The sequence below is a fragment of the Paracoccus sp. NBH48 genome (assembly GCF_015390265.1).
GTDB classification, from domain to species: domain Bacteria; phylum Pseudomonadota; class Alphaproteobacteria; order Rhodobacterales; family Rhodobacteraceae; genus Paracoccus; species Paracoccus marcusii.
The window spans coordinates 1-56156 of the sequence record NZ_VUOJ01000002.1; the positions used below are offsets into that span (position 1 = coordinate 1).

Below are 56156 nucleotides of genomic sequence, written 5' to 3' on the forward strand. Positions count from 1 at the left end.
CCTGATCCGCGTGTTCCCGGACACCGAGTCAGGAGAGGTACCGGTCTTCCTTGCCTATCCCGAGGAAATGCGCCAGACGCGCCGCGTCGCGGTGTTCCGGGACTTCGTCCTGGAAGAAATCCAGGCCTATCGGCGCCATCAAAGCGAGGCCGGGCAGGTCTGATCTGCCCAAACCACAGGCAAAACCGGAATGATGCACGCGCAGCGTGCAGCCATTACGCCAGCGCATGGCGGCTATGCTGCAGCCGCAGCGCCATTTGTCTTGAAGAGTTCACAGACTGCACATAGATCGGGCTTAGAAGGCGATGATCAGCGTAATCGCTCATCACCTTCTACCTCCCTGTTGGACTTAGGCCGGGCCTTGTGCCCGGCTTTTTTTTGTCCCGCGCCCGGGTTCTGCGGCCTTTCCATGGACGCCGCCAGCGCCTAGAAGACGCGTGATTTCATGCGCAGGAAGGGTCGTGTCATGCAGGAACCACAGCTTACCCCGGAACTGATCGCGGCCCATGGGCTGAAGCCGGACGAGTATGCCAGCATCCTGCAGATCATCGGGCGCGAACCGACCTTCACCGAACTGGGCATCTTCAGCGCCATGTGGAACGAGCACTGTTCCTACAAGTCGTCCAAGAAATGGCTGCGTACCCTGCCCGTCGACGGCCCCCAGGTGATCTGCGGTCCCGGAGAGAACGCGGGCGTGGTCGATATTGGCGACGGTCAGGCGGTGGTCTTCAAGATGGAGAGCCACAACCATCCCAGCTATATCGAACCCCATCAGGGCGCCGCGACCGGCGTGGGCGGCATCCTGCGCGACGTTTTCACCATGGGCGCGCGCCCCATCGCCGCGATGGACGCGCTGTCCTTCGGGCGCACCGATCACCCCAAGACCCCGCATCTGGTCAAGGGCGTGGTCGAGGGGATCGGCGCCTATGGCAACGCCTTCGGCGTGCCGAATGTTGGCGGGGAGGTTCGTTTCCACCCCAGCTATGACGGCAACTGCCTGGTCAACGCGTTTGCGGCGGGCTTGGCCGATGCCGACAAGATCTTCTATTCGGCGGCCTCGGGCGTCGGCATGCCCGTCGTCTATCTGGGCGCCAAGACCGGCCGCGACGGCGTCGGCGGCGCGACCATGGCCAGCGCCGAGTTCGATGACACCATCGAGGACAAACGTCCCACCGTGCAGGTCGGCGATCCGTTCACCGAGAAATGCCTACTGGAGGCGTGCCTTGAGCTGATGGCGTCGGGGTCGGTGATCTCGATCCAGGACATGGGGGCCGCGGGCCTGACATGTTCGGCGGTCGAGATGGGCGACAAGGGCGGCCTGGGGATTAAGCTGATCCTGGACAGCGTGCCCCAACGCGAAACCAACATGACCGCCTACGAGATGATGCTGTCGGAATCCCAGGAGCGGATGCTGATGGTGCTGAAGCCCGAGAAGGAGGCCGAGGCGCGGGCGATCTTCCAAAAGTGGGACCTGGACTTCGCCATCGTCGGAGAAACCATCGCCGAGGACCGCTTCCTGATCGTTCATCGCGACGTGGTCATGGCCGACCTGCCGCTGTCCAAGCTGTCCTCCAGCGCGCCGGAATATGACCGCCCTTGGGTCGAGACGCCTGCGGCCACGCCCGCGCCTGCCCTGCCCCCGATCGCGCCCATCGCCGGCCTGCGCGCGCTTGTCGGCAGCCCGAACCATGCGCACCGTGCTTGGGTCTGGGAACAGTACGACACGCAGGTCGGGGCCGACACGATCCGCCGTCCCGGCATGGGCGCGGGCGTCGTTCGCGTGCACGGAACCCGCAAGGCGCTGGCCTTCACCAGCGACGTCACCCCGCGATATGTCAAGGCGAACCCGTTCGAGGGCGGCAAGCAGGCCGTGGCCGAGGCCTATCGCAACCTGACCGCAGTGGGCGCCCTGCCCCTGGCCACGACCGACAACCTGAACTTCGGCAACCCCGAAAAGCCCGAGATCATGGGCCAGCTGGTCGGTGCCATCAAGGGCATCGGAGAGGCCTGCCGCGCGCTGGACTTTCCCATCGTGTCGGGCAACGTGTCGCTGTACAACGAAACCGACGGCAAGGGCATCCTGCCCACGCCGACCATCGGCGGCGTCGGCCTGATCGCGGATCTGGACGATCTGATCGCTGGCCTTCCCGCCGAGGGTGACCTGGCCCTGGTGATCGGTGCCACGCGCGGCCACCTTGAACAGTCGGCCCTGGCGTGGGAGGCGTTCCGCATCGAATCCGGCGACGCGCCGCATGTCGATCTGGACGACGAACGCCGCAACGGCGAATTCCTGCGCGCCAACCGGGGCCACCTGGCATCGGCGACCGACCTGTCGGACGGCGGCCTGGCGCTTGCCGCCTTCGAGATGGCCGAGGCCGCGGGCTTGGGCGTCACGCTGGACAGCGGTGACATCGCCCAACTGTTCGGAGAGGATCAGGCCCGCTATCTTGTCGCCTGCCGCCCCGACACCGCAGGCGCCCTGACCGCCGCGGCCCAGGCCGCGGGCGTCACCATCGCCAGCGTTGGCCGCTTTGGCGGCGACAGCGTGACCTTGGGCGACGACAGCGCGCCGCTGGCCGAACTGTCGAGCCTGTATCGGACGGCCTTTGCGGCTGCGATCCAGGGCGACATGCCCGATCACGCATGATCCGCGCGCCTGCGGGCTTTGCTGCGCTGATCACGGCGGCGGGACGGGGCACGCGGGCTGGGGACGGCCTGCCCAAGCAGTGGCGCGATCTTGCCGGGCGCCCTGTCCTGGACCGGACCCTGGCGGCCTTTAGGGGCTTTGAACGGATCGTTCTGGTCGTTCACCCCGATGACATGGGGCAGGCCATCGCCCGCTATGCCGGCGGCATCACCATCGTCGCGGGCGCCGAGACCCGCGCCGCCAGTGTCCGCGCCGGCCTGACCACCTTGCAGGGCCAGGCCCGCCATGTCCTGATCCATGACGGGGCACGCCCGCTGGTTGCACCATCGGTCATCGACGACGTGATCCGGGCGCTGCAAGAGGGCGCGGACGCCGCCGCACCCGCGTTGCCCGTGTCGGACGCGATGTGGCGGGGGGACGGCGCGCGGGTCGCGGCCATCGCGCCGCGTGACGGGCTGTTCCGGGCGCAGACGCCGCAGGGTTTCGTTCTGGACAGGATCCTGCAGGCGCATCGCGATCATCCGGGGGATGCGGCCGACGACGTCCAGCTGGCACTTGCCGCGGGGATGGAGGTTGCCATCACCCAAGGTTCGGAAGACAATCTGAAGATCACCTTTCCCGCCGATTTCGCGCGGGCCGAACGCATTCTGGGGACCGACATGGATATCCGCCTTGGCAATGGCTATGACGTGCACGCCTTTGGACCCGGGGACCACGTCACCCTGTGCGGCGTGCAGGTGCCGCATGACGCGGGCCTGCTGGGGCATTCCGATGCCGATGTTGGCATGCATGCGCTGACCGACGCCATCTATGGCGCCTTGGCGCAGGGCGACATCGGGCGGCATTTCCCGCCCTCGGACCCGCAATGGAAGGGTGCCGACAGCGCGATCTTTCTGGCCCATGCGGCCAGCATGGCCCGCGACAAGGGGTTCCGCATCGGCAATGCCGACGTGACCCTGATCTGCGAGGCGCCCAAGATCGGGCCCCATGCGCTGGCGATGGCCCACCGCCTGTCGGAAATCATGGGCGTTGAGGAAGCGCGCATCAGCGTCAAGGCCACCACGTCCGAACGCCTTGGCTTTACCGGCCGGCGCGAGGGGATCGCCGCCATCGCGACCGCCACCCTGATCAAGGAATGACCATGGATCGCATGCTGGCCACCTGGTTCGGCGCAGGCCTGCTGCGCCCCGCCCCCGGCACCTGGGGATCGGCGGTCGCCGTTGCGATGGGGCTGATCCTGCACCGCATCGGGCATTTCCCGCTTCTGGCGCTGGCCACGGGGCTGGTGATCCTGCTGGGGTTCTGGGTGGTGCCGCGCTACACCGTCGGTATGGACGACCCCGACCGCAGCGAGATCGTCATCGATGAGGTCGCGGGCCAGTGGCTGGCGCTGATGGCGCCGTCCTTCGGGTTCTGGCACGCGGGGTTGCCCGCCGACAGCTTTCCCTATCCGGGCTGGGTCGCGGCCTTCCTGTTCTTCCGGCTGTTCGACATCTGGAAGCCGTGGCTGGTCGGCCGCGCCGATCGCCGCCATGACAGTGCCGGCGTGATGCTGGACGATCTGTGGGCGGGCATCTTTGCGGCGCTGGCCACGATGGCCGCCGCGGCCTTTGCCCATACGGTGCTGATGTGAGCCAGGCGGCGCAGGTCCTTGACGCCGCCCGCGCTCGGCGCGTCATGATCGCGACGGCCGAAAGCTGCACCGGCGGCCTGATCGCCGGCGCCCTGACAGAGGTTCCGGGATCGTCCGACGGATTCGACCGGGGCTTTGTCACCTATTCGAACGCGGCCAAGATGCAGATGCTGGGCGTGCGGGCCGAAACCCTGGATACGCATGGCGCGGTCAGCGAACAGGTCGCGGCCGAAATGGCCCAGGGCGCGCTGCGCCAGTCCGATGCCGGGATCGCCGTCTCGGTCACCGGCATCGCGGGTCCCGGGGGATCCGAGCACAAGCCCGAAGGGCGCGTCTGCTTTGGCATCAGCCAGCCCTTTGGCACCTTCACCCAAACCGTCGAATTCGGTGCGATCGGCCGTCACCGCGTGCGTGCGGCAACCATCGAACACGCGCTGCAACTGTTGCTGGACGCGCTGCGCAACTAGCCGCGCAGGATCGCGGCCATCGCCGCGACGTCCGCATCGGGCGTATCCCACGCGGTGACCAGGCGCAGCGGCACGGGGTCGGCCCCCTGCACCGTCTTGTCGGGCCACAGGTGATACAGCACGCCCGCCGCCTGCGCCCGGTCATGGGCCGCCTTCGGGATCGCGGCAAAGACGCCGTTCGACTGGACCGGCTGCAACAGCCGCCCCCCGCCATCGACGACCGCCTGTCCCAGGACCTGCGCCTTGGTGTTTGCGCGATGCGCGAGGTCCAGCCACAACCCATCGGTCGCCAAGGCCAGCATCTGCGCCGCCAAATAGCGATTCTTGGACATCACGTGGCCGGACTGCTTGCGACGGTAATCGAATCCCTCGGCACGGGTGGGGTCGAAGAACACCATCGCCTCGGCCCCCATTGCGCCGTTCTTGGTGCCGCCCAGGCACAGCGCGTCGACACCGGCGCGCCAGGTCAGATCGGCAGGCGAACAGTCAAGCGTCGCGACCGCATTTGCGAACCGCGCCCCCGTCCATGTGCAGCGGCAATCCCGCCGCATGGGCGACGGAAGCCAGCGCCGCGACCTGGTCCGGGTCATAGACCGTGCCCCATTCGGTGGCATTCGTGATCGACACCAGCGCGCTGCGCCCGCCGTTCAGGCCCACCCCGGCACCGACCTGCAGCGTCCGCGCCAAGGTGGCCGCATCGATCCGACCGCCCTCGCCCGGCAGGGTCACCAGCTTTGCCCCGTGAGAGAAGAATTCGGGTGCGGCACATTCGCTGGTCTCGATATGCGCGTCGTCGTGGCAGTAGATGCGTCCGAAGGACGGCGACATCTGCGCACAGACCAGCGCATTCGCGGCCGTCCCGGTGGCGACAAAGCGGACGACAGCCTCGGGTGCCTCCAGCAGATCGCGGATCGCGGCCTCGGCCCGCGCGGTGACCGGGTCGGCGCCATAGCCCATGACCGCACCGGAATTGGCGTCGGCCATCGCGGTCAGGACGGCAGGATGCGCAGCATACGAATTGTCCGAGGCGAAATTCATGACAGATCCTCAATGATGTGGTCCTCCCAATCGTCCTCGGTGACCGACAGCTCGCTGACGGTCCAGCCGCGGACGCTGACGCCTGCTTCGTGCACCGTCTCGGTCGAGCCCGAGATCAGGTGGTGCCAGTCATACAGCGGCCGCCCCTCATGGCGCAGGCGATAGGCGCAGGTGACGGGCAGCCACCAGGCGACCTCCTTGATCTTGGCGGGGGTCAGCACCACGCAGTCCGGGACATAGTCGTGGCGGTTCGGATAGCTGCTGCACCGGCAGGCGTCCCCGTCCAGCAGTTTGCAGGCGACGCGCGTGAAGGCCAGCTCGTTCGTGTCCTCGAACTCGATCTTGTTCAGGCAGCACTTGCCGCACCCATCGCACAGCGCCTCCCATTCGTCGGGGGCCAGGCGGGGCAGCGGCAGTTCCCAGAAACGCTCGCGCATCAGCGGCCCGACAGCAGGGCGCGGGCCTGGGCGCCGTCCTGCTCCATCTGGTCGATCAGCGCCTGCAGGCTGTCGAACCTGGCCTCGTCGCGCAGGAAATCGACCAGGGCGACCGACAGGTGCTGTCCGTACAAATCGCCCGAAAAATCGAACAGGTTCACCTCAAGATTCGGGGTGTTCACCCCGAACATCGGCCGCACCCCAAGCGAGGCCACGCCCTTACACGGGCCGCGGTCCGGGCCGGTCAGGATGTCGACCAACACCGCATAGACGCCAAGGCGCGGCAGGTGCAGCCCGTCCATCGCCAGGTTCGCGGTGGGCCAACCCAGTTCCCGGCCCCGCTTTTCGCCGTGGATGACCTCACCCTCGATGCGGTGCCAATGGCCCAGCATGCGCTCGGCCTCGTGGGTCAGCCCCTGCGCCAGCGCCGTGCGGATCGCGGTCGAGCTGTATTCGGCCTCTCCCGCGCCGATCAGCGGGACGATGGTCACGCCGAAGCCGTACGTCCGACCCAGATCCTGCAACGTCTGCGCCGTGCCCGCGCGGTTCTTGCCGAAACAGAAATCCGCGCCCACGGTGACATGCGCGATGCCCAGCCCGTCGGCCAGAACCTCCTGCGCGAAGGCCTGCGGGGTCAGGCCCGCCAGCACCGGGCCAAAGGGCAGTTCGTACAGGTGCTGAACACCAAGGCGGGACAGGCGGTTGGCCCGTGCCTCGGAGTTCATCAGGCGAAAGGGCGGCGCGTCGGGGGCGAAATACTCGCGCGGATGCGGCTCGAAGGTCAGGATGCCCAAGGGCGCGTCGCTGGCGGCGCGGGCGGCGTCGATGACCGCGCGGTGACCCTTGTGGACGCCATCGAAATTGCCCATGGCAACCGATGCGCCGCGTGCCTCGGCCTTCAGCCCGGTCCAGTCGCGATGGATCTGCAATGCGCCCCCAACAGGGCGCCACGCACCCCTCAGTCGAACTTGCGGCTTGGGGCCAGCACGACCGCCTCGCCTTTCAAGACGACCGTATCGCCGACGAGGCAGCGGGTTGCAAGCGTGACCCGCCGTTTCGCATGGTCGATGGCCTGAACCTCGACCTCGGCGCGGACCATGTCGCCGGGGCGTACGGGGGCCATGAACTTCAGCGTCTGGCCCAGATAGACGGTACCGTGACCGGGCAGCTGTTCGCCGATCACCGCAGAAATCAGCCCCGCGGTCAGCATGCCGTGGGCGATCCGGCCTTCGAAGATCGTATCCTGCGCATAAGCGTCGTCCAGATGGACCGGGTTCCGGTCGGTCGACACCTCGGCGAACAGCTCGATGTCCCGATCGGTCACCTGCTTTTGCAGGTGCCGGACCATGCCGATCTCCAGATCCTCGATGACGATGGTGCCGCGTGGAAGATTGTCCAACATCTTGCTGCTCATCCGGAATGCCATGATCCATGCTTGATGCTGCATAGCAGCACAAAGCATGGATGGCAACAATATTTCCGAATGCCTTCGATCTTCGTTCCATTGTTGCGCCGCGACCCGCGCATCGCGGATCGCGTCGCCTCAGCGCAGCCGCCCGATCGCGAAGGTCGGCGCCCGTCCCTGCGATCCCAGCCATTCAGGCAGCATCCCGGCATCGGGCTGTTCGACGTCCGGACCGAAGGCATCCGCAGCCAGACCGCCGGTGACGAAGATCGAATCGATCCCCTGCGCCTCGGCACCCGCGATGTCGGTGGCGATGCCGTCGCCCACCGCAAGATACCGTGCGTCGGGGGCCAACCCCATCAGCGACCGCGCCCGCTCATAGATCGGCGCATGCGGCTTGCCGTAATACAGCGCCGTCCCGCCAAGCGACTGATAGAAATCGGCCAGTGCGCCCGCGCAATAGATGCGGGTCTCGCCCATGTCGACGACGATGTCGGGGTTCGCGCACAGCATCGGCAGACCGCGGTCGACTGCCCCCTGGAAACGGTCGCGGTAATCCTCGGGCGTTTCGTTCAGCTCGTCGAACGGCCCCGAGGCGATGATCCCCTCGGCCTCCTCCAGCGGGACGCGCCGGATGGGGGCCGCATCGCGATGGGCGTCAGGAATGTCGGTAAAGAACCCGTGGTCCTTCTCGATCCCGATATGCCAGACGTTCCGCCCGACGGCGCCCGCGAACATCGCGTCCTGCGCCGCGTCGCCGGAACTGACGACCAGATCCCAGGCATCACGCGGCACGCCCATGCGATCCAGTTGCGCGATCACGTACTGGTTCGGGCGCGGGGCGTTGGTCATCAGGCAGACCTGGCCCCCCTGCGCGCGGAACGCCTGCAGCGCCGCGACCGCAGCCGGAAAGGGCTGCTTGCCGTTGTGCAGGCAGCCCCAGAGATCGCAGAACAGCGCGTCATAGCTGGCCGAAACCTCGGCCAGAGACGAAATGATGCGGGTCATCAGACAGCCAGAACCGGGATGATCTGCTTCTTGCGGCTCATGACGCCGGGCAGAACAACGGTGTCACCGGTGACAGTAACGCCAAAGCTGCGCTCGGCCACGAACTTGACATAGTCGTTGGGCACCAGCAGCGTCGCCTGTTCGCGCAGGATGTCGACCACGAACAGCATGACCTCGTCCGCACCGTCTTCGGCGGCGACGGCGGGCATGGCGGCGATCAGGGCATCCTTGCGGTCCAGGATCACCTGCGGTGCGGTCGTCTCCAGGACCGAGATACGCAGTTGCTTGCCGCCCAGCTCGTATTCCTTGCTGTCCATCTTCAGCAGCGCGGCCTCGCTGAAGGCGCTGACATCGGATTTCGCGGCAAACATCTCGGCGGCGAACTCGGCGATGTCGACGCCCAGGTCGGCGGCCAGCTTCTCGGCCACGGCGCGGTCATGCGGGGTGGTGGTCGGGCTCCGGAATTCCAGCGTGTCCGACAGGATGCAGGTCAGCATTGCGCCCTTGATCCCTTCGGGGGCCTGCGCCAGATCGTCGCCGATCAGATCGTGCATGATCGTCGCGGTGCAGGCCAGCGGGCGGATCGTGATGTTGATCGGCGCACGGGTCTTGATGCCGCCGGCCAGCAGATGGTGGTCGATGATCTCGATCACCTCGGCATGCTCCAGGTTGGCGGGCAGTTCGGCGGGGTTGTTGGTGTCAACGATCACGCAGACGTCGTCGGCGGTCACGTCGTCGATGATGCGCGGCTTGGACAGGTTCCAGCGGTCCAGCATCCACAACGCCTCGGTGTTCGGCTCTCCCTGCAGCACGGCCTCGGCCGGGGTCTTGCGGCACTCGTTCAGATACCAGGCCCAGATGATGGGCGAGCCGGTGGAATCCGTGTCGGGGGAAGTGTGGCCGAAGACCTTGATCATGATGCGCCTCGAAGGGTGTTGGGTATGGATGGCCGCCTTATAGGCAGGCGGGGCAGCGTTGTCCACGTTCGGCACAACGGTCCACCAAAGCGAAAGGGCGCCCGGTCGGGGCGCCCTTGGGGTCGTCGTGGTCAGCGCTCAGGCGGCGCGGGTCAGCAGAACCTCGCCCACCCGCTTCTGCGCCCCGCCTTCGTCCAGGCCGCCGACGGCCGCGACTTCGCGGGTCAGGCGGTCAAGGGCGGCCTCGTACAGCTGACGCTCGGAATAGGACTGTTCGCGCTGATCGTCGCAGCGGTGCAGGTCGCGCACGACCTCGGCGATGGACAGCAGGTCGCCGGAATGGATCTTCTGCTCATACTCCTGCGCCCGGCGCGACCACATCGCGCGCTTGACGCGGGCCTTGCCCTTCAGGGTCTCCAGCGCGCGGTCGATCAGGTCGGGGGTCGACAGGCTGCGCATGCCGATCTCGCTGGCGCGGGCGGTGGGCACGCGCAGGGTCATCTTGTCCTTGTCGAACGAGATCACGAACATCTCCAGCCGCAGGCCCGCGACCTCCTGTTCCTCGATCGAGACGATACGACCGACCCCATGGGCCGGATAGACAACAAAGTCATCGGGGCGGAATTCGTTCTTTTTCGACTTCGACATCTGGCTTCCTCTGACATGCGCCCGCGAGACGGGCACAAAGGGCCGCAGGGGGGCAAGGCCACCCTCGGTCCGTTTTCGATCATGTTTGACGATCCCTGCCTGCAGTCGGCACGGATCCGGCAGTTTGGGATGCGACACAGTCCTGTTGACAAGCAGCAGCACAAGGCGCGACATAAGGGAGTATAACACAAAAATGACGCCAAAAAAAGCACTGCCTTTCGGGCGGCGCATCGGCATTGTCTGGGCCTTTAATGGCGGCGGAACAGGACCTTGCAGGCCCTGCCCGGTCGAATCAATCGCCTTCGCCGGGCGTTTCCGAGAAATACTTTTCCAGCTTGCCTTCCTGACCGTCCATCTCGGCGGCGGTCGGCAGGGGATCCTTCTTCCGGGTGATCACCGGCCACAGCTCGGAATACTTGCGGTTGAACTCGACCCAGCTTTCCATCGCCGGCTCGGTATCCGGGCGGATCGCGTCTGCGGGGCATTCCGGTTCGCAGACGCCACAGTCGATGCATTCGTCGGGATGGATGACCAACGTGTTCTCGCCCTCGTAGAAGCAGTCCACGGGGCACACTTCGACGCAATCAGTGTATTTGCACATGATGCAGTTGTCAGTCACGACATAGGTCATCGGGGCGCTTTCGTCTGGTCTGTTCGGGCTGTCACCTAGACATTCCCGGGGGATCAATCAAGTCTTCGCGATACAGCAGCTGCGCCTCGGGGGCCGGGCCGCGCCGGTCCGACAGGCCCAGCACGGTCAACACCCGCACACGCTGATAGGCGGATACCGTCAGCACGTCGCCGGGCCGCACGGCGCGCCCCGGCTTGCGGCAGGGCTGGCCGTTGACCCGGATGCCGCCCGCCTCGATGCGGGCGGCGGCCAGGCCGCGCGTCTTGAAGATCCGCGCATGGCACAGCCATTTGTCCAGCCGAAGGCCGGCGGGCGGCCTCGGTCAAGTCAGGTCTTGTCCTTCAGCTGGGCCAGGATCGCAAAGGGGCTGTCCGGATCGGCCTTCTTCTCGGGACGCGAGGAGAAGGTCTGGGGACCCTGATGCGACGGCTTGCCGCCCTTCTTGGGGCCACCGAACTTGCCGCCGGGCTTGCCGTTGCGATCACGGCGTTCGCCCTGCGGGCGATCCCCTGCCGGGGCCGCATCCTTGGACTGACCGTCGCGCGGGACGCCATCGCGGCGCGGGCCGCGGCGCTGGCCCTGCGGGCGATCACCCTGGGGACGCTCGGTCTGGCCGCGGTCCCCCTGCGGGCGACGGTTGCCGCGCGGCTTGGGCGCCCATTTGAAGGTATAGAACACCTCCATCTCCGGGGGTGCGACCTCGGCGGCGGTCTCGGGCTCCGCGTCGACGGCATCGGCCTCAGGGGCGTCTGCCTTGCGCTTTTCGGCCTGCTCGGCCTCCCACTTGGCGCGGGTCTCGGCGGCCAGGACCGATTCCTCCTCGGTCATCGGCGCGTCAGAGCCGTCAGCCTCGGCCGGGGACACGACGGCCGGGGTCTCGGTCGCCTTGACCTTGGCACGCTCGCCCTTGTCGGCGGAATAGCCCAGGCCCTGCATCAGGCCCGAAAACTGCTCCAGTGTCATGCCGGTGATCGACAGCATGTCTGGGTTGGCCTCGAACCCGCCGCGGGGTGTCCTGCGCGCGCAGCAGATCGGCCAGCCGCTCCAGCATGTCGATGCGGATCGCCCGGTCGCCCGCGGGGCGATAGCCCGACAGCGCATAGACCTGATCGGGCACGACCGGCAGATGCGGGATGGTGACCAGACCCGGCGGCGGGCTTTCCGGGAATTCGGACAGCCCCTCGTGCAGCGACCACAGGACCAGACGCAGGCGCGTCGGCGCGGGCTTCAGCAGCGCGGGCAGGAAGATGGTGAACTGGCCAAAGCGGACGCCATGCTTGCGCAGCATGCCCCGGGATTCCTGGTCCAGTTCCTTGACCTCGGCAGCGATGCCGTCGCGGGGCAGGATCCCAAGCGCCTCGACCAGCCGGAAGGCAAAGCCGCGGGCCAGACCGGTCAGCGCCTCGTCCTTCTGCAGGGTCAGCAGCGGCTCGTACAGCGCAGCGATCTTGCGGTCGATGAAATGCTGGGCCCGGCGGCGGACCTTGTCGGCGATCTCGGGACCGGCCTCCTCGTCGACGAAGACCTCGACGCCGGGATGCAGCGGATCGGCGCCCTTGACCAGCTTGCCGACCGCCTGGCTGCCCCACATCAGGCCGCCCTGTTCGGTATAGTCCATCTCGGTGTCGGGCGCGTTGTAGAAACGGTCCGCACGCAGATGGAACTCGGGCTTGAGCGCGTCATAGCTGGCGCGGCTCAGCATTCTGGCCTCGTCCGCCGATGCGGTCTGGTCGGGGCGGAAGCGGAAGCCCTCCAGGCGGCCGGCGAATTCGCCCTCGACCGTCACTTCGCCCTTGTCATTCACTTCGGCCACCAGGCTCTCCTTCTGCTTGAGCCGGCGCAGAAGCACGGATGTGCGCCGGTCCACAAATCGTTGGGTCAGGGCCGCGTGGAGCGCGTCCGACAGGCGGTCTTCTACAGCGCGCGTTTCCCCGCGCCAATGCTTTTCGTCCGCCACCCAGCCCGTTCTTTGCGCGACATAGGTCCAGGTGCGGATATATGCCAACCGCTTCGAAATGGCGTCGATGTCGCCAGCGGTCCGGTCGATGCGTTCGATGGCCCGGCCAAGCCAATCCGCCGGGATATGTCCATCCTGCAGGAAAACCGAAGATCCGCGCCAGCAAAGTCGCATGTTCCATGGTCGAGATTCCCCGGAAATCGGGCACCCGGCACACGTCCCACAGCAGGCGCACGTCCTTGCCGCCGCGGATGCGGTCCTTGATCTCGGGAAAGTCGCGCAGGATCTTCAGCGTCGCCACGTCGTCGGCCTCGCGCCCGCGGGCCAGCAGTTCGTGGCCGGGGCCGGTCTCCAGGCTTTCGACCAGCCGGTCCATGCTGCCGAAATCCAGCTTGCCATTGCGCCAGACCAGCCGGCTGATGGGGGCGAACCGATGGTTCTCCAGCGCGTCGATCAGCCCCTCGTCAAGGGGCTCGGCCTCTCCGGTGACGCCAAAGGTGCCGGATTCGGTATGCCGCCCTGCCCGGCCCGCGATCTGGCCCATCTCGTGGGGAAACAGCGGGCGGACCCGCTTGCCGTCGAACTTGTGCGTGGCGCTGAAGGCCACGTGCTTGATGTCCAGGTTCAGGCCCATGCCGATGGCGTCGGTGGCCACCAGGTAATCGACCTCGCCGTTCTGGTACATCTCGACCTGGGCATTGCGCGTGCGGGGCGACAGCGCCCCCATCACGACCGCGCAGCCCCCCTTCTGCCGACGGATCAGCTCGGCCATCGCATAGACGTCGTCGACGCTGAAGCCCACGATCGCGCTGCGCGGCGGCATCCGGGACAGCTTCTTCGATCCTGCCCATGACAGGGTCGAGAACCGCTCCTTGCGCTCGAACTGGGTTTCGGGAACCAGGGCCGCGATGGTCGGGCGCATAGTGCTGCTGCCCAGGAACAGAGTCTCGACGGTGCCGCGCATGTGCAGCAGTCGGTCGGTGAACACGTGCCCGCGTCCGGGATCGGCGCACAGCTGGATCTCGTCGATGGCCACGAAATCGGTGGCGATGTCGGGCATCGCCTCGGTGGTGGCGACCCAGTACTGGACGCGGTCGGGAACGATCCGCTCCTCTCCGGTGACCAGGGCCACGACCGAGGGTCCGCGCGCGGCCACGATCCGGTCATAGACCTCGCGCGCCAACAGGCGCAGCGGCAGGCCGATCACCCCCGACCGGTGGTTCAGCATCCGCTGGATGGCGTAGTGGGTCTTGCCCGTATTGGTTGGGCCCAGGATGGCGGTGATCCGCCCGCGCGTCGTCATGTTCATGCCTTAGATATCGGTGCCGATGCGCTTGTGTTCCAGACGTGCCTGGCCATCGATAGCTTCCTGCTGGTGGGGATGGATCGCCAGGCTGGCGCGATAGGGCCGCCAGGGCGCGGGCGTCGTCGCCCATCTCCTCCAGCATGGCGCCCAGCTGGGTCAGCGCCGCAAAGTGGCGCGGCTCCAGCTCCAGCGTGCGGCGCAGGTCGGCCAGCGCGGGCCCGAACTGGCCCGCCGTCGCATAGGCCGCGGCCCGCGTCTGGAAGCCTGCCGCAAAGTCGGGGGCATGGTCGGTCAACGCGGTCAGATGACCGATGGCCGAGGGAATGTCCCCCATGTCCAGCGCCGCCTCTCCCCGCTGCAGCAGCAGGTCCATCGCCGGCGATCCGGACCGCGACCATTCGCGCAGGATGTCGCTTTCCGCGATGCGCCAGCCCTCGCCCTCGGGCTGGGCCAGGCGCGCGAAGGCGTCGTCCAGCCCCTGGCCCGCGGCCGCGATCGGTACCACGCTTGCAATAACCACGAAAATCGTCAGAACTTTGTGACGCAATGCCGTGACGGCAGAGTGGAAATTCAGGCGGACCGCGTTCATATGTCTGGTGTAGCCCAGGCCGCAGGTCGGGCGCCAGACAAAGCGCACCAGGAGACGTGAAATGAGCGAAGTCGTGACCAAGGCCGTCCAGAAGCTGGGCGAAAAGATCGACAGCTTCGATTCTGTCGCAAAGTTCGTCATCACCGGCGAAGGCGCGATCATGATCGACGAAGACGGCGTGCGCGCCGGCGACGAGGATGCCGAGGTGACCCTGACTGCCAGCCGCGAGACGTTCGAGGGCATCCTGAACGGCGACGTGAACCCTGCCACCGCCTTCATGATGGGCAAGCTGAAGATCGATGGCTCGATGGGCGTCGCGATGCAGCTGGGCCAGAAGCTGTCCTAAGCGCCCGCGTGCAGCAAGCACCCTTCCATCAGCTTCCGGACGACCGGTCGCAGCCGGCCCGCGCCTTCTGGGCGCAGGCCGGCGATGGGGTCCGCCTGCGCATGGCGCATTGGCCCTCGGATGCGGCGCGCGGCAGCGTGTTGCTGTTCCCCGGGCGGACCGAATACATCGAGAAATACGCCCCCGTCGCCCATCGTCTGATGGCCGAGGGTTACGACGTCCTCTCGATCGACTGGCGCGGTCAGGGCATGTCGGACCGCCTGCAGCCCAATCCCCGCCCCGGCCATATCCGCGATTTCGCGGATTACCAGCACGACGTGGTCGAGATGATCGTGGCGGCGGAACAGCTTGACCTGCCCCGTCCGTGGCATCTGCTGGCGCATTCGATGGGCGGCTGCATCGGGTTGGCCGCGCTGGAGGGCGGCATGGCCGTGCAAAGCGCGGTTTTCTCTGCGCCCATGTGGGGCATCAATCTTCGCCGAATGCAGCAGGGCGTGGCCCTGGGCATCGCCTATCTGGCTGGACGCGTGGGGCGTGGCGGCCTGACGGCACCGGGCAGCGGCGGGGCGGCGACGACCTATCCCTTGGACGAAAGCTTCAACGCCAACCTGCTGACCGGCAACGGTGACGAATGGGCGCGGCTGGTGCGCGAGGCCGTGGCCTGGCCCGACCTGACCATCGGCGGTGCCACCTTCGATTGGGTTGGCAGGGCACTGAACGAATGCGCTCGCCTGTCGCGCATTCCATCGCCCGACATGCCGATGCTGGTGTCTGTCGGCAGCGACGAGAAGGTCGTGTCGCCGCAGGCCATCCGGGACCGTGCCGCACGCTGGCCGCAATCGGAAATGCTGACCATTCCGGGGGCCAAGCACGAAATCCTGATGGAGACGGATCCGCTGCGCGATTTGTTCTATGAGGCGATGCTGGCCCGGTTCGAGGCCAGCTGACGCGACACTGACCGGGGGCCGTACGCCCCCCGACCCATCAGGATTGGGCGTTTTTCCGATCGGACGGCGTGCTGATGCTGGGCATGCGCAGGCGGATCCGCTTCAGGCGACGCGGATCGGCATCCACGACCTCGAACTCGGCGCCCGAGGGATGGGCGATCACCTCTCCGCGCAGCGGCACGCGACCCGCCAGCATGAAGATCAGACCGCCAAGCGTGTCGATATCCTCGTCCTCGTCGCCGATCAGGCGCAAGCCGGTTTCTGCCTCGACATCGTCCAGCGCGGCGCGGGCCTGGATCAGCCACTGGCCGGTCTTCTCATGCACCCACAGGCCGCCCTCGACCTCGTCATGCTCATCCTCGATCTCGCCGATCACCTGTTCGATCAGGTCTTCGATGGTGACCAACCCGTCGACGCCCCCGTATTCGTCGATGACCAGCGCCATGTGGATGCGCTTGGTCTGCATCTGCTGCAGCAGCACCCCGATGGGCATCGAGGGCGGAACGTACAGCAACGGCCGCAGCATCGGGCGCATGGTAAACTTGCCCCCCGCACCGAACCCGTGCTTTAGCGCCAGGTCCTTGAGATGGATCAGGCCAAGCGGACTGTCCAGCGTGCCGCGAAAGACCGGCATCCGTGAAAACCCGTGCTCACGGAACATCTCGACCAGATCCTCCAACGACAGGTTCGCGGGGGCGGCCACGATCTCGACCTTGGGGATGGCGACGTCATCGACCCGCATGCGGCGCAGATTGACCAGGCCGGGGGTGCCGACGACATGGCGGTCCTGATGATCGTCGTCCGCGCCGCTTTCGGACCCTGTCAGGGCCGAGAGCACGCGGCCAAAAAATCCTTTGCCATTACCGGCCTCCTTCTCCTCGGTGGCGCCACCGTCGACGGCGATCGCCGTGACTTCCTCGATGGCCGGCTGAGGAGCGGGCTCGGATAATCGGCTTTCGGAATTCATCGGTCTTTCTCCTGGTAAGGGTCTGGAATGCCAAGCCGGGACAGGATGGCGCGCTCGGTCGCCTCCATCAGTTCGGCATCGGGATCGTTCAGATGGTCGTAACCCAGCAGATGCAGGGTCGCATGGACCAGCAGGTGCTGGACGTGATGGTCGAAGGGCTTGCCCTGATCCTCGGCCTCGGCCGCGCAGGTATCATAGGCGATCGCGATGTCGCCCAGTTCCTCCTCGTCCGGCATCTCGGGCGCCTGACCGGGATCATGCGGCAGATGCTCGACCGACGGCCATGACAGCACGTTCGTGGCCCGGGGCTTGCCGCGGAAGTCGGCGTTCAGCGCGGCGATGCGGGCGTCGTCGCAGCCCATGACGACCACCTCCCCGCCTAAGCGGTGGTGGTCCAGCGCGGCAGTGACGGCAAGGGCCGCCAGGTCCTCAAGACCGGCGGCCTGCCATCGGTCATCCTCGATGACGCAGTCGACGGAAATCTCGTCAGGCATCGTTTCTGAATGCGCGGCGGGGAACGTACTGGCCGCGCGGCTCCTCTGTTTCACCGCGGGCAAGGGCGGCGTTGTCCTCGACCTCATACGCCTTGATGATGCGCGCGACAAGCGGGTGGCGCACGACGTCATCGGCGGTGAAATAGCTGAAGCTGATGCCCTTGACGTCCTTCAGGATGCGCTCGGCGTCCATAAGGCCCGACATCATGCCGCGCGGCAGGTCGATCTGGGTGCGGTCGCCGGTGATGACCATCCGCGAGCCTTCGCCAAGACGGGTCAGGAACATCTTCATCTGCATGCTGCTGGCGTTCTGCGCCTCGTCCAGCACGACGAAGGCGCGCGACAGGGTGCGCCCGCGCATGAAGGCCAGGGGCGCGATCTCGATGCGCTTCTCCTCCATCAGCTTCTGCATCTGCTTTCCGGGAAGAAAGTCGTTCAGCGCGTCGTAGAGCGGCTGCATGTATGGATCGACCTTCTCCTTCATGTCGCCCGGAAGGAAACCCAACCGTTCCCCAGCCTCGACGGCGGGGCGCGACAGGATGATCTTGTCGACATGGCCGCCGATCAGCATCGTCACACCCACGGCCACCGCCAGATAGGTCTTGCCCGTGCCCGCAGGCCCGATGCCAAAAGCCAGCTCGTTCTGGAACAGTGACCGGACATAGGCCTTCTGCGCATCCGTACGCGGCTCGACCGATTTCTTGCGGGTTCGCAGTTCGTAATTGCCCTGAGCGAACATCTCCAGCTGTTCAGCCGGGGTCACGTCGGCGGCAGGTTCGACCCCCATGCGCAACGCGGCCTCGACCTCGTCAGGGCCGACGGGACGGTGCTGTTCCAGCCGCGCGTAAAGGCCACGAAGCAGGTTCGCGGCCTCGGACTGGGCCTCGGGGCCGCCGACCACGGCAATCTGGTTGCCGCGACGCAGGATATGGACGCCAAGTGCCTCCTCGATCCGGGCCAGATGGCGGTCGTTGGGACCGCACAGGTCGATCAACAGCCGGTTGTCGGGGAACTCAAGAAGGGTTTCGGCAGAAGCCGCGGTGACGGGTGGCGTCGGGGTCAGGCCCAAATGTCTCTCCTGGTCAATCTGGTCGGTCCATGGTGGCAAGCCGGTCGGATTCGCACAAGTTCATGTTCGTGGTAAATGGGGCGCAACTGCCCCCGTTTGTGCAGAACGGCCAAGCCTGTGCAAAAGTTGCATCCTTATCGCGCATGATCACCGGCCCCGGCGGACGGGATGCCCAGAAAAACCGGCCAAGGCGGGCGCGCGATCCATGTCCGCCACGGGGCCGTCATGCGCGATGCGACCATCCGCCAACAGCGCGACGCGGTCGCCGATGATCCGGCAGCTGGCCATGTCATGGGTTATGGTGATCGCGGTGGCCCCTGTTTCGGTCACGATGTCGCGGATCAGCGCATCGATGGCCCGCGCGCGGATCGGGTCCAACCCGGTGGTCGGTTCGTCGAAGAAGATCACCGCCGGGTCGTCGGCGATGGCGCGGGCCAGGCCGACGCGCTTGGCCATGCCGCCCGACAGCTGCGCGGGCATCAGGTCGGCGATGTCCGAAGCCAGCCCCACGCGCGCCAGCTTGTCCAGCGCGATGGCACGGGCGCGGCGGTCGTCCATCCGCTGGCGCAGGCGGAAGGCGACGTTCTGCCAGACCGACAGGCTGTCGAACAGGGCCGCCCCTTGGAACAGCATCCCGAACCGCGCCATGAAGCGTGCCCGGTCCAGCGGCTGGCCGTTCCACAGCACCTGTCCCGCATCGGGGCGCTCCAGCCCCAGGATGCATTTCAGCAGGACCGACTTGCCGGTGCCGGACTGGCCGATCACGCACAGGCTCTCGCCCGTGGCGACGGTCAGATCGACGCTGTCGAGGACCCGCTTGGGGCCAAAGGATTTGCTGAGGCCGCAGGTCCGGATCATTCGAAGAACAGCCCGGTCAGCGCAAAGTTCGCAGCCAGAATGCCGACGGCGGCCGCGACGACCGCATTGGTCGTGGCCCGTCCGACGCCTGCCGCCCCGCGCCCCGACCGCATGCCGAACCAGCATCCCGACAACGCGACGACCAGCCCGAAGACCGCCCCCTTGATCAGGCCAGAGGTAACGTCCCACGGCTCCAGATATGCCCAGCTGTTCGCGATGTAGCTGGCCGAATTGAATCCAAGCGACGTCGTGCCCACCAGCCAGCCGCCCATGATGCCGATGATGTCGCCCGTGGCCACCAGCACCGGCATGCACAGGATCGCCGCCCACAGCCGGGGCGTGACCAGCCAGCGGACCGGGTCGGTCGACAGTGTCACCAACGCGTCGATCTGTTCGGTGACGCGCATGGTCCCGATTTCGGCGGCGATGCTGCTGGCGACGCGGGCGGCGACCATCAGGCCCCCCAGGACGGGCCCCAGTTCGCGAACCATGCCGATGGCCACGATGGCCGGGACGACGTCACCGGCCTGAAACCGCTCTCCGCCCGAATGGATCTGCAGGGCAAGCGCCGCCCCGGTGAACAACGCCGTCAGCCCTACGACCGGCAGCGACAACCAGCCGATCTGCATCACCTGGCGCAGGATCATACGGGGTGTCCCGAACCCCGACAGCCCCCGCATCGCGAACAGCGCCACCGCCCCGATGGTCCGAGTGGCGCGCAGGGCGGGTCGTCCGATCGCCCGGATGGGCGTCACAGATAGGTCCGCTGGTAGCGCAGCCCAAGCGAGGTCAGCACCTCGTATCCGATGGTGCCGGCGATGTCGGCCAGACGGTCGATGGGTTGACGCGCGCAGATCAGGTCAAGCCGGTCTGGCACCGCATCCAGATCGGTGACGTCCACCGTGATCAGGTCCATCGACACGCGCCCGACGACCGGACAGGCCGCATCGCCGGCGAACAGCTGCGCGCCCTTGCCCGACAGCGAACGCAGGATGCCGTCGGCATAGCCGGCATCGACGGTGGCGATGCGACAGTCGCGCGGCGCGTGCCAACTGGCGCCATAACCGACCATCTCTCCCCTCCGCACGTGACGGGTCTGGATCACGCGCAGCGACAGCGTGACGACGCCGCGGGCCTGCGTGAAGGGCAGCCCTCCATACAGGCCCACGCCGGGGCGAACCATGTCGAAGTGATAGTCCGGTCCCAGCAGGATACCCCCGGTCGCGGCCAGCGACCGCAGCATGTCACAGCCATCGGTCATTGCGCGGAACGCGGACAGCTGCGCCGCATTGGCGGGTGGTCGGGCTCGTCCGCGCAGGCCAGGTGCGACATGATGAAGGCCGGTCCGGCGGCCAGCGCCTCGTCCCGGATGGCGCCCCATTCGGCGGCCTCCATGCCAAGGCGGTTCATCCCGGTGTCCAGCTGGATGGCGAAGGGTTGGCCGGGGCGCATGGCGCGATCACGAAAGAACTGCGCAGGGACTGTTCAGGACCGGGGTCAGCCCGGTCAGGTCCGCGCCCTCCATGTGCCCCGACAGCACGTTGATGCGCGCGTCCTGCGGCAGCAGCGGCCGGATCGCCCGTCCCTCATGCGCCAGGCCACGAAGAAATCGCGCACGCCGGCCGGCATAGAGGGCCGGGGCGACGCGGTCGGCGCCCAGGCCATAGGCATCGGCCTTGACCACGGCAGCGGCACGCGCGCCGGGCGCCAGTGCGGCCAGCGCCGCGTGATTGGCCACGATGGCCGCGATGTCGATCTGCAATCCCATATGCTGTGGCTTGCCCCCCTGCCCGGCCCGCGTCAAGAGGCTGCCGCAGCATGTGTTTGCACATATGCACTTAGCATGAACAGCCGCTTCTGTATTTTGCAAATTCCCCCGAATTGTCTTTGCTGCACCTGCATCGCAGTCTAGCCTGGGACACCGGATCAGGAGGGCGCGATGAAGGACATTCTGCAGCAGCTGGAAGAACGCCGACAGCAGGCCCGGCTTGGCGGCGGCCAGCGGCGCATCGACGCCCAGCACGCCCGCGGCAAGCTGACGGCCCGCGAACGCATCGACCTGCTGCTGGACGAGGACAGCTTCGAGGAGTTCGACATGTTCGTCGCCCATCGCAGCACCGATTTCGGCATTGCAGGACGACCGCCCGGCAGGCGACGGGGTTGTGACCGGATGGGGCACCATCAACGGCCGCATGGTCTATGTCTTCTCTCAGGACTTCACCGTCTTCGGCGGATCGCTGTCGGAAACCCATGCCCAGAAGATCTGCAAGATCATGGACATGGCGATGCAGAACGGCGCGCCGGTGATCGGGCTGAACGATTCGGGGGGCGCGCGCATCCAAGAGGGCGTGGCCAGCCTTGCGGGTTATGCCGACGTGTTCCAGCGCAACGTGCTGGCATCGGGCGTCGTGCCGCAGATCAGCGTGATCATGGGCCCCTGTGCGGGTGGCGCGGTCTATTCGCCCGCGATGACCGACTTCATCTTCATGGTGCGCGACACGTCCTACATGTTCGTGACCGGGCCCGATGTGGTCAAGACGGTCACGAACGAGGTCGTGACCGCCGAACAGCTGGGCGGTGCGTCCACGCATACACGGAAATCCTCTGTCGCGGACGGGGCGTTCCAGGACGACGTCGAGGCGCTGTCGGAGATCCGCCGGCTGTTCGACTTCCTGCCGCTGAACAACCGCGAAAAGGCCCCGACCCGGCCCTTCTTCGACGACCCGGCGCGGATCGAGCCCAGCCTGGACACGCTGATCCCCGACAACCCGAACCAGCCCTATGACATGAAGGAGCTGATCGCCAAGGTTGCGGACGAGGGGCGACTTCTACGAGATCCAGAAGGATTTCGCGGGCAACATCATCATCGGCTTCATCCGCATCGAGGGACAAACGGTGGGGGGTCGTCGCCAACCAGCCGATGGTGCTGGCCGGTTGCCTGGACATCGACAGCTCGCGCAAGGCCGCGCGCTTCGTTCGGTTCTGCGACGCGTTCGAGATCCCGATCCTGACGCTGGTCGACGTTCCGGGCTTTCTGCCCGGGACCGGTCAGGAATATGGCGGCGTCATCAAGCATGGGGCAAAGCTGCTGTTCGCCTATGGCGAGGCGACGGTGCCCAAGGTCACGGTCATCACCCGCAAGGCCTATGGCGGCGCCTATGACGTGATGGCGTCGAAGCATCTGCGCGGCGATTTCAACTATGCCTGGCCCACCGCCGAGATCGCGGTGATGGGCGCCAAGGGCGCGGTCGAGATCCTGTATCGCAGCGAACTGGGCGATGCCGAAAAGATCGCCCGCCCGCACCAAGGATTACGAGGACCGCTTTGCCAACCCCTTCGTGGCCGCCGAGAAGGGCTTCATCGACGAGGTGATCCAGCCCCGGTCGACGCGTCGCCGGGTGGCCCGCGCCTTTGCCAGCCTGCGCGGCAAGCGACTGACGAACCCTTGGAAAAAGCACGACAACATTCCGCTGTGACGGACGGGGACGGGCGCGCGATGCACAAGGTCGTGAATGATGCAGCCGGGCCACAGGGGGGCGGCGCTTTGGTGCCCGCCTTCCTGCGTCCCTGTCTGATCGGGGCGGGCTTCTCTATCATGCCGCGCAGGCCGGCAGATCAACAAGCCGACCACAACCCGAGCAGCCGGGCGCAACACCGCCCGCCCTACAGGAGCATGTTTCCATGTCGAAAAAGATCATCCTCGGCCTCGTGCTGGTTTCCGCCTTCGCGCGTGCCAGCGCCAGCAGCCTGCCGACGTCTATGTCCCAACCGCCCCGGCCGCGCCCATGGTCAACCCCGTCACGACCGAGCCTGTCTACAACAGCAAATTCGGCTAAGACGAGACGTCCGACAATTGCGCGCGGGCGGCCAGCCTGCCCGTGCGCAGCGATCCGGCCCGCGCGCCCCAGCACAGGGCCCTGCCATGCTGAAGCATCGCGGCTTTCCCGGGCGTCTGCCCGGCACTGATTTCCAATTCGTCATCCGGCGCGAGAATCGCAAGAAGGGCGCCACGCCCATCACGCGCCGCGAACGGTTCAAGGACCGCAGGCCGGCCGACAAGCGCGCCGATGCGGGCTTTCTTTCGGCGCTGATCGCGCATTTCGGCGACGAACCCTTTCCCCGCGGCAATCTTGATGCCGGTCGGCTGTCTTGGCTGATCGGCCGCGAGGTCAAGCCGGTGGGCCAGTTCGACCCTGCCGATTACGACCAATTGCTGCAGGTCGACATGGCCGAGGCGGAGGCCGCCTTCCCCGAGCTGTTCGTCAAGGATGCGCCCCAAGAGTTCGACTGGGATGACCAGGACGGCTGGGACGACGACGAGGCCGACGACGACTGATGCGCAGGTTGATGCTGAACCCCTTGAAGTCACACGCATGTCAGTTTGACGCAGGCATCAGCTATGGCGATAACCCCTTACCACCTCCCATCGGCCCCCGACGGGCCCATTACGACAGGTTTCTTATCATGCAGAAATTCTTCTCGCTTCCGCGTTGCCGGCCTGGCCCTGGTTGCCGCCGGTCTTTCGGCTTGCGCCCCCGGCTATCAGGGCGGCGGCATCTCGCCCGACGCGCAGCGCGCCGCAGGCGGTGCCGTTGCCGGTGCCGTCATCGCGAAGGCCCTGGACGAAGACCTGGCAACCGGCGCCGCGATCGGTGCCGTCGGCGGCGCGCTGTGCGACGACGCCGGTGTCTGCCAGCGTCGCTACTGATCGCTGCGGCAACTTCTCACCCTATCGGCAGCCCGCGCCCGGCGCGGCTGCCGCCCAACCCACGGATCTTCACCATGTCCAAATTCCTTGCTATCGCTGCCCTTGGTCGGCACCACGGCCATCGCCGGCTGCACCCAAGGCATCAACCCGACCGACACTGACCGCGCGCTCATCGGCGCCGGCGTCGGCGCGACCGTCGCATCGGTCGGCGGCACCAACGTCGTCAAGGGCGCGGCCATCGGCGGCGCGGCTGGCGCGCTGTGCAACGACTTCCGTCTGTGCCAGTGACCTGCTGATCGGCGCGCCCGGCGCGCCGACCGTCTGCAAAGCCGTCCGAAGCCCCGCGCTTCGGGCGGCTTTTTCATGTTCCGTCCTGGGGGGGAGCCCATGTTCAAGAAGATCCTGATCGCCAACCGGGGCGAGATCGCCTGCCGTGTCATCAAGACCGCCCGCAAGATGGGCATCGCGACCGTCGCCGTCTATTCCGACGCCGACCGTAACGCGCTGCATGTGCGCATGGCGGACGAGGCCGTCCATATCGGACCGGCCCCCGCCAACCAGTCATACATCGTTGATCGACAAGATCATGGACGCGATCCGCCAGACCGGCGCCGAGGCCGTCCATCCCGGATACGGCTTTTTGTCCGAGAACATGAAGTTCGCCGAGGCGCTGGAGGCCGAGGGCGTCGTCTTCATCGGCCCCCCGTCCGGCGCGGATCGAGCAGATGGGCGACAAGATCACCTCGAAGAAGCTGGCGCAGGCCGCGGGGGTCAGTACGGTTCCGGGTCACATGGGCCTGATTGCGGACGCGGACGAGGCCGCGGCCATCAGTGCCCAGATCGGCTATCCAGTGATGATCAAGGCCAGCGCGGGCGGCGGCGGCAAGGGCATGCGCATCGCCTGGTCCGACGAAGAGGCGCGCGAGGGTTTCCAGTCCTCCAGAAACGAGGCCGCCAACAGCTTTGGCGACGACCGGATCTTCATCGAGAAATTCGTGACGCAGCCGCGCCACATCGAGATCCAGGTCCTGGCCGACCAGCACGGAGGCGCGGTCTATCTGCACGAACGCGAATGCTCGATCCAGCGCCGCAACCAGAAAGTCATCGAGGAGGCGCCGTCGCCCTTCCTGGACGAGGCCACCCGCGCCGCCATGGGTCAGCAGGCCGTGGCCCTGGCCAAGGCCGTCGGCTATACCAGCGCGGGCACGGTCGAGTTCATCGTGGACGGAAGCCGCAACTTCTATTTCCTGGAGATGAACACCCGCCTGCAGGTGGAACACCCGGTGACCGAGCTGATCACCGGCGTCGACCTGGTCGAGCAGATGATCCGCGTCGCGGCCGGAGAGCCGCTGCCCTTCGCGCAGTCCGACCTGACGATCACCGGGTGGGCGATGGAGAGCCGGCTGTACGCCGAGGACCCCTATCGCGGTTTCCTGCCCTCCATCGGACGTCTGACCCGTTACCGCCCGCCGGTCGAGGTGGCGGCGGGGCCGATGCTGACCGGGGGCAAGTGGCTGGCCGATGGCGCCCCCACGGGTGCGGCCGCGGTCAGGAACGACACCGGCGTCTATGAGGGCGGCGAGATCAGCATGTTCTATGACCCGATGATCGCCAAGCTGTGCACCTGGGCACCGACCCGCGGCGAGGCGATCGAGGCGATGCGCACGGCGCTGGACGCCTTCGAGGTCGAGGGGATCGGGCACAACCTGCCCTTCCTGTCGGCGGTGATGGATCACCCGAAATTCGTCGCGGGCGACATCACCACCGCCTTCATCGCCGAGGAATATCCCGACGGGTTCCACGGCGCGGCCCTGCCCGAGGACGAGATGCACCGCATCGCCGCCGCCGCCGCCGCCATGCACCGCGTGGCCGAGATCCGGCGCACCCGTATCAGCGGCCGCCTGAACAACCACGAACGCCATGTGGGCGACGATTGGGTGGTGTTCGCGGACAAGCAGGACTGGCCCGTCCGCATCACCGCCGATGCCCATGGCGCAAATGTCGCCATCGCGGGGCGCACGATCCGGGTCGAGGGCGATTGGCGCCCCGGCCAGTCGCTGGCGCGGCTGGAGGTGGACGGACGCCCCTTGGTGCTGAAGGTGGACAAGATCGCCGCCGGGCTGCGCCTGCGTGCGCGCGGGGCTGACCTGCGCGTGCATGTGCGTCGGCCCCGTGCGGCGGAGCTGGCACGTCTGATGCCCGAAAAGCTGCCGCCCGACACGTCCAAGTTCCTGCTGTGCCCGATGCCCGGCCTGATCGTGACGATCATGTCGCCCAAGGGGACGAGGTTCAGGAGGGTCAGGCGCTGGCCACGGTCGAGGCCATGAAGATGGAGAACATCCTGCGCGCCGAACGCCGGGGCATCGTGAAATCCGTCAATGCCGCGCCGGGCGAAAGCCTGAAGGTCGACGACGTGATCATGGAGTTCGAATGATCCCCGCCCTGCCCGCCTATCTGCTGTCGGCCGGACTTGGGCTGGCGGCCGCGGCGGGCATCCTGTCGGCGGTGGCGGCGCAGACCGTGCCCCCTGCTCGGCACGCAGGTGCCGCTGGCCTATCTGCTGCCGCCGATCGTCGGGATGGCGCTGTTCCAGCTGGTCTTCGGGCATGCACCGGACGCTGGCGCGGGTGGCGGTTCTGGGCGGCGGCCATCCCGCTGTCGGCGGTTATCTGGGGCGCGGCATTGATGGCGCTGCTGGGCGGTCATGCGTCGTGGCAGGCCGCGCTTGGCGTGGCGGCTGTCGGTCATGTCGCCGCAGGTCTGGCGGCGCTGTCGCTGACACGGGGGCGCGTGGCATGAGGCGCGGGGGCTATCGCATCTCCTGCTGGCGCATCGGCATGCTGTCGATCAGGGACAGGATGTCCTCTGCCGCGACGGGTGTGGCCGACCGCATCTTGACCCCGCCATCCTTGCCGATCAGCAGAACCTGGAACCCCTGCCCGTCGCGCAGCGCGTCTGCACCGGGTCCGTCGGTCAGGATGACCACCTCGCGTTCTGCCAACTGCTCCGCGTGTGCCTGCAGGTCTGCGATCTGCCGTGCGACCTGCGCCTCGGGTCCAAGGACGACGACAGGGCGCGCCTGCCAACGCAGTGCGGCAAGCGTGTCCGCCTGCAGCGGCGCGGGACCGCGGGCGGTGTCGGCGGGTGCCATGGCAGGCCACAGGGCCAAGCCGGTAGACAGGCAGAATCGGTGCATGATCGCTCCTTCCGAAACAGGACGCGCATGTCGCGGGACGGGTTCCCATGGCACCGCTTGACCAATGGCTCAGCCCACAGCTGCAGCAGGCGGTCGTCACCGGCCTTTTTCGTGGCCATCGGTTGGATCGTCGTCGCGTCCCAGACCCGCCGCCGCGACGCCACGCTGCGCCGCGCGCGCGAGACCGACCTGCAGCGCGCCCTGCTGGCAGAGATCCGGGCGCATGTCTTTGCCCTGGAGCAGCAGGTGCCGTCGCCGCAGGACGCGGCCCTGCTGGTGTCGCGCATCGAGTCGGGAGATTTCGTGCCGACCCTGCCGCAGCAGGCCAACGACCGCATCTTTGCGGCCGTGATTTCCGACATACACATCCTGCCTGCGCCGGTCATCGACCCGATCGTGCTGTACTATCGGCTGTTGTCGATCATGGGCGCGCTGGCCACCGACCTGCGCCGGATTGCCCGCAGCGACGGCAAGCGGGCGGCGCAGATGATGGCCGATTACCTGGAGCTGATGGAGGAAACCCGCGATACCGGCCTGCAGGCGATGCGGGTGCTGACCGAATGCCTGCGCGGCGGCGCCGAAGCGGTCGAGGCAATGCTGGACGAGGACGAGGCACAGGCCGCGGCACAGATCGGTGCGCGCCTGCCGCAGGAACTGGCGCAGATGCGCGAGCGTCTGTCGGCGACCGAGGTCAGTTAGCCGATCTTCGGACCCGAGAGGCCGGTGATGGGACGCAATCCGATGGCGCGCACGATTTCGTTCGCACGGCTGACGGCGGTCGGTTTCGGCTTGGCTTCGCTGCGCAGCACGGGTGCGTCGGGTCGGGCGGGCGCCTTGGGCGCGCGCGGTTGCGACAGGCTGCGGTCGGAACGCGAATTGGCCATGATCAACCCTCCTGCTGATCCGGCAACCGTGCCGGATATTGGTCATGATATAAGGAACGCGCCGCAAATCCACAAGTTTCGTGGCCCTGCGCCTTATCGCATCACGCTGCCGCGCCCGATCTCCTGCCGGCGCAGGGGCAGACGGTCGATGGCGCGGCCGATCTCTCTGGCATCCCATGGGACGGGGCGGCGGATCTTGACCTGTCCGTCCTTGTCGATCAGCACCAGCGAGAACCCCTGCGGGCGCAGCTGCTGTCGCCACGTGCTGTTGGCCGACGGGTCGCTGTCGAGGACAAGCACCACGTCGCGCGACGCCAGCGCCCGACCGTCACGGCGCAGCGATGCCACTTGGTCGACAAAGGCCGGGTCGTCCGCCGTGTCGGCAAAGATCACCACGGGGCGCGCCGTCCATAGGAACTGGTCCGGGTCGACCGTGGCGGCGTCCAGCACCTGCGGAGAGCCGTCGTCCAGGGGGGACGCGTCCGGCAGCGGGTCGGGCTCGACGCGCTGCGCGACCGGGGGCAGACGGGCGGGGTTGCGTTGCGGCACCGTGTCGCGCGGCTTGCGTCGCGGCCGTCGCCCCGTCCAGTGTCCGGACGGCAGCGCCATCCGGCGGGGGGGCCTCGCGCGCGGGGCCCATCGCCGCAAGCGCCATCACGAATATCATAAATTTCAACTTCATCGGCACCTCGTCATGTCTTGAATATAGGGCAGGACCGTCGGCAGGAAAGGATGGATCATGACAAAACCCACGCTGGAGGACTGGCGCAAGCTGGCACAGGGCGAACTGAAGGGGCGCGACCCCGACAGCCTGACCTGGGACACGCTGGAGGGGATCGCCGTCAAGCCGGTCTATACCCGCGACGACCTTGAGGGGATGGACCACCTGGACGGCCTACCCGGCATCGCGCCGTTCACCCGCGGCCCGCGCGCCACGATGTATGCGGGCCGCCCCTGGACCATCCGGCAATATGCTGGATTTTCCACGGCCGAGGAATCGAACGCCTTCTATCGCCGTGCGCTGGCCGCGGGGCAGCAGGGCGTGTCGGTGGCCTTCGACCTGGCCACGCATCGGGGCTATGACAGCGACCATCCGCGGGTCGAGGGCGATGTGGGCAAGGCCGGCGTCGCCATCGATTCGGTCGAGGACATGAAGATCCTGTTCGACGGCATCCCGTTGGACCGCGTTTCGGTGTCGATGACCATGAACGGCGCGGTCATCCCGATCCTGGCAAACTTCATCGTGACCGGAGAGGAGCAGGGCCATTCCCGTGCCGTTCTGTCCGGGACCATCCAGAACGACATCCTCAAGGAGTTCATGGTCCGCAACACCTATATCTATCCGCCCGAACCCAGCATGCGGATCATCGCGGACATCATCGAGTACACCTCATCGGAGATGCCCAAGTTCAACTCGATCTCGATCTCGGGCTATCACATGCAAGAGGCCGGGGCGAACCTGGTCCAGGAGCTGGCCTATACCCTGGCCGACGGACGCGAATATGTGCGCGCGGCCATCGCGGCGGGCATGGATGTCGATGCCTTCGCGGGGCGGCTGTCGTTCTTCTTTGCCATCGGCATGAACTTCTTCATGGAGATCGCCAAGCTGCGCGCCGCGCGTCTGCTGTGGCACCGGATCATGTCGGAATTTGAGCCCAAGAAACAGGGCAGCCTGATGCTGCGCACGCATTGCCAGACGTCCGGCGTGTCCCTGCAGGAGCAGGACCCCTACAACAACGTCATCCGCACCGCTTATGAGGCGATGTCGGCGGCGCTTGGCGGCACGCAGTCGCTGCACACGAACGCGCTGGACGAGGCGATCGCCCTGCCTACGGATTTCAGCGCCCGCATCGCGCGGAACACCCAGCTGATCCTGCAGGAGGAGACGGGCATCACCCATGTCGTCGATCCACTGGCGGGCAGCTATTACATCGAGAGCCTGACGGCGGAACTGGCGGAAAAGGCCTGGGCGTTGATCGAGGAGGTCGAGGAGATGGGCGGCATGACCAAGGCCGTGGCCAGCGGCATGCCCAAGCTGCGCATCGAGGAGACCGCGGCCCGGCGTCAGGCCCTGATCGACCGGGGCGAGGACGTGATCGTCGGCGTCAACAAGTACCGCAAGGAGGCCGAGGATCCGATCGACATCCTGGACATCGACAACGTCGCCGTCAGGGACAGCCAGATCGCCCGCCTGACCCGCATCCGCGCCACGCGGGACGAGGGCCGCGTCACCGAGACGCTGGCCGAACTGACCCGCCGCGCCCGGGAGGGCGGCAACCTGCTGGAGGCCGCCGTCGAGGCCGCCCGCGCCCGCGCCACCGTCGGAGAGATCAGCATGGCCATGGAAGACGAATTCGGACGCCACCGCGCCGAGGTGCGCACCCTGGCCGGCGTCTATGGCGCGGCCTATGAGGGGGACGAGGGCTTTGCCCAGATCCAGCGCGACGTCGAGACATTCGCCGTGGAGGAAGGCCGCCGCCCGCGCATGCTGGTCGTCAAGATGGGCCAGGACGGTCATGACCGAGGCGCCAAGGTGATCGCCACGGCCTTTGCCGATATCGGCTTCGACGTGGACGTGGGACCGCTGTTCCAGACGCCCGAAGAGGCCGCCCAGGACGCCATCGACAACGACGTCCACGTGATCGGAATCAGCAGCCAGGCCGCCGGCCACAAGACGCTGGCACCCAAGCTGATCCAGGCCCTGAAGGATGCGGGCGCCGGCGATATCCTGGTCATCTGCGGCGGCGTGATCCCGCAGCAGGATTACGACTTCCTGCGCCGTGCGGGGGTCAAGGCGATCTTCGGCCCCGGCACGAACATCCCATCCGCAGCCGCGGACATCCTGCGGCTGATCCGCGAGACGCGACCCTGAGATCTGCGTCCCGCGACGGCGGGGGGCCAGCCCCCCGCACCCCCCCTGGCCTGCGCGGAACCGTGAGGCCTGCTTGCCTCGCGGTGCGGGCTGTGAAACCCTGCACCCAAAGCGAATGGGTGAGACATGGACGACGGGCGCAACGGATCGGTCAAGCAGATCATCTGCATCAAGTGGGGTGCCAAGTTCGGTCCCGAATATGTCAACCGCCTGCATGCGATGATCGCCCGCAACATCACGCCGCCCTTCCGGCTGTTCTGTTTCACCGATGACGGGACCGGTCTGCATCCGGATGTGGCTGTGCGCCCGCTGCCCGATTTCGCCTATCAGGCCCCGGTCAACACCCGCGGCAAGTGGCCCAAGTCGCGGCTGTGGGGGGATCTGGGCGACGTCACGGGGGTGGTGCTGTTCCTGGACCTGGACGTGATCGTCACCGGCAGCCTTGACGCGTTCTTCGAACATGGCGATCCGGACGACACGATCCTGGGCCTAAACCCCAACACGCCGTTCGAGAAGATGGGCCAGACCTCGGTCTATCGGATGCGGGTCGGCAACCTGGCCCCGCTGCAGAAGATCTTTGCCGCCGACCCACAGGCCGCCGCTGACACGTACAAGTACGAACAGCGCTTTGTCACCCGCAATGCCCCGGGCGGGGTCAAGTTCTGGCCGCGCGGGTGGCTGGCCCATTTCCGCTTTCACTGCGTGCCGACATTCCCCCTGAACTATCTGCGCGATCCCAAGATTCCCCGCGGGACGCGCATCGTGATGTTCCCCGGCAGCCTGAACCCGCCCGACGCGATCCTTGGCCGATGGGACGAGGCCGACGAGGCCCCGCGCCCCGCTGGATCACCTGCGCGCGGCCTTCACCGGCCAGCGGCGCGAGGGCTTCCTGAAGCATCTGCGCCATTATGTCCGGCCGACCCCGTGGGTGGCGCAGCTTTGGCGTGAATGATGCCCCTGCCCCGCGCGCCCGATCGTCTGCCCGATGAGATGGCCGCGGCATTGGGCCATGCCGTCGCGGCCTTCGGCTTTCTTGAGGAGGCGCTGAAGCGCGCGATCTTTTCGCTGACCCGAAAGGGTCTGGGCCAGGATGCGCAGGACCACGCCCTGGAGGCCTGGCTGCGCCGCATGGAGGAGATCGCCGACGACACCTTGGGCACGCTGATCGACAGCTTTCTGGCCGCCGCCCGCCGCAGCGATGGGGTCGAGCTGGGCGCGCTGCCACCGACGCTGACCGACCTGCGGCGGATGCGCAACCTGCTGTGCCATGCGTCCTGGCGGCCGGGGGCACGGCCCGGCATGTGGCACCCGACCTTCATCAACACCCGCGGGGAACGCCATCCTCATGACATGGGGGCAGAAGACGTCCTGCAGGTCCGCGACCGGACCCTGCAGGCGGCACGCCAGGTCGTGTCGGTGATGCGGCGGACCGGGATCGATGGGGAATGGGCGGGCGCCGACCCGTGATCGGTTCGTCGGCACGCATGCCACAGGACCGCGCCGCGACCGCATCGCGCGTTGCAACACGCGGCCCGGCGCGCTAACACCCGCGAAATCAAGGATGAGAGGCACTCATGTCGTCCCCCCTCCGCCTCGGCATCGCCGGGCTTGGCACCGTCGGGATCGGTGTCGTCAAGATCGTTCAGAAACACGCCGACCTGCTGGCGATGCGGTCGGGTCGCCCGGTGGCGATCACCGCCGTCAGCGCACGCGACCGCATGAAGAACCGCGACGCGGACCTGTCGTCCTATCGGTGGGAGGCGGACCCGATGGCGGTCGCCACGGCCGATGACGTCGATGTTTTCATCGAACTGGTCGGCGGGGATGCGGGCGTCGCGCGCGACAGCATCGAGGCTGCACTGCGGTCCGGCAAGGATGTCGTGACCGCGAACAAGGCGCTTCTGGCCATGCACGGTCAGCACCTGGCCAAGCTGGCCGAGGATCTGGGCCGCGTGATCCGGTTCGAGGCCGCCGTCGCGGGCGGCATCCCGGTGATCAAGTCGATGACCGAGAGCATGGCCGGCAACCGCATCACCCGCGTGATGGGCGTGATGAACGGCACCTGCAACTACATCCTGACCCGGATGGAGAGCGCAGGCCTGCCCTATGACGCCGTCTTCGAAGAGGCCCGCCAGCTGGGCTATCTGGAGGCCGACCCGACGCTGGACGTGGGCGGCATCGACGCGGGCCACAAGCTGGCGATCCTGTCGTCGATCGCCTTCGGCACGCAGGTCAATTTCGACGCCGTCGAGATCGAAGGCATCGAACGCGTCAGCATCGATGACATCCACCGCGCCCGCGACATGGGTTACCGCATCAAGCTGCTGGGCGTTGCGCAGATGACCGCCCGCGGCCTGGAACAGCGGATGTCGCCCTGCTTGGTGCCCGCCGACAGCCCCCTGGGGCAATTGGTGGGCGGCACCAACATGGTCGTGATCGAGGGCGACAGCGTGGGCCAGATCGTCCTGCGCGGCGCGGGCGCGGGCGAAGGCCCGACCGCCAGCGCGGTCATGTCCGACATCGTCGAGATCGCGCGCGGCGTCCGCATGCCGGTCTTCGGACAGCCTGCCGGATCGCTGACCGCGGCCCAGCCCGCCCGCACGGCCGTGCCCGCAGCCTATTACATCCGTCTGGAGCTGCAGGACAAACCCGGTGCCTTGGCCAAGGTCGCGACGGTCCTGGGCGATGCCGGCATCTCGATCGACCGGATGCGCCAGTACGGCCAGCACAGCCCAGCCAGCGTCCCGGTCCTGGTCGTGACCCACAAGACCACGCCCGAAGCCATCGACTACGCCATCGAAGCCCTGCCCCGCACCGGTGTCCTGGTCAGCGACCCGGTCGAGCTGCGCATCGAGGAAGTGTGAAAAAGGGGGCCACCGGCCCCCGTCCCGCGCCGCAAGGCGCTGATCGCGTCGCGCCCCCGTTTCCGGGGGCGCGTCCGTTTGGTCAGGCGTCCTTGCCCCAGATAGATGTCGACCAGCTTGCCCAGCATCGCAAGCGCATCCTCGCGCGACCGCTGAAAGCTGTTGCGCCCTATGATCGAGCCGTTGCCGCCGCCGTCGCGGATCGCGCGGGCGTCGTCATAGACCGCATCGGTCCCCTTGGCCGCCCCGCCCGAGAACACCACGATGCGGCGTCCGCCAAAGCTGGCCTGCATGCAATGCTCGACCCGCTTGGCCTGGCTCGACACGTCGATCGCCTTCTCCTCGTAGACCTTCTTGGCCTCGGGCAGCATCAGGTGGTCGGTCGACAGCTTGATCTTGATGATATGCGCGCCGATCAGCGCCGCGATCTGGGCGGCATAGGCGGCCACGTCTATCGCGGTCTCTCCGTCCTTGGTGATGGCCTCGCCGCGCGGATAGGACCAGATCACGGTCGCCACGCCCTTGGCGGCGGCTTCCTTGCGCATGGCGACGATCTCCTCGAACATGTCCAGCGCCATGTCCGACCCCGGATAGATCGTAAAGCCGATGGCCGCGCAGCCCAGCCGCAGCGCATCATCCACCGATGCGGTGATCGCCTGGTTCTTGCCCGCCGTGCCCGACATCAGGCTGTTGGCGCTGTTCACCTTCAGAATGGTGGGGATCTGGCCTGCAAAGGTGTCCGCACCCGCCTCGATCATGCCCAGCGGCGCGGCATAGGCGTTCAGCCCCGCATCGATCGCCAGCTGATAATGGTACTGCGGGTCATAGCCGGCCGGGTTCGGCGCAAAGGACCGTGCGGGACCATGCTCGAACCCCTGGTCCACGGGCAGGATGATCATCTTGCCGGTGCCGGCCAGCTTTCCGGTCATCATCATGCGGGCCAGCTGCGCCTTCACGCCCGGCGTCTCGCCCTCGTAATTGGCCAGGATGCGGCGCACCGTGTCGGTCATCTGCATGGGTCTCTCCTATCATTGTCGGCTGCTGGATAGCATGCGCCGGACCCGCGGCAATGCTGGTTACGCTAACAAATTCAGGCAGATGCGGTTTTCCGCCGCGTCGCGGCGCGGGCGATCCCTAAAAGCTTAATCACATATCAATCGATTTTCTGACGAATTGTCCGCATCCTGCATGGCAGGGACAGACCCCGACAGGAGGATGCCATGTTCATGACCACGACCCTGGCGCATTATCAGCTGCCGATCTTCGGCATCGGGTCCAGCGCGCTGGAAACCCGCATCGGCGCGGACCAGCGGACGGTCTGGATGCGCCCCATCACGGCGGGTGCCAGCCAGACCGAACTGCTGCCCGCGTCCACGGTGCAATCGGCGGAACGCGTCACCCCGCCGATGGCCTATGCCCAGTGGCTCAAGATGCTTTGGGCCTATGAGGACGGCGCCAAGGCCGCCCAGACCGGAGGCTAGGGCGCGCCGCCACCGGCGCGCCATTCGCTCAGCGCTTGGCGGCTTCCAGTGCTGCGACGCCCGGCAGGGTCTTGCCCTCCATCCATTCCAGGAACGCGCCTCCGGCGGTCGAGATGAAGGTGAACTCCTCCGCCGCACCCGCCTTGTTCAACGCCGCGACGGTGTCGCCCCCGCCCGCGACCGACACCAGCTGTCCCTGCGCGGTCAGTTCGGCCGCGGCGCGCGCGGCGGCATTGGTGGCGGCGTCGAAGGGCTCGATCTCGAAGGCCCCCAGCGGGCCGTTCCAGATCAGCGTCTTGCAGGCGGTCATCGCCTGACGCAACGCCTCGACCGTCTCGGGGCCGGCATCCAGGATCATCGCATCGGCCGGGCACTGATCGACGGGCAGCGTCTCGGATGCCGCGCCTGCCTTGAACTCGCGTGCCACGACGATGTCCACCGGCAGGTGGATCTTGCATCCGGTGGCATCGGCCTTTTCCAGAATGGCACGGGCGGTATCGGCCATGTCGCGCTCGGCCAGCGACTTGCCGACCTCGACGCCCTTGGCCACCATGAAGGTGTTGGCCATTCCCCCGCCGATCACCAGATGGTCGACCTTCTCGACCAGGTTCGTCAGCAGATCCAGCTTGGTCGAGACCTTGGCACCACCCACGACCGCCATCACCGGCCGTTGCGGATCGCCCAGCGCCGCGTCCAGCGCCTTCAGCTCCGCTTCCATCAGGCGACCCGCACCTGCATACATCAGCCGCGCCAGCCCCTCGGTCGAGGCATGGGCGCGATGGGCCGCCGAGAAGGCATCGTTCACATAGGCACCGCCCAGCGCCGCCAGCGATGCGGCGAACGTGCCATCGTTCTGTTCCTCGCCTGCATGAAAGCGGGTGTTCTCCATCAGGGCCACCTGCCCCGGCTGCAGCGCCGCGACGACGCGCTTGGCTGGACCGCCGATGCAGTCGTCGGCAAAGACGACCGGCTGGCCCAGCGCCGCCTCTAGCGCTGGAACGATCTGGCGCAGGCTCATGCCCTCGACGCGCTGTCCCTTGGGGCGGTCGAAATGTGCCAGCAGCACGGGGATGCCTCCCTTGGCCTGGATGTCCTTGACCGTCGGTACGATCTTGTCGATGCGGGTGGTGTCGGTGACCTGGCCGTCCTCGACGGGGACGTTCACGTCGACCCGGGTCAGCACGACCTTTCCGTCAAGATCCATGTCGTCGATGGTGTTGAACTTTGCCATGTCGCATCCTTCAGGGTCCAAGAGTTGGCGAACTTGTCCCGCATGGCAGGCGCGGCGTCAACCGCGCCCGGTGGATGCGCGCCGCCCTGCCGGTCGGACCCCATAACGGTTTCGCGCGTTGCGCAGGGCAGCGACAGACCCTAGATCAGGGGTCGCACCTGACAAAGGAGGGCCTCATGGCCGAGATCAAGGACCCGGAAAACACCATCGTCATCCAGCTCAAGGACGGCCCCGTCGTCATCGAGCTGCTGTCCGACGTGGCCCCCAAGCATGCCGAGCGCATGAAGGAACTGGCCCGCGCCGGCGCTTATGACAACGTGGCCTTCCACCGCGTCATCGAGGGCTTCATGGCCCAGACGGGCGACGTGGCCCATGCGAACATGGAAAAGGACTACAACCCCGGCCGCGCCGGCACGGGCGGATCGGACAAGCCGGACCTACCGGCCGAGTTCTCCAAGCTGCCCCATGACCGTGGCACCATCGGCGCCGCGCGGTCGCAGAACCCGAACAGCGCAAACAGCCAGTTCTTCATCAACTTCAAGGACAACCATTTCCTGAACGGCCAGTACACCGTCTATGGCCGCGTCATCGAGGGGATGGAGCATGTCGACAAGATCGCCCGTGGCGAGCCGCCGGTGAACCCGGACCGCATGATCAGCGTCAAGGTGGCCGCCGATGCGTAAGGCCGCGCTGATCCCGGCTCTGCTGATGCTGGGCACCGCCGCGACCGCGCAGGGGACCAACCCGCAGGTCGAGGATACCGACGGCCCGAACATGGTCATCGAGGTCGCCGATGCCGAAGGCGCGTCCAAGGGCACGATCGTGCTGGACCTGCGCGAGGATCTGGCGCCCAACCACGTCGCCCGCCTGGTCGAGCTGACGAATTCGGGTGCCTATGACGGCGTGGTGTTCCACCGCGTCATCGACGGCTTCATGGCGCAGACCGGCGACGTCGAGAACGGCCGTCAGGACGGCGACACGGCGATGGCCGGGATGGGCGGTTCCGACCTGCCCGACCTGGAGGCCGAGTTCACCGAACAGACCTTCGACCGCGGAACGGTTGGCATGGCCCGTGCCATGGATCCCAACAGCGCCAACAGCCAGTTCTTCATCGACTTGGCCCCGGCGCCGTTCCTGGACGGTGAATACACCGTCGTGGGTCAACTGATCGAAGGCTGGGACGTGCTGGACTCCATCAAGAAGGGCGACGCCGCCACCAATGGATCGGTGACCGAGCCCGACTACATGATGACCGTGACCATCGCGGACGGTGACACGGCCACCCCGGAGGAGGAGGCACCCGCTGCCGACGCCCCGGCCGAGGAAGCCCCGGCGGAAGACGCCGAGGGCTGATCCCCATGCGATCCGATCAGGGGGCCACGGTCCCCTGATCCCTCTCCCTGCGGGGACATCCCTTCTTTCATCGACGATCCGGCGCCATGCGCGGACGCGCCGCATGGTCCTCTGCTGCACTGCCGCATAATGGCCTTGCGGGACTGCGGTCGCCGCCCCTAGGATGCCGGGGTCATGACCAGCGCACCCCCACCCGCCACCGCATTGCAGATCACGCCCTCGGCCCCGATCAGCCGCGAGCTGCATGGGTGGCGTGCGAAATGCCTGCAGCGGCTGGTCCGGATGCAGCTTCCCGTCCCGCGCAGCTTTGCGATCCCTGCCGACACCGTCCGCATGATCGCCCAGGGACGGCGCATCCAGCCCGACGCCCTGTTGGACATCTTTGCGGGCAGCGGCTTGGTCAGCGTGCGCCCCTCGGCCGCGATGCCGGAATGGGGCGGGCCCGGAACCGTCCTGAACGTCGGCATCAACGATGCGCTGCATGCGCGGCTGGCCGAGGTGATCGGGCGCGACAATGCGGACACGGTCTATCTGTCCTTCGTCCAGAGCTATGCAATCCATATCGCGCGGCTGGACCCGGACCTGTTCACGCAGGACGGCCCCGATGCCCTGGCGGCCAGCCTGCGCCATTACCAGGACGAGATGGACCAGCCCTTCCCCCAGGACCCCACCGAACAGCTGTCCGAGGTGCTGCGCAGCATGGCGCGTGCATGGGACGGGCCGACCGCCCGCCTGCTGCGTCAGGCCAAGGGTGCGCCCGCCGATGCGCCCTTGGGTCTGGTGGTGCAGGAAATGGCGCTGGCGCTTGGTCCGGGCATCTGCGGATCGGGCACGATCCAGTTCATCGACCCCGTCACCGGCACCCCGCGGGTCACCGGACGCTTTCGCGGCCAGCGCCATGGCGCGACCGTCGGGGCGGGCGCCGAGACGCTGTTCCTGACCCGCGACGACCGCGGCCCCGCGCTGGAGGACACCGCGCCCGAGATCTTTGCCGACCTGGTCCGCTTCGGCATTGCCGCCCGCGAGCGCCTGCGCGAGGAGATGCAGATCGAGTTCGTCGTGACCGAGGGCCGGATCAGCGTCATCGACGCCACCCGAGTGGCCCGCGGCAGCCGCGCCGGCGTCCGCATCGCTGTCAGCCTGGCGCGCGACGGGATCATCCCCCCCGAGGAGGCGCTGATGCGCGTCGAGCCGCGCGCCCTGGCCGACCTGCTGCACCATCAGGTCGACCCACGCGCGCCCCGCGACGTGATCGCGCGCGGCATCGATGCCAGCCCCGGCGCCGCAACCGGACGCATCGTCTTTTCCGCCGCCAGCGCGCAATCGGCCCATGCACGGGGAGAACCGTGTATCCTGGTGCGGCGCGAAACCGTGCCCGAGGACATCCGCGGCATGCACGCCTCGGTCGCGGTGCTGACCGAGCGGGGCGGCACGACCAGCCATGCGGCGGTGATCGCCCGCGGCCTGGGCCTGCCCTGCATCGTGGGCGCCAGCGGCCTGACCATCGACGCCCGCGCGCGCACCGTGCGTGCCGGATCCCGCATCCTGCACGAGGGCGACGAGATCACCATCGACGGCAGCTCTGGCGAGGTTCTGGCAGGCGCGGCCGTCCTGCTGCCCCCCGCGCTGGACGATGCGTTCACACAGCTGATGGACTGGGCCGCGGATGCGGGCGGCATGGGCGTGCGCGCCAATGCCGACACCCCCGAGGACGCCCGCGCCGCCCGGCGGTTCCAGGCCCAGGGCATCGGCCTGTGCCGCACGGAGCACATGTTCTTCGACGCCGAACGCCTGCCCGCCATGCGCGAGATGATCTTTGCCGACACACCCGAGGACCGGCGCCTGTCCCTGGACCGCATCCTGCCCATGCAACGGCAAGACTTCGCCAGCCTGTTCGAGATCATGGCCGGCCTTCCCGTCACCATCCGGCTGTTCGACCCGCCGCTGCACGAATTCCTGCCCCATGACCGCGAGGGGCTGCGCGAGCTGGCCGAATCGCTGGACCTGCCGCTGTCGGACGTGACCCGGCGCGTGGAGGCCCTGACCGAATTCAACCCGATGCTGGGCATGCGGGGGGTTCGTCTTGGGATCACCGTTCCCGAAATCTATGACATGCAGGCCCGCGCGATCTTCGAGGCGACCGTCCAGGCCAGCCGCAAAGGCGACCCCGTCGTCCCCGAGATCATGATCCCGCTGGTCAGCGCCATGCGCGAGGTCGAGCTGGTCAAGACCCGCATCGACGCCGTTGCGGCCGCCGTCAGGAACGAGATGCGCACCGATTTCACCTATCGCCTTGGCGTGATGGTGGAAACGCCACGTGCCGCCCTGCGTGCCGGCGACATCGCGGCCCACAGCGCCTTCCTGTCCTTCGGCACGAACGATCTGACGCAGATGACCTATGGCCTGTCGCGCGACGATGCCGGGCGCTTCATGGGGACCTATGTGGGCCAGGGGGTCTATGCCGAGGATCCCTTCCATGTCCTGGATCAGGACGGGGTCGGAGAGCTGTTGCTGATCGGCGTGCAGCGCGCCCGCGCGCAGGCTCCGGGCATTACCCTGAGCGTCTGCGGAGAGCATGGCGGCAACCCCGAATCCATCGCGTTCTGCCATCAGGCGGGCGTGGACTACGTGTCCTGTTCACCCTTCCGCGTGCCGGTCGCGCGGCTTGCGGCGGCGCAATCGGCCATCAGAAACCGCCCGCCTGTGCCCCAATCGTGATTCTGCAACTGCAAGTTGCTGATTTGGCTGGACATAACATCTGACCCCTACACCCATGTGCCGGAAGTTGCCGGTTTCCGCGCAACGGCGTGGCGGATTGCTGCCCAAAACTGCCCCGAACGGGCCGGTTCCGGGCCTCACGCCGAAGTGGGATGGCACAGCTGATGCCGAAAATCCTAATCACATCGTCAGCCCGCCCGGCGTGACAGACCATCCCTGTCGACCGGGCATTAATGCCCCGTCAACACGGGACCTTGTATAGGACTGTACATGCCCAAGCTGTCGAAACGGCTGGCGCACGCTCTTTTATGTGCGGCAACAGCCATGCCCCTTCTGACGACCACTGCCCTTGCCGGGGGAAACGGATCGCTTTTTTCCGCCGATACCGGCATGTTCGGCGCTTTGCAAGCTGCCGCGAACGCGCCGCGGCCCACGCCGCTGCTTTATACCGACGCGATGCCCGTCACGGTCGAGATCACTCCCGATGAGCCCGTCGAAACCCTGCATCTGGCCAACACGCGCAAGGTGATTTCTCGCGCCGATCTGGACTGCATGGCAGAGGCCCTTTACCACGAGGCCCGCGGCGAGGGCCGCCAGGGTCAGATGGCCGTGGCCGAGGTCATCTTGAACCGCGTCGACAGCGGCGCCTTTCCCCGCACCGTCTGCGGCGTGATCAACCAGCCCAGCCAGTTCAGCTATACCATCGGCGGCGCCAAGCCGATCCGCAACAAGGCCGCGTATCTTCGCGCCCAGGACATCGCGGCCGAAGCCCTGGCCGGCGCACCGCGCCAGCTGACCGGTGGCGCCACCTATTTCCACACTCCAGCGGTCAGCCCGTCCTGGTCGCGCCGTTTCCAGCGCACCGTCCAGATCGGCCGCCACATCTTCTATCGCACCAATCAGCGCGTCGCCTCGAACTGAGGTCTGCGGCGGGGGTTGCCCGCGCCGCGGATTTGCTGTGAATGGCGGATATGGAACATCCCGACCGCATCTTTCTGCGCGACCACGTCCTTTCGGCCGAGATCGGCGCCTTTCAATCGGAACGCGGCCTGGATCAGCGCCTGCGCTTCAACCTGACCGTGGATCTGCGAGAGACCGTTGCAGGCAGCGGCGATCATGTCGACGCCGTTCTGTCCTATGACGTACTGACGCAGGCGGTGGATACGGCGCTGGCCGATCAGCGCTACAACCTGGTCGAGACGCTGGCCGAACGCATCGCCGCCGAGGTTCTGGCCCATCCCCGCGCCGCCCGCATCACCGTCAGCGTCGAAAAGCTGGACCGCGGTCCGGGCGCCCTTGGCGTGTCGATCATCCGTCATCGGGGCCGCGTTCCCGCCACGGGCGTGGCGGCACAGGTGGCGATCCTGGTGCACGCCCCCGGCGCTACGCTGGCCCCGGGGGCGGTCGTGATCGTTCCGGGCGCCCTGCCCATCACCGATAACGGCCCGCATGCCCGCCGCCTGGCGCTGTTGTCGCTGGATCAGGCCGCATGGCGGCTTGGCGGCGACCTGGGCATCGAGGTGGCAGAGACCCGTACCGAACTGGACGCCGCGATCCAGCTGCGCCAGCCGGTGATCTGGGCGCCCACGCGTCTTGCCGCCGATGCCCCGGATGCAGGCGATGGTCCCGACAACCTTGCGCTGTGGCTTGCGGGGCGTCTTGGGGCCCATCACATTGATTTCGCTGGCCCCGCCCACAGGCCGCTGCCGGTTGTACCGGACGGGCTGGCGGTCAGCGTCGCGCATCTGCGCACCGCCTGACATCCGATGATGCAGGACGGCCTCTACTATCGCCCGATACCGCAGGATCAGTGCGGCCGCTGGCCCCTCGCCGGGGGGTGGACGGGGTTCACGCATCTGGAATGCCTGCAGCGCGGCGCGGCGCCGCGCATCGTCGACAGCGCACCCGATCGCGTGATGGCGGCTCTGACGGCCCCGCGGCCGCCCGTTCTGGGCCTGACGCTGGACCGGCCGCGGCTGATGGGCATCGTCAATGCGACCCCCGACAGCTTCTCGGACGGCGGCCGGTACGATCCTGCAACCCACGTGCGTGCCTTGGCGGCGGATGGGGCGGACCTGCTGGACATCGGCGGCGAATCCACACGTCCCGGAGCCGAGGAGATCGCCGTCCCGGACGAGATCGCCCGCATCCTTCCCGCGATCGGGGCCGCCCGCGGCCTGTTGCCGATATCGGTCGATACGCGCAAGGCTGCGGTCGCGCAGGCGGCGCTTGCCGCCGGGGCCGGTATGGTCAACGACGTGTCGGGTTTTGATTTCGATGCGGGACTGGCGCCCCTGGTGGCCGGTGCCGGGGTGCCTGTCTGCCTGATGCATGCGCAGGGGCTGCCCGCCACGATGCAGGACGACCCGTGTTACGACGACGTGCTGCTGGACGTCTATGATGCCTTGGCCGCGCGCATCGACCGGGCGGTCCGGGCGGGCGTTCCCGCTGATCGCATCGTGATCGATCCGGGCATCGGCTTCGGCAAGACGGAGGCGCATAATCTGGCGATACTGCGGCGGATTTCGCTGTATCATGGCTTGGGGTGCCCGATCCTGCTGGGCGTGTCGCGCAAGCGTTTCATCGGCCGGATCGGCGGGGCCGACCTGGCGGCAGAGCGCATGCCCGGCACGCTGGCCCTGACGGTCGCGGCCGTGGCCCAGGGGGTCCAGATCCACCGCGTCCACGATGTCGCGGAACACGCACAGGGGCTGCGCCTGATCGCGGCCCTCAACAAGAAAGGGAAGGCAGGGACATGAGCAGAAAGCTTTTCGGCACCGACGGGGTCCGCGGGCGCGCCAACACCTATCCGATGACCGCCGAGATGGCGCTGCGCCTTGGTGCCGCCGCCGGCCGATATTTCCGCCGCGACGGGCGCAACCGGCACCGCGTGGTGATCGGCAAGGACACGCGCCTGTCGGGCTACATGCTGGAAAACGCGCTGACGGCGGGGTTGACCAGCACGGGCATGAACGTCCTGCTGCTGGGCCCGGTGCCGACGCCGGCGGTAGGGTTCCTGACGCGGTCGATGCGGGCCGATCTGGGGATCATGATCTCGGCCAGCCACAACCCGGCCGAGGACAACGGCATCAAGTTCTTCGGTCCCGACGGCTTCAAGCTGTCCGACGAGGCCGAGGCCGAGATCGAGGCGCTGGTCGCGGGCGCGATGGAACCGGTCGCCCCGGCCAGCATCGGCCGGGCGAAGCGGATCGACGACGGTCGGGGCCGCTACATGGAATATGCCAAGACGACCTTCCCGGCCAAGCTGCGGCTGGACGGGCTGAAGGTGGTCTTGGATTGCGCGAACGGTGCCGCCTATCGCGCCGCACCCGACGTCCTATGGGAACTGGGCGCGGATGTGATCCCCCTGGGCGTCGAGCCGGACGGATTCAACATCAATGACGGCGTCGGAAGCACGCATCCCCAGGCCTGCGCCGATGCGGTCCGTGCCCATGGCGCGCATCTGGGAATCAGCCTGGACGGCGATGCCGACAGGGTGGTGATCGTGGACCAGACGGGCCGCGTGGCGGATGGTGACCAGATCATGGCGCTGTTGGCCGGGCGGTGGGCCGAACACGGCCGGCTTGCAGGCGGCGCGCTGGTCGCCACGGTCATGTCGAACCTGGGGTTGGAGCATTACCTGACCGCGCGCGGCCTGCGGCTGGAGCGGACGCAGGTCGGTGACCGCTATGTGGTCGAGCGCATGCGCGAGGGCGGTTTCAACCTGGGCGGCGAACAGTCGGGTCATATCGTGATGACCGACTATGCCACCACCGGCGACGGGCTGGTGGCCGCGATGCAGGTGCTGGGCGCGATGGCCGAGACGGGTCGGGCGGCAAGCGAACTGGTCGCGCAGTTCGAACCCGTGCCGCAGATGCTAAAGAACGTCCGCTATGCCGCGGGTGCCGATCCGCTGGCGGCCGAGCCGGTCAAGCGCATGATCGCAGATGCCGAGGCGCGGCTGGCCGGGTCTGGCCGGGTGCTGATCCGGAAATCGGGGACCGAGCCGCTGATCCGGGTGATGGCCGAGGCGGACGACGAGGCCGTCCTGCGCGAGGTCGTCGACGGCATCGTCGCGGCGGTCGAACGCGCGGCCTGATTTGCGTCCCGCGGCGGCCGGGGGGCTATGCGCCCCCCGGACCCCCAGTCGCGGAGGGGTGCCGATGGTAGGTCAGGGTATCTGTTCCGCCGGATCGAAGTCATAGAGCCAGTCGAAACGGCCGGGCATCAGCGACGGCGCCAGGCGGTCCGCCACGCGCAGCACTGAATGCGCGCCGATCCGCATGACACCCCCGAAATGATAGTTGCGGGCATTGGCGTTCGCCGCATCGACGATCCGGGTCACGCGCGGCTGGCGCAGCGCCTGATAGCGGGCCAGGGCCTGTGGCTGATCCGGGATCGTGTGCAGGCAGGCGGCCAGCGTCCAGGCATCCTCGATGGCCATGCCCGCGCCCTGGGCCAGAAAGGGCAGCGTCGGGTGGGCCGCATCGCCCAGCAGGGCAAGCCGGTCGTCATGCCAGCGCGCCGCGACCGGATGGCGGAAGAGACCCCACAAATGCGTATGGTCCACCTGGGCCAGCCAGCCCGGCACCGGCCCGCCCATGCCCGCAAAGGCCGCGCGCAGGCGGTCGGGGTCGCCGGGATGGGACCAGCCCTCGTCCTGCCAGTCCGGGCGTTCCTCGACGGCCACGATGTTGCGCAGGCCGCCGGGCAGCGGATAGCTGACCAGATGCCTGCGCGCGGCCATGAAGACCTGCGCGACGGGCGCGCCTCCGGCATCGGGGATCAGGGCGCGCCATGCGGTCTGGCCGGTGAAGAATGGCACCTGCTGGCCGTTCAGTGCTGCCCGATGCGTGCTGCGCAGCCCGTCGGCGGCGATGGTCAGGCCGTCGGCATCAGACGCCGTCACGCCAAGCTGGATCGCCACGCCCGCCTGCCGTGCCACATCGGCCAACAGACCGATCAGCCGGGCGCGGTGGATCAGCAGAAAGCGCGCCTCCGGGCGGTGCGCCCGAAGGTCCATGCGCAGCACGCGCCGCCCGCGTTCGTCGTTCAGCTGTACCGCGTCCGTGCGCAGCGCGGCGCCATCCAGCGCGGTTCCCAGGCCAAGCGCATCCAGCACCCGCACCGCATTGGCCGAGATCTGGATCCCCGCGCCGACTTCGCCCAGTTCGGGCGCGCGTTCCAGGACCGTGACCTGCGCCCCGCGTCGCGCCAGGGCCAGCGCCGCCGTCAGGCCGCCGATTCCGGCGCCGATGACGGTCACGGGGCGGTTCTCAAGCGCGGACATGGATCGGACCTCCGGATATGACAAGGCCCCGCACCGGGCGGGGCCTGGCGCGGCGCCGACGGATGGATCAGTCGTCGCGGTGAACGCGTTCCTTGCGCTCGTGACGCTCCTGCGCCTCCAGCGTCATGGTTGCGATGGGACGGGCGTCCAGGCGACGCAGGCTGATCGGCTCGCCGGTCATCTCGCAATAGCCGAAATCGCCGGTCTCGATGCGGCGCAGCGCGGCGTCGATCTTGCTGACCAGCTTGCGCTGACGGTCGCGGGTACGCAGTTCCAGCGCGCGATCGGTCTCCTCGCTGGCGCGGTCTGCCAGGTCGGGCACGCTGCGGGCGCTGTCCTGCAGTCCTTCCAGGGTCTCGGCCGACTGGCTGAGCAGTTCCTGCTTCCAGGCCTCGAGCTTCCGCCGGAAATATTCGAGCTGACGCTCGTTCATGAAGGGTTCGTCCTCGGCGGGACGATAATCCTGGGGAAGGAAGGTCTGGGCTTTCATTACGTCCTCCGGCGGCGCCGGGCGGAGCAAAATTACCGGCACCTTGCGCGGTCCCTTAAAGTATGACGTGCTGCTTGTCACTAGGGTTCAGGGCGCTAATGATGCGCGGCGTGCAATTCGCCGCAACTTTGCGGGCAGTTGCGGCCAAGCACCTTGCGCTAAAGGAGAGTTTTCATGCAGTTCACGGGAACCGACCGCTATGTGGCCCCGCCCGATCTGGCCTTGGCGGTGAACGCCGCCGTCACGCTGGAACGCCCGCTGCTGGTCAAGGGAGAGCCCGGAACCGGCAAGACGGAGCTGGCCCGGCAGGTCGCCGCCAGCCTGGGCATGCCCATCATCGAATGGCACGTGAAGTCCACGACCAAGGCGCAGCAGGGGCTGTACGAATACGATGCGGTCAGTCGGCTGCGCGACAGCCAGCTGGGCGACGCGCGGGTGAACGACGTGTCGAACTATATCCGGCGGGGCAAGCTGTGGCAGGCCTTTGCCGCCCCCGCGCGGGTCGTGCTGCTGATCGACGAGGTCGACAAGGCCGATATCGAGTTTCCGAACGACCTGCTGCAGGAACTGGACCGGATGGAGTTCCACGTCTACGAGACCGGAGAGACGGTGCGCGCCGCGCACCGGCCCGTGGTCATCATCACCTCGAACAACGAAAAGGAGCTGCCGGACGCGTTCCTGCGGCGGTGCTTCTTCCATTACATCCGCTTTCCCGATGCCGCGACCCTGCGCGCCATCGTCGAGGTGCATCACCCGGGGCTGAAACCGCGCCTGCTGGACAGCGCGCTGTCCCAATTCATGGAGCTGCGCGACGTGCCGGGGCTGAAGAAGAAGCCCTCGACCAGCGAATTCCTGGACTGGCTGAAGCTGATCCTGGCTGAGGACCTGTCGCCCGAGGATCTGGCCCGCGATCCTGCGACGATGCTGCCCAAGCTGCACGGCGCGCTGCTGAAGAACGAACAGGACGTGGCCCTGTTCGAGAAGCTGGCCTTCATGGCGCGCCGCCAAGGCCGCTGAGGAGAGGATTTCCCCCGCCCCGGTCCCCCGCCGGGGAAGCCTTTTCCCGATTGCCGCCCGCCCGGCCCGGCGACTAGGCTTGCGCCACATCGGAGGGAGGACACCATGAGCGATCAACAGGGTTTCGACACGCGGGCGATCCATGCGGGGGCGGCCGCCGACCCGGCGACCGGGGCGCGGCAGGTGCCGATCTATCAGACGACGGCCTATGCCTTCCGCGACGCCGACCACGCCGCGCGCCTGTTCAACCTGCAGGAGGTCGGATATATCTATTCGCGCCTGACCAACCCGACCGTCGCGGCTCTGCAAGCGCGCGTCGCGGCGCTGGAGGGGGGTGCGGGCGCGGTCTGCTGTTCGTCGGGCCATGCGGCGCAGATCATGGCGCTGTTTCCGCTGATGGCGCCCGGGCGCAACATCGTGGCCTCGACCCGGCTCTATGGCGGCACGGTGACCCAGTTCAGCCACACGATCCGGCGGTTCGGATGGTCGGCCAAGTTCGTCGACTTCGACGACCCCGAGGCGCTGCGCGCGGCGATCGACGACGACACGCGCGCGGTCTTTTGCGAATCGATCAGCAATCCCGGCGGGTCGGTCACCGACATCCCGGCGGTCGCGGCCATCGCGGATGCGGCGGGGATCCCGCTGATCGTCGACAACACGCTGGCCACCCCCTATCTGTGCCGCCCGATCGAGATGGGCGCAACGCTGGTCGTGCACAGCCTGACGAAATACATGACCGGCAACGGCACGGTGACCGGCGGCGTGGTGGTGGACAGCGGCACCTTCGACTGGTCCGCCAGCGACAAGTTTCCCAGCCTGTCGGCCCCGGAACCCGCCTATCATGGGCTGAAATTCCACGAGACCTTCGGCAACATGGCCTTCACCTTCCACGGCATCGCCATCGGGCTGCGCGATCTGGGCATGACCATGAACCCGCAGGGCGCGCATTACACGCTGATGGGGATCGAGACGCTTGGCCTGCGGATGGAACGCCATGTCGCCAACGCGCAGAAGGTTGCGGCGTGGCTGGAGGCCGACGACCGGGTGGAGCGGGTGACCTATGCTGGCCTGGACAGCTCTCCGTGGAACGCGACGGCGCGCCGGCTGTATCCCAAGGGCGCCGGGGCGCTGTTCACCTTCGCGATCAGGGGCGGCTATGCGGCGGCGGTCAAGCTGGTCGATGCGCTGTCGCTGTTCAGCCATGTGGCGAACCTGGGCGACGCCCGGTCGCTGGTGATCCATTCGGCCTCCACCACCCACCGCCAGCTGACCGAGGATCAGCAGCGCGCTGCCGGTGCCGCCCCCGAGGTCGTCCGCCTGTCGGTGGGCATCGAGGATGCGGACGATCTGATCGCCGACCTGGATCAGGCCCTGGCCAAGGCCACGGCCTGACGAAACGGGCCGGGGGTCGCCTCCCGGCCCGTCTCTGCAATGTCATTCGATCAGTTCGCCGGGGTCTCGGGCAGCGGCTCGACGATGCCGGGCACGATCGGTTCGTCTGGCGCGGGCGCGCCGTCGCCGGGCATCGGCGGATGCACGGGGCTGCCGTCATGCCCGCTCGCCGGACCACCGGCGAGGCCGCCATGCTCCGGACCTCCATGTTCGGGGCCACCATGCTCAGGCCCACCATGCTCGGGGCCGCCATGACCGCGGTCGCCGTGATGCATGCCCATACCGTGCGGCGGCATCGGCGCACAGGCACCCTCTCCGGCCAGCGCGTATTCGATCTCGACCTGGGCGGCCATCTCGACCTCTCCGGCCTGGACGGGCACCGCATCGGCCATTGCGGCCTCCATGCGCATCATCGGGCGCGGTCCGCCCGTGCCGGTCTGGATGTCGCGCAGCGTCAGCACCGGGCCCAGGTCGACGCCCGCGGCCTCTGCCAGCAGCTCGGCCTTGCGGCGTGCGTCGGTCACGGCATCGCGGCGGGCCTGATCCTGCGCCTCGGCGCCATCCTCGCGGCTAAAGGTGATGCCGTTGATTTCATTGGCACCCGCGGTGACGATGGCATCCAGAACCTCGCCCAGACGGGCCAGGTCGGACACGCGCACCGCAACGGTGTTCGTCGCCTGATAGCCGGTGACGGTCGGGGCCTGGTTTTCGCCATACTGCATCAGCGGGTTCAGGTTCAGCCCCGAGGTCTGGATCTGCGCCTCGTCGATCCCGGCACCGGTCAACGCCTCGATCACGGCGCTCTGCTGGGTGCTGTTCTGCTCCATCGCGGCGGCGGCGCTGTCGGCCTGCGTGGTCACGCCCAGCTGGATGGTCGCCATGTCGGGGGCGATGCGGGACTGCCCCTCGCCGGTGACGGTCAGGCGCGACGGACCGGCCGGACCGCAGGCCATGGGCGCGGCAAGGGCGGGGGCGGCCATCAGGGCGGTCATGGCCACGGACAGGGCCAGCCGTCTTGCAGGGGGGGCACGGAAGATCGGTCGCATCAGGGGATCCTTTCTGATCGCGTGTTCGCTCAGGCGTTGATGCCCTGACCGATGCCCGCTTCCTAGCCCTTTCACGCGCAAAACCGATCACAGATATGGCAGTTCTTCTTTCAACGTTCCACAATTTGCGGTAGTGGTGATCGGTGAACAATGACGTCGCGGGCACGACCACGCGACGCACCCCGAGCAGTGAAGACAGCCATGAACCAGCACGCCGCGCCACCCGAATTCGCCATGAGCTTTACCCAGGAGGCGGTCCGGCTGGAATGCCGCAACGGCCCGGATTGGCGGCCCCTGGGCCATGCCCGCTTCGCCGGCGGCGACATGGCCGCCGTGCTGAACGGGCTGCGCGAGCAGGCGGGCGGCCAGGCCGGGGAACTGGACACGGTCCTGGTGATCCCCGACGATCAGATCCTGTACACGGTGCTGACGGTCCCCTTCGGCTCGGACACCGCTGCAACCATTGCGCGCGCGCTGGAGGCGTCGACCCCCTATCGCGCCGAGGATCTGGCTTTCGACTGGTGCCCCGCCACGAACGGCGACATCGAGACGTTGCGCGTGGCCGCCGTCGCCCGCCGCACCCTGCACGAGGCCGAGGATTTCGCCCGCGCCCAGGGCTTTCGCCCATCCGGATTTCAGGCGCGGCCGGGCGACGACCGGTTCCAGGGCAATCCCGATTTCGGCCCCTCGCGGCTGGTGCAGGAACAGTACAACCGCCGGCCCTTCAGCGAGCCGGTCCTCAGCCAGGCGCGCGTGACCGCTCCGCAGATCGAGATCGAACAGCCGGTCGTCGCGGCGGTGCCGGTCGTCTCGCGCATCATCCCGCATGTGGTCGCGGTCCCGGCAGCGGTCTCGGTCCAGCCCGCCACCGACACCGTCGCGCCCCCGACGGGTGAGACGCCTGCCGCGGTGATCCGCCACGGCAGCGGGCCGCTGACCGCAAAGCGCCTGTCGCCTCGCGCCGAGGCCGTGCACAGCCGCGCCGCCGCCGCACGGGCGGAACGCGATGCGGCCGCACCCGCCGAGGACGTCGCACCGACGCTGTCCGACCGCCTGCGCGCCCTGGACCCGGCGCGTCTGCCCGTCCTGGTGGGCGGGCTGGCGCTGTTGCTGGTCGTGGCGCTGCTGTTCCTTGGCCGCCCCGCGCCGCAGGAGGAGCTGGCCCAAGCCCCCGTTCCGCAAGCCCCCATTCAGCAGGCACCTATTCAGCAGGCCCCCGTCGCGGCAGAGCCGCAGCAGACGGCACCCGCCCCGCAAGCAGCCATCCCGGTTGCACCTACGACCACGACGCCGGTCGACCCCGCCCCTGTGGCACAGGAACCGCTGACCGCGCAGACGACGCCCGAACAGCCCGACGCCCTGGATCAGGCCTTGGCCGAGGCGCTGGCACAGGCCCGTGCGCCTGCCCCTGCATCCACACCGGTCGCCGTGCCGCCCGCAGCATCGATGATCGCCGATCTGACGGCCGCCCCGGCTGCCACCACGACCGCCGACGTTGCGCCCGCCGCGGAGCCGACGCCCGCCGAACCCGCACCCGCAGCGACCGCCGCGGCACCCGCGACGCCGGCACCCGCTGCAACCGCACCGACCCCGTCCGCCGCGCAAACCGCCGCCGCGCAGGCCGAACAGTTGGCGCGGTCGGCCCGTCCGCCCCGGGCGACCCCGGCTGCGGCCTCCGTGCCTGCCACGCCCGACCGCCAGCCGACGGTTCCGGCCAATCCGCTGCCGTATGGCGTGCAGAACCAGCCGGCGGCACCGGTAGCGGCCGCGCGGCCGCCGTCGCGCCCCGCCGCGGCACCCGTCGCGCAGCCCGCTCCGGCTTCGGCGCCGGCCAATCGCCCCGCAGCAGCGGCCGCCTCCGCGCAGGCCGCCCCGGCGCAGACCACCGCCACCCCGGCGGCACGTCCGCCCAGCCCGGCCCAAGCGCGTCCCGCCCCGGCCCGGCCCGCGGCCGAGGCTGCGGCTGCCCCGGCACAACCGTCAGCCCGCCCGCCCTCGCGCCCCGACCGGCTGTCCCTGCTGGACGAAGGCAGCGCGCCCGATCAAACTGCGGCGCTGACGCAGGCGGAACGCGACCTGATCATCGCTCAGCTGCGCGATCTGCGGACCGCGCAGGCAGGCAACGCGCCGCTGAGCCAGGCCGAGCGCGGCTTGGTGTTCCAACTGGCAGACGCCCGGCCCACGCGCCGGCCGGTCTCTGTGCGCGCACCGTCGCAGCAGGCGGTGCAGGACGCCGTGGCACAGGCCGTCGATGCCGCCCGCCCCGCCCCGCGGGCCAGTGCGGCGGCCAGTCTTGCCGCTCCCCGTCCCGCAGCCATCGATCCCGGCCCGACCGCCGCACCGTCGGGCGCCATCCTGCGGTCGGCCCGCCCGAACAGCCGGCCCGGCACGCGCACCGTGGCCAGCCCCGCGGTGTCGGAGCAGGCCGTGGAGGATGCCATCGCATCGGCCATCGGCAACAGCCCTGCCGCGCCCGGCGCGGTGGCGCTGACCGCGCTGACATCGTCGGCCATTCCGCCGCGCCGTGCCGGTGGCGCCGCCGTCAACGCGATGGTGGCCACGGCCGCCCCGGTCGCCGCGGCCCTGTCGCCGTCGTCGCCCGACCTGCGCGCCGCAGCCGAGGCGCAATCGGCCGAGGCCGCGATCGCGGAACAGCGCCGGCAGGATGCCGAATTGCAGGCCCAGGCCGAGGCGCGCGCCCGGTCACAAGCCGCAGCCGACGCCCGGGCCGAGGCTCAGGCCCGCGCCCAGGCCGAAGCCCGCGCCCGTGCCCAGGCCCAGGCCGAGGCGCAGGCCGCCGCATCGCGCAACCAGCAGTACCGCCCGCCCGAGGTCGACAGCGAGCCCGAGGTCATGGCCGCCGTCCCGCAGAACGCCATCGGCAATGCCGCCGCCAGCGCGACGGTCAAGGACGGCATCCAGCTGAGCAGCACCCAGATCATCGGCACGATCGGCGCGGGCCGGGCAAGCCGGGCATTGGTCCGCCTGTCCAACGGTCGCGTGCTGACGCTGCGCATCGGCGACCGCATCAACGGCGGCACCATCAGCGAGATCGGCGACAGCCGCATCACCTATCAGAAACAAGGCCGTGCCCACGCGCTTGGCGTCCTGAACGGCCAATAGATCCGGTCACCCGTCCAGACGGGTGATCGTGAAGCCCTCGTCCCGCAGCAGCGACAGGACCCCCGCCTCTCCGGGCAGGTGCAGTGCACCGAAGGCTGCGACGATTCCCTCATCCCCGGCCTCGGCGGCACCCTCCAGCAGCGGTGCGATCCACGCGCGGTTGCGATCGTCCATCAGCCGGGTCTGGGCCAGGTCCATCTGGCGATCGACCTCTTTCCTGGACAATCCGGAATTGGCATAGGCGTCGAAACGCCCGAATTCCCAGATCTTCCAGACATCCCCGTCGAAATAGGCATCCGTCAGCGTCACCGCGTAATCGTCGGCATAGCTGGCCGCCGGCAGGCTTGCACGGATCATGTCCAGCTCCTGTTCGGGCGTCAGGCCCTCGAACAGGCCGAAGATGGTGTCCCACGGCTCCAGCGAACGGACGGGCGTGCCCGCGTCCTGCGCCTCGGCCACCAGCAGGTGGTCCAGGCCGCCGGACTCTCCTCCTTGTTCGGCCATGGTTCGGACCATGCAGGGAGAGACGCCCAGCATCAGCGCGACATACCAGGGCCGCATCCGGGCGGTGATGACACCCGGCGTGCCGCGATCCGACATGGCCTGCGACAGCGCATCCCATTCGTCGGGCGACAGGCGTTCCGGCAGGGTGGGCCCGTCGGGATCGACCATCAGAGTCGGATCCTCGGTCAGCGCCTTGGTCAGGCGGGCCTCCTCGGCGGGGGCGGCCTCGACATACAGGGCATGGGCCTGATCTATCAGCGGGCGGACACGCTCGATCATCGGCTGATGGCGCGCATCGCCGAAATGATAGGTGCCCACCAGCGTGATGCGCTGATCGTCGCGCACGGCCTGGTACAGCAGGCCCTGGCGAAAGGGGACGTCACGGCTGGCGGCCTCGATCGCCGCAGCGCGTTCGGCGGGCATGGTGTCGAACAGGTTCTGGCCGGTGCAGGCGGCCATCGCGCCATGTCCCCACAGGGCGAACAGGGCGGCGGCAATCGTCAGTCGCATGGGTATCCTTGCTGGTCCGTCAATGGCCGCCAGACTGTCATGTTTGCCCCCCTGCCGCCAGACACCAGACCGCGATGACCCGTTGACAGGCTTGGGCGATTTGCCTATCTAGCCGTCATTGGCACTCGCACCCGGTGAGTGCCAACAAAGCAACACTGCAACCTGAATCAAGGAGTGTTCGACAATGGCATTCAAACCGCTGCATGACCGCGTGCTGGTCCGTCGCGTCCAATCGGAAGAGAAGACCAAGGGCGGCCTGATCATCCCCGACAACGCCAAGGAAAAGCCCGCCGAGGGCGAGATCATTTCCGTGGGCGAAGGCGCGCGCAAGGATTCGGGCGAACTGATCGCACCGTCGGTTTCGGCTGGCGACCGCGTCCTGTTCGGCAAATGGTCGGGCACCGAAGTCACGGTCGACGGCGAAGAGCTGCTGATCATGAAGGAAAGCGACATCCTGGGCGTGCTGAGCTGATCGGCCCCAAGACGCTTCCTTCCCCCAACATTCAGGAGATTTTCCATGGCTGCTAAAGAAGTCAAGTTCGGCACCGACTCGCGCGACCGCATGCTGCGCGGCGTCAACATCCTGGCCGATGCCGTCAAGGTCACGCTTGGTCCCAAGGGCCGCAACGTGGTCATCGACAAGTCCTTCGGCGCGCCCCGCATCACCAAGGACGGCGTGTCGGTCGCCAAGGAGATCGAACTGTCAGACAAGTTCGAGAACATGGGCGCCCAGATGGTCCGCGAAGTCGCTTCGCGCACCAACGACGAGGCCGGTGACGGCACCACCACCGCGACGGTCCTGGCTCAGGCCATCGTCAAGGAAGGCATGAAGGCGGTCGCCGCCGGCATGAACCCGATGGACCTGAAGCGCGGCATCGACCTGGCCACCTCGAAGGTCGTCGAGGCCATCAAGGCCGCCTCGCGCCCGGTGAACGACAGCGACGAAGTCGCGCAGGTCGGCACCATCTCGGCCAACGGCGAAGCCTCGATCGGTCGTCAGATCGCCGACGCGATGCAGAAGGTCGGCAACGAGGGTGTCATCACCGTCGAAGAGAACAAGGGGATGGAGACCGAGGTCGAAGTCGTCGAAGGCATGCAGTTCGACCGCGGCTACCTGTCGCCCTACTTCGTGACCAACCCCGACAAGATGGTCGCCGATCTGGAAGACGCCTACATCCTGCTGCACGAGAAGAAGCTGTCGTCGCTGCAGCCGATGGTTCCGCTGCTGGAAGCCGTCATCCAGTCGGGCAAGCCGCTGGTCATCATCTCGGAAGACGTCGAGGGCGAGGCTCTGGCCACGCTGGTCGTCAACAAGCTGCGCGGCGGCCTGAAGATCGCTGCCGTCAAGGCACCGGGCTTTGGTGATCGTCGCAAGGCGATGCTGCAGGATCTGGCGATCCTGACCGGCGGTCAGGTCATCAGCGAAGACCTGGGCATGAAGCTGGAGAATGTCGGCATCGACATGCTGGGCCGCGCCAAGAAGATCACGATCAACAAGGACACCACCACCATCGTCGATGGCGCCGGTGACAAGGCCGAGATCGAGGCACGCGTCAGCCAGATCCGTCAGCAGATCGAGGAAACCACCTCGGACTACGACAAGGAGAAGCTGCAGGAGCGCGTGGCCAAGCTGGCCGGCGGTGTTGCCGTGATCCGCGTCGGCGGCATGTCCGAAATCGAGGTCAAAGAGCGCAAGGACCGCGTCGATGACGCGCTGAACGCGACCCGTGCAGCTGTCCAGGAAGGCGTTGTCGTCGGCGGCGGCGTGGCTCTGGTGCAGGGCGGCAAGGTTCTGGAAGGCCTGACCGGCGCAAACAGCGACCAGGACGCAGGCATCGCCATCGTCCGCCGCGCGCTGGAGGCCCCGATGCGCCAGATCGCCGAAAACGCAGGCGTCGACGGCGCCGTCGTGGCTGGCAAGGTCCGCGAGTCGACCGACAAGTCGTTCGGCTTCAACGCCCAGACCGAGGAATATGGCGACATGTTCAAGTTCGGCGTGATCGACCCCGCAAAGGTCGTCCGCACCGCGCTGGAAGACGCCTCGTCGGTGGCCGGCCTGCTGATCACGACCGAAGCCATGATCGCCGAAAAGCCCGAGCCCAAGGGCCAGGGC

General features: G+C 67.7%; 52 protein-coding genes and 6 pseudogenes (1 of these 58 running past the window's edge). 30 read left to right on the forward strand and 28 right to left on the reverse strand.

Annotation, left to right across the window (positions count from 1 at the left end; translation table 11 throughout):
- From F1642_RS15345 to F1642_RS03495, 5 genes and pseudogenes are all read left to right on the forward strand, one after another.
- Nucleotides 1-163 (forward strand): annotated as a pseudogene (locus F1642_RS15345) (LysR family transcriptional regulator); the annotation flags it as partial.
- Nucleotides 164-466: 303 nt separating this feature from the next.
- Nucleotides 467-2647: a phosphoribosylformylglycinamidine synthase subunit PurL gene (purL, locus tag F1642_RS03480; protein WP_045999124.1), complete on the forward strand. Its 2181-nt coding sequence runs from the start codon at nucleotides 467-469 to the stop codon at nucleotides 2645-2647.
- Entirely contained in the window at nucleotides 2644-3786 is a 1143-nt protein-coding gene (locus tag F1642_RS03485; RefSeq protein WP_194885495.1) for a bifunctional 2-C-methyl-D-erythritol 4-phosphate cytidylyltransferase/2-C-methyl-D-erythritol 2,4-cyclodiphosphate synthase, read from the forward strand. Before purL ends, F1642_RS03485 begins: the two co-directional genes overlap by 4 nt.
- Nucleotides 3783-4280: a phosphatidylglycerophosphatase A gene (locus F1642_RS03490; RefSeq protein ID WP_127898585.1), complete on the forward strand. Its 498-nt coding sequence runs from the start codon at nucleotides 3783-3785 to the stop codon at nucleotides 4278-4280. Before F1642_RS03485 ends, F1642_RS03490 begins: the two co-directional genes overlap by 4 nt.
- Entirely contained in the window at nucleotides 4277-4747 is a 471-nt protein-coding gene (locus tag F1642_RS03495; protein WP_139599035.1) for a CinA family protein, read from the forward strand. The genes F1642_RS03490 and F1642_RS03495 overlap by 4 nt, the downstream gene beginning before the upstream one ends.
- Here F1642_RS03495 and F1642_RS15350 read toward each other — a convergent pair.
- The 12 genes and pseudogenes from F1642_RS15350 to F1642_RS16310 form a co-directional block, all read right to left on the reverse strand.
- The gene (locus F1642_RS15350; RefSeq protein WP_255522110.1) at nucleotides 4744-5298 is read right to left on the reverse strand and encodes a low specificity L-threonine aldolase; all 555 of its coding nucleotides are present in this window, start codon (nucleotides 5296-5298) and stop codon (nucleotides 4744-4746) included. The genes F1642_RS03495 and F1642_RS15350 overlap by 4 nt on opposite strands.
- A complete protein-coding gene (locus F1642_RS15355) occupies nucleotides 5234-5785 on the reverse strand; it encodes a low specificity L-threonine aldolase (RefSeq protein WP_255522111.1) in 552 nt (183 codons plus the stop codon). The genes F1642_RS15350 and F1642_RS15355 overlap by 65 nt, the downstream gene beginning before the upstream one ends.
- Nucleotides 5782-6222, reverse strand: a complete 441-nt coding sequence (locus F1642_RS03505) for a YcgN family cysteine cluster protein (RefSeq protein ID WP_045984124.1) — start codon at nucleotides 6220-6222, stop codon at nucleotides 5782-5784. Before F1642_RS03505 ends, F1642_RS15355 begins: the two co-directional genes overlap by 4 nt.
- Nucleotides 6222-7151, reverse strand: a complete 930-nt coding sequence (locus tag F1642_RS03510; RefSeq protein WP_045999121.1) for a bifunctional riboflavin kinase/FAD synthetase — start codon at nucleotides 7149-7151, stop codon at nucleotides 6222-6224. Before F1642_RS03510 ends, F1642_RS03505 begins: the two co-directional genes overlap by 1 nt.
- Before the next feature lie 29 nt (nucleotides 7152-7180).
- Nucleotides 7181-7624: a MaoC family dehydratase gene (locus F1642_RS03515; protein WP_127898588.1), complete on the reverse strand. Its 444-nt coding sequence runs from the start codon at nucleotides 7622-7624 to the stop codon at nucleotides 7181-7183.
- A 141-nt stretch (nucleotides 7625-7765) separates the two neighbouring features.
- Complete coding sequence (locus F1642_RS03520; protein ID WP_194885496.1) at nucleotides 7766-8635, reverse strand: TIGR01459 family HAD-type hydrolase; 870 nt, start codon at nucleotides 8633-8635, stop codon at nucleotides 7766-7768.
- Nucleotides 8635-9552 (reverse strand): manganese-dependent inorganic pyrophosphatase, encoded by a 918-nt coding sequence (locus tag F1642_RS03525; RefSeq protein WP_148912254.1) that lies wholly within the window; start codon nucleotides 9550-9552, stop codon nucleotides 8635-8637. Before F1642_RS03525 ends, F1642_RS03520 begins: the two co-directional genes overlap by 1 nt.
- A 138-nt stretch (nucleotides 9553-9690) precedes the next feature.
- A complete protein-coding gene (locus tag F1642_RS03530) occupies nucleotides 9691-10200 on the reverse strand; it encodes a CarD family transcriptional regulator (RefSeq protein ID WP_042246772.1) in 510 nt (169 codons plus the stop codon).
- A 292-nt stretch (nucleotides 10201-10492) separates the two neighbouring features.
- The gene (fdxA, locus tag F1642_RS03535) at nucleotides 10493-10831 is read right to left on the reverse strand and encodes a ferredoxin FdxA (protein WP_045999118.1); all 339 of its coding nucleotides are present in this window, start codon (nucleotides 10829-10831) and stop codon (nucleotides 10493-10495) included.
- A gap of 31 nt (nucleotides 10832-10862) precedes the next feature.
- A complete protein-coding gene (locus F1642_RS03540) occupies nucleotides 10863-11129 on the reverse strand; it encodes an RNA-binding S4 domain-containing protein (protein WP_194885736.1) in 267 nt (88 codons plus the stop codon).
- Nucleotides 11130-11158: 29 nt separating this feature from the next.
- A pseudogene (locus F1642_RS03545) lies at nucleotides 11159-14016 on the reverse strand (helicase-related protein).
- Nucleotides 13952-14599, reverse strand: coding sequence for a hypothetical protein (locus tag F1642_RS16310; RefSeq protein ID WP_370582767.1), 648 nt, complete (start codon nucleotides 14597-14599; stop codon nucleotides 13952-13954). The pseudogene F1642_RS03545 and the gene F1642_RS16310 overlap by 65 nt, the downstream one beginning before the upstream one ends.
- Nucleotides 14600-14744: 145 nt before the next feature.
- Between F1642_RS16310 and F1642_RS03555 the strand changes: the two genes are divergently transcribed.
- Both F1642_RS03555 and F1642_RS03560 read left to right on the forward strand, forming a co-directional pair.
- A complete protein-coding gene (locus F1642_RS03555) occupies nucleotides 14745-15029 on the forward strand; it encodes an SCP2 sterol-binding domain-containing protein (RefSeq protein ID WP_042246766.1) in 285 nt (94 codons plus the stop codon).
- Nucleotides 15030-15037: 8 nt separating this feature from the next.
- Nucleotides 15038-15976 carry an alpha/beta hydrolase gene (locus tag F1642_RS03560; protein ID WP_194885497.1) on the forward strand — a complete coding sequence of 313 codons (939 nt, stop codon included), beginning with the start codon at nucleotides 15038-15040 and terminating at the stop codon, nucleotides 15974-15976.
- Between the two features lie 37 nt (nucleotides 15977-16013).
- Here the strand turns inward: F1642_RS03560 and F1642_RS03565 are convergent, their stop codons facing one another.
- The 6 genes and pseudogenes from F1642_RS03565 to alr all read right to left on the reverse strand — a co-directional run bounded on the left by F1642_RS03565 (nucleotide 16014) and on the right by alr (nucleotide 21132).
- A complete protein-coding gene (locus F1642_RS03565; protein WP_194885498.1) occupies nucleotides 16014-16943 on the reverse strand; it encodes a hemolysin family protein in 930 nt (309 codons plus the stop codon).
- Nucleotides 16940-17437: an rRNA maturation RNase YbeY gene (gene ybeY / locus F1642_RS03570; RefSeq protein ID WP_045983969.1), complete on the reverse strand. Its 498-nt coding sequence runs from the start codon at nucleotides 17435-17437 to the stop codon at nucleotides 16940-16942. The genes F1642_RS03565 and ybeY overlap by 4 nt, the downstream gene beginning before the upstream one ends.
- Entirely contained in the window at nucleotides 17430-18506 is a 1077-nt protein-coding gene (locus F1642_RS03575; protein WP_045999114.1) for a PhoH family protein, read from the reverse strand. The genes ybeY and F1642_RS03575 overlap by 8 nt, the downstream gene beginning before the upstream one ends.
- Before the next feature lie 147 nt (nucleotides 18507-18653).
- Entirely contained in the window at nucleotides 18654-19364 is a 711-nt protein-coding gene (locus F1642_RS03580; RefSeq protein WP_194885499.1) for an ABC transporter ATP-binding protein, read from the reverse strand.
- Nucleotides 19361-20119 carry an ABC transporter permease gene (locus F1642_RS03585; protein WP_045999112.1) on the reverse strand — a complete coding sequence of 253 codons (759 nt, stop codon included), beginning with the start codon at nucleotides 20117-20119 and terminating at the stop codon, nucleotides 19361-19363. The genes F1642_RS03580 and F1642_RS03585 overlap by 4 nt, the downstream gene beginning before the upstream one ends.
- Nucleotides 20116-21132, reverse strand: a pseudogene (alr, locus tag F1642_RS03590) (alanine racemase). Before alr ends, F1642_RS03585 begins: the two are co-directional and overlap by 4 nt.
- 171 nt (nucleotides 21133-21303) lie before the next feature.
- On the opposite strand from alr, the pseudogene F1642_RS14955 reads away from it, so the two are divergent.
- Nucleotides 21304-22840, forward strand: a pseudogene (locus F1642_RS14955) (acyl-CoA carboxylase subunit beta).
- Nucleotides 22841-23286: 446 nt separating this feature from the next.
- Nucleotides 23287-23700 carry a hypothetical protein gene (locus F1642_RS03605; RefSeq protein ID WP_045983965.1) on the forward strand — a complete coding sequence of 138 codons (414 nt, stop codon included), beginning with the start codon at nucleotides 23287-23289 and terminating at the stop codon, nucleotides 23698-23700.
- Between the two features lie 126 nt (nucleotides 23701-23826).
- On the opposite strand, the gene F1642_RS03610 is transcribed toward F1642_RS03605, so the two are convergent.
- The gene (locus F1642_RS03610; RefSeq protein WP_194885500.1) at nucleotides 23827-24084 is read right to left on the reverse strand and encodes a hypothetical protein; all 258 of its coding nucleotides are present in this window, start codon (nucleotides 24082-24084) and stop codon (nucleotides 23827-23829) included.
- A gap of 75 nt (nucleotides 24085-24159) precedes the next feature.
- On the opposite strand from F1642_RS03610, the gene F1642_RS03615 reads away from it, so the two are divergent.
- The 3 genes and pseudogenes from F1642_RS03615 (at nucleotide 24160) to F1642_RS03625 (ending at nucleotide 26871) form a co-directional block, all read left to right on the forward strand.
- The gene (locus F1642_RS03615) at nucleotides 24160-24360 is read left to right on the forward strand and encodes a hypothetical protein (RefSeq protein ID WP_194885501.1); all 201 of its coding nucleotides are present in this window, start codon (nucleotides 24160-24162) and stop codon (nucleotides 24358-24360) included.
- A 99-nt stretch (nucleotides 24361-24459) separates the two neighbouring features.
- Nucleotides 24460-26506 (forward strand): annotated as a pseudogene (locus tag F1642_RS03620) (biotin carboxylase N-terminal domain-containing protein).
- On the forward strand, nucleotides 26503-26871 hold the full coding sequence (locus F1642_RS03625) for a hypothetical protein (RefSeq protein ID WP_194885502.1): 369 nt from the start codon (nucleotides 26503-26505) through the stop codon (nucleotides 26869-26871). The pseudogene F1642_RS03620 and the gene F1642_RS03625 overlap by 4 nt, the downstream one beginning before the upstream one ends.
- 10 nt (nucleotides 26872-26881) lie before the next feature.
- Here the strand turns inward: F1642_RS03625 and F1642_RS03630 are convergent, their stop codons facing one another.
- Nucleotides 26882-27268 (reverse strand): DUF4174 domain-containing protein, encoded by a 387-nt coding sequence (locus F1642_RS03630; protein WP_255522114.1) that lies wholly within the window; start codon nucleotides 27266-27268, stop codon nucleotides 26882-26884.
- Between the two features lie 111 nt (nucleotides 27269-27379).
- Between F1642_RS03630 and F1642_RS03635 the strand changes: the two genes are divergently transcribed.
- A complete protein-coding gene (locus tag F1642_RS03635) occupies nucleotides 27380-27967 on the forward strand; it encodes a hypothetical protein (RefSeq protein ID WP_194885503.1) in 588 nt (195 codons plus the stop codon).
- Here the strand turns inward: F1642_RS03635 and F1642_RS03640 are convergent.
- Complete coding sequence (locus tag F1642_RS03640; protein WP_194885504.1) at nucleotides 27964-28152, reverse strand: hypothetical protein; 189 nt, start codon at nucleotides 28150-28152, stop codon at nucleotides 27964-27966. The two genes, F1642_RS03635 and F1642_RS03640, sit on opposite strands and share 4 nt — an antisense overlap.
- A 93-nt stretch (nucleotides 28153-28245) precedes the next feature.
- Nucleotides 28246-28761 (reverse strand): DUF4174 domain-containing protein, encoded by a 516-nt coding sequence (locus F1642_RS03645; protein ID WP_194885505.1) that lies wholly within the window; start codon nucleotides 28759-28761, stop codon nucleotides 28246-28248.
- Between the two features lie 130 nt (nucleotides 28762-28891).
- On the opposite strand from F1642_RS03645, the gene scpA reads away from it, so the two are divergent.
- From scpA to F1642_RS03665, 4 genes are all read left to right on the forward strand, one after another.
- Nucleotides 28892-31024 carry a methylmalonyl-CoA mutase gene (scpA, locus tag F1642_RS03650; RefSeq protein ID WP_194885506.1) on the forward strand — a complete coding sequence of 711 codons (2133 nt, stop codon included), beginning with the start codon at nucleotides 28892-28894 and terminating at the stop codon, nucleotides 31022-31024.
- Nucleotides 31025-31150: 126 nt separating this feature from the next.
- On the forward strand, nucleotides 31151-31972 hold the full coding sequence (locus F1642_RS03655) for a glycosyl transferase (RefSeq protein ID WP_370582768.1): 822 nt from the start codon (nucleotides 31151-31153) through the stop codon (nucleotides 31970-31972).
- Between the two features lie 3 nt (nucleotides 31973-31975).
- Nucleotides 31976-32491, forward strand: a complete 516-nt coding sequence (locus F1642_RS03660; protein WP_194885507.1) for a hypothetical protein — start codon at nucleotides 31976-31978, stop codon at nucleotides 32489-32491.
- Between the two features lie 107 nt (nucleotides 32492-32598).
- Entirely contained in the window at nucleotides 32599-33888 is a 1290-nt protein-coding gene (locus tag F1642_RS03665; RefSeq protein ID WP_127898606.1) for a homoserine dehydrogenase, read from the forward strand.
- A 92-nt stretch (nucleotides 33889-33980) separates the two neighbouring features.
- On the opposite strand, the pseudogene F1642_RS03670 reads toward F1642_RS03665, so the two are convergent.
- A pseudogene (locus F1642_RS03670) lies at nucleotides 33981-34904 on the reverse strand (class I fructose-bisphosphate aldolase); the annotation flags it as partial.
- A 204-nt stretch (nucleotides 34905-35108) separates the two neighbouring features.
- On the opposite strand from F1642_RS03670, the gene F1642_RS03675 reads away from it, so the two are divergent.
- The gene (locus F1642_RS03675; RefSeq protein ID WP_127898607.1) at nucleotides 35109-35369 is read left to right on the forward strand and encodes a hypothetical protein; all 261 of its coding nucleotides are present in this window, start codon (nucleotides 35109-35111) and stop codon (nucleotides 35367-35369) included.
- A 28-nt stretch (nucleotides 35370-35397) separates the two neighbouring features.
- On the opposite strand, the gene pgk is transcribed toward F1642_RS03675, so the two are convergent.
- Nucleotides 35398-36600 (reverse strand): phosphoglycerate kinase, encoded by a 1203-nt coding sequence (gene pgk, locus F1642_RS03680; protein WP_194885508.1) that lies wholly within the window; start codon nucleotides 36598-36600, stop codon nucleotides 35398-35400.
- A 176-nt stretch (nucleotides 36601-36776) separates the two neighbouring features.
- On the opposite strand from pgk, the gene F1642_RS03685 reads away from it, so the two are divergent.
- From F1642_RS03685 to glmM, 7 genes are all read left to right on the forward strand, one after another.
- Entirely contained in the window at nucleotides 36777-37283 is a 507-nt protein-coding gene (locus F1642_RS03685) for a peptidylprolyl isomerase (RefSeq protein ID WP_042251774.1), read from the forward strand.
- Nucleotides 37276-37953, forward strand: coding sequence for a peptidylprolyl isomerase (locus F1642_RS03690; RefSeq protein WP_194885509.1), 678 nt, complete (start codon nucleotides 37276-37278; stop codon nucleotides 37951-37953). The genes F1642_RS03685 and F1642_RS03690 overlap by 8 nt, the downstream gene beginning before the upstream one ends.
- Before the next feature lie 174 nt (nucleotides 37954-38127).
- Complete coding sequence (locus tag F1642_RS03695; RefSeq protein WP_194885510.1) at nucleotides 38128-40671, forward strand: putative PEP-binding protein; 2544 nt, start codon at nucleotides 38128-38130, stop codon at nucleotides 40669-40671.
- Nucleotides 40672-40995: 324 nt separating this feature from the next.
- Nucleotides 40996-41592, forward strand: coding sequence for a cell wall hydrolase (locus F1642_RS03700; RefSeq protein ID WP_052714635.1), 597 nt, complete (start codon nucleotides 40996-40998; stop codon nucleotides 41590-41592).
- 41 nt (nucleotides 41593-41633) lie between these two features.
- Complete coding sequence (locus F1642_RS03705) at nucleotides 41634-42431, forward strand: dihydroneopterin aldolase (protein WP_246071299.1); 798 nt, start codon at nucleotides 41634-41636, stop codon at nucleotides 42429-42431.
- A 9-nt stretch (nucleotides 42432-42440) separates the two neighbouring features.
- Nucleotides 42441-43430 carry a dihydropteroate synthase gene (gene folP, locus F1642_RS03710; protein WP_194885739.1) on the forward strand — a complete coding sequence of 330 codons (990 nt, stop codon included), beginning with the start codon at nucleotides 42441-42443 and terminating at the stop codon, nucleotides 43428-43430.
- Nucleotides 43427-44770 carry a phosphoglucosamine mutase gene (glmM, locus tag F1642_RS03715; RefSeq protein ID WP_194885511.1) on the forward strand — a complete coding sequence of 448 codons (1344 nt, stop codon included), beginning with the start codon at nucleotides 43427-43429 and terminating at the stop codon, nucleotides 44768-44770. Before folP ends, glmM begins: the two co-directional genes overlap by 4 nt.
- A gap of 72 nt (nucleotides 44771-44842) precedes the next feature.
- Here the strand turns inward: glmM and F1642_RS03720 are convergent, their stop codons facing one another.
- Entirely contained in the window at nucleotides 44843-45961 is a 1119-nt protein-coding gene (locus F1642_RS03720) for an FAD-dependent oxidoreductase (RefSeq protein WP_194885512.1), read from the reverse strand.
- 67 nt (nucleotides 45962-46028) lie between these two features.
- Nucleotides 46029-46451, reverse strand: coding sequence for an RNA polymerase-binding protein DksA (gene dksA / locus F1642_RS03725; RefSeq protein ID WP_045984066.1), 423 nt, complete (start codon nucleotides 46449-46451; stop codon nucleotides 46029-46031).
- A gap of 174 nt (nucleotides 46452-46625) precedes the next feature.
- Here dksA and F1642_RS03730 point away from each other — a divergent pair, with 174 nt between their 5' ends.
- Together F1642_RS03730 and F1642_RS03735 are read left to right on the forward strand one after the other, a co-directional pair.
- Nucleotides 46626-47468, forward strand: coding sequence for a MoxR family ATPase (locus F1642_RS03730; RefSeq protein ID WP_045999093.1), 843 nt, complete (start codon nucleotides 46626-46628; stop codon nucleotides 47466-47468).
- A gap of 105 nt (nucleotides 47469-47573) precedes the next feature.
- A complete protein-coding gene (locus F1642_RS03735; protein ID WP_148912273.1) occupies nucleotides 47574-48860 on the forward strand; it encodes an O-acetylhomoserine aminocarboxypropyltransferase/cysteine synthase family protein in 1287 nt (428 codons plus the stop codon).
- A 50-nt stretch (nucleotides 48861-48910) separates the two neighbouring features.
- On the opposite strand, the gene F1642_RS03740 is transcribed toward F1642_RS03735, so the two are convergent.
- Nucleotides 48911-49906 carry an SIMPL domain-containing protein gene (locus F1642_RS03740; RefSeq protein ID WP_206692664.1) on the reverse strand — a complete coding sequence of 332 codons (996 nt, stop codon included), beginning with the start codon at nucleotides 49904-49906 and terminating at the stop codon, nucleotides 48911-48913.
- Nucleotides 49907-50107: 201 nt separating this feature from the next.
- Here F1642_RS03740 and F1642_RS03745 point away from each other — a divergent pair, with 201 nt between their 5' ends.
- The gene (locus F1642_RS03745; RefSeq protein ID WP_194885513.1) at nucleotides 50108-53029 is read left to right on the forward strand and encodes a hypothetical protein; all 2922 of its coding nucleotides are present in this window, start codon (nucleotides 50108-50110) and stop codon (nucleotides 53027-53029) included.
- 6 nt (nucleotides 53030-53035) lie between these two features.
- Here the strand turns inward: F1642_RS03745 and F1642_RS03750 are convergent, their stop codons facing one another.
- Nucleotides 53036-54043, reverse strand: coding sequence for a TraB/GumN family protein (locus F1642_RS03750; protein WP_194885514.1), 1008 nt, complete (start codon nucleotides 54041-54043; stop codon nucleotides 53036-53038).
- A 184-nt stretch (nucleotides 54044-54227) separates the two neighbouring features.
- Between F1642_RS03750 and F1642_RS03755 the strand changes: the two genes are divergently transcribed.
- The gene (locus tag F1642_RS03755; protein ID WP_045981205.1) at nucleotides 54228-54515 is read left to right on the forward strand and encodes a co-chaperone GroES; all 288 of its coding nucleotides are present in this window, start codon (nucleotides 54228-54230) and stop codon (nucleotides 54513-54515) included.
- A gap of 45 nt (nucleotides 54516-54560) precedes the next feature.
- On the forward strand, nucleotides 54561-56156 hold the 5' portion of the coding sequence (gene groL / locus F1642_RS03760) for a chaperonin GroEL (protein ID WP_045999090.1). 51 nt of this gene lie beyond the right edge of the window; 1596 of the gene's 1647 nt are visible here — the first part of the coding sequence; it begins with the start codon at nucleotides 54561-54563; the stop codon falls past the right edge of the window.

Excerpts from the sequence above, each read along its gene's own strand:
- purL (WP_045999124.1), top strand. The coding sequence starts at position 467 with ATGCAGGAACCACAGCTTACCCCGGAACTGATCGCGGCCCATGGGCTG.
- F1642_RS03485 (WP_194885495.1), top strand. The coding sequence starts at position 2,644 with ATGATCCGCGCGCCTGCGGGCTTTGCTGCGCTGATCACGGCGGCGGGA.
- F1642_RS03490 (WP_127898585.1), top strand. The coding sequence starts at position 3,783 with ATGACCATGGATCGCATGCTGGCCACCTGGTTCGGCGCAGGCCTGCTG.
- F1642_RS15350 (WP_255522110.1), bottom strand. The coding sequence starts at position 5,298 with ATGCGGCGGGATTGCCGCTGCACATGGACGGGGGCGCGGTTCGCAAAT.
- F1642_RS15355 (WP_255522111.1), bottom strand. The coding sequence starts at position 5,785 with ATGAATTTCGCCTCGGACAATTCGTATGCTGCGCATCCTGCCGTCCTG.
- F1642_RS03505 (WP_045984124.1), bottom strand. The coding sequence starts at position 6,222 with ATGCGCGAGCGTTTCTGGGAACTGCCGCTGCCCCGCCTGGCCCCCGAC.
- F1642_RS03515 (WP_127898588.1), bottom strand. The coding sequence starts at position 7,624 with ATGTTGGACAATCTTCCACGCGGCACCATCGTCATCGAGGATCTGGAG.
- F1642_RS03520 (WP_194885496.1), bottom strand. The coding sequence starts at position 8,635 with ATGACCCGCATCATTTCGTCTCTGGCCGAGGTTTCGGCCAGCTATGAC.
- F1642_RS03525 (WP_148912254.1), bottom strand. The coding sequence starts at position 9,552 with ATGATCAAGGTCTTCGGCCACACTTCCCCCGACACGGATTCCACCGGC.
- F1642_RS03530 (WP_042246772.1), bottom strand. The coding sequence starts at position 10,200 with ATGTCGAAGTCGAAAAAGAACGAATTCCGCCCCGATGACTTTGTTGTC.
- fdxA (WP_045999118.1), bottom strand. The coding sequence starts at position 10,831 with ATGACCTATGTCGTGACTGACAACTGCATCATGTGCAAATACACTGAT.
- F1642_RS03555 (WP_042246766.1), top strand. The coding sequence starts at position 14,745 with ATGAGCGAAGTCGTGACCAAGGCCGTCCAGAAGCTGGGCGAAAAGATC.
- F1642_RS03565 (WP_194885498.1), bottom strand. The coding sequence starts at position 16,943 with ATGAATTCCGAAAGCCGATTATCCGAGCCCGCTCCTCAGCCGGCCATC.
- ybeY (WP_045983969.1), bottom strand. The coding sequence starts at position 17,437 with ATGCCTGACGAGATTTCCGTCGACTGCGTCATCGAGGATGACCGATGG.
- F1642_RS03580 (WP_194885499.1), bottom strand. The coding sequence starts at position 19,364 with ATGATCCGGACCTGCGGCCTCAGCAAATCCTTTGGCCCCAAGCGGGTC.
- F1642_RS03605 (WP_045983965.1), top strand. The coding sequence starts at position 23,287 with ATGCTGAAGCATCGCGGCTTTCCCGGGCGTCTGCCCGGCACTGATTTC.
- F1642_RS03625 (WP_194885502.1), top strand. The coding sequence starts at position 26,503 with ATGATCCCCGCCCTGCCCGCCTATCTGCTGTCGGCCGGACTTGGGCTG.
- F1642_RS03630 (WP_255522114.1), bottom strand. The coding sequence starts at position 27,268 with ATGCACCGATTCTGCCTGTCTACCGGCTTGGCCCTGTGGCCTGCCATG.
- F1642_RS03640 (WP_194885504.1), bottom strand. The coding sequence starts at position 28,152 with ATGGCCAATTCGCGTTCCGACCGCAGCCTGTCGCAACCGCGCGCGCCC.
- F1642_RS03645 (WP_194885505.1), bottom strand. The coding sequence starts at position 28,761 with ATGGCGCTGCCGTCCGGACACTGGACGGGGCGACGGCCGCGACGCAAG.
- scpA (WP_194885506.1), top strand. The coding sequence starts at position 28,892 with ATGACAAAACCCACGCTGGAGGACTGGCGCAAGCTGGCACAGGGCGAA.
- F1642_RS03655 (WP_370582768.1), top strand. The coding sequence starts at position 31,151 with ATGGACGACGGGCGCAACGGATCGGTCAAGCAGATCATCTGCATCAAG.
- F1642_RS03660 (WP_194885507.1), top strand. The coding sequence starts at position 31,976 with ATGCCCCTGCCCCGCGCGCCCGATCGTCTGCCCGATGAGATGGCCGCG.
- F1642_RS03665 (WP_127898606.1), top strand. The coding sequence starts at position 32,599 with ATGTCGTCCCCCCTCCGCCTCGGCATCGCCGGGCTTGGCACCGTCGGG.
- F1642_RS03675 (WP_127898607.1), top strand. The coding sequence starts at position 35,109 with ATGTTCATGACCACGACCCTGGCGCATTATCAGCTGCCGATCTTCGGC.
- pgk (WP_194885508.1), bottom strand. The coding sequence starts at position 36,600 with ATGGCAAAGTTCAACACCATCGACGACATGGATCTTGACGGAAAGGTC.
- F1642_RS03685 (WP_042251774.1), top strand. The coding sequence starts at position 36,777 with ATGGCCGAGATCAAGGACCCGGAAAACACCATCGTCATCCAGCTCAAG.
- F1642_RS03690 (WP_194885509.1), top strand. The coding sequence starts at position 37,276 with ATGCGTAAGGCCGCGCTGATCCCGGCTCTGCTGATGCTGGGCACCGCC.
- F1642_RS03695 (WP_194885510.1), top strand. The coding sequence starts at position 38,128 with ATGACCAGCGCACCCCCACCCGCCACCGCATTGCAGATCACGCCCTCG.
- F1642_RS03700 (WP_052714635.1), top strand. The coding sequence starts at position 40,996 with ATGCCCCTTCTGACGACCACTGCCCTTGCCGGGGGAAACGGATCGCTT.
- F1642_RS03705 (WP_246071299.1), top strand. The coding sequence starts at position 41,634 with ATGGCGGATATGGAACATCCCGACCGCATCTTTCTGCGCGACCACGTC.
- folP (WP_194885739.1), top strand. The coding sequence starts at position 42,441 with ATGCAGGACGGCCTCTACTATCGCCCGATACCGCAGGATCAGTGCGGC.
- glmM (WP_194885511.1), top strand. The coding sequence starts at position 43,427 with ATGAGCAGAAAGCTTTTCGGCACCGACGGGGTCCGCGGGCGCGCCAAC.
- F1642_RS03720 (WP_194885512.1), bottom strand. The coding sequence starts at position 45,961 with ATGTCCGCGCTTGAGAACCGCCCCGTGACCGTCATCGGCGCCGGAATC.
- dksA (WP_045984066.1), bottom strand. The coding sequence starts at position 46,451 with ATGAAAGCCCAGACCTTCCTTCCCCAGGATTATCGTCCCGCCGAGGAC.
- F1642_RS03730 (WP_045999093.1), top strand. The coding sequence starts at position 46,626 with ATGCAGTTCACGGGAACCGACCGCTATGTGGCCCCGCCCGATCTGGCC.
- F1642_RS03735 (WP_148912273.1), top strand. The coding sequence starts at position 47,574 with ATGAGCGATCAACAGGGTTTCGACACGCGGGCGATCCATGCGGGGGCG.
- F1642_RS03740 (WP_206692664.1), bottom strand. The coding sequence starts at position 49,906 with ATGCGACCGATCTTCCGTGCCCCCCCTGCAAGACGGCTGGCCCTGTCC.
- F1642_RS03745 (WP_194885513.1), top strand. The coding sequence starts at position 50,108 with ATGAACCAGCACGCCGCGCCACCCGAATTCGCCATGAGCTTTACCCAG.
- F1642_RS03750 (WP_194885514.1), bottom strand. The coding sequence starts at position 54,043 with ATGCGACTGACGATTGCCGCCGCCCTGTTCGCCCTGTGGGGACATGGC.
- F1642_RS03755 (WP_045981205.1), top strand. The coding sequence starts at position 54,228 with ATGGCATTCAAACCGCTGCATGACCGCGTGCTGGTCCGTCGCGTCCAA.